A 54770-nucleotide genomic window follows, 5' to 3' on the forward strand; every position below is an offset into this window, starting at 1 on the left:
ATAGTTGCTCTAAAATTACATTATTCATTGTTAGTCCTCCTTTGAAGGGTTTTTATCTTCTTGGTCGTAGATAATTCTACAACCCTTCAAGGGGGATTTCAATGACACAATTTAGTTTACACTACCCGAAAAAGGTCACTGTCAATACTTTTTGAGATAAAAAATATTATTTATTAATAATTTAAATCATAGTAAGCTTGTGTGGATTGATTTGGTAGTCTCATAAAATAGAGAGTTTAATTTATATTTACTTATAAGTAATGGTATTTATAAAATTAAAGTTCTGAAATCTTATCTATATAATTTTCACCGCAATATACTCTTAAAAGCTTTTCAGCTTTGGTGTGTATATCAAAGTTTTTTGATAAAATTTCTGAATTAAGAGTGCCCATTTTATCTCTTAGTTCTTTATTTTTGGATAGATGGACAATCTTTTCTATAAATTCTTCTTTACTATTACAAATATAACCCATTTTATCGTTTATGATAATTTCGGGTACAGCACCTACCTTTGATGCAACAATTGGCAATCCTGCATTCATTGCTTCAAGTATTACATTTGGAAAACTCTCAGAACGTGAAGTTAATACAGAGATATCACTTTTTAAAAGGTATTGATATACATCCTTTGTTTCGCCAACAAGTTCTATATCATTATGAACATTTATTTTTACTTTATTTGCATCTATTCCTACAGCGTAGGCTTTGATTTCTATTGTTTTTCTAAGTTCTGTAAAAATGTCGTTAAAAATATCAAACCCTTTAATGGGATTCTCATTTCCTATATAACACAAATACAGTGCATCTTTTTTTATTTTGTTTGAGATGTTTTTGGTTCTTATATGGTTATAAATTAAATTTATTTTAGAACTTTTTATAAATCTACTCTTTAAAACATTTACGCACCCTAAGGAATTGCATGTAAAGGAGTCAATAATAGGGTTAATATAGTAGAAAAGGTTATTTGGCTTACTTAGTACCCCTCTATTTATAAAGAGTTTGTTCTTTTTTAAATTTAATAATGTTAGCCAAAAACCAAGTTTATGGCCACCGTTATGATAAGTGTGAATGATATCGATATGTTCTTTTTTTAGTACATTCAATAAACCAAGAGCAGCTAGAATTTTATATTTAAAATCAGCGTGGTAAATATTCTTACAAAACCCTGAAACTATATTATTAATTTCAGCATTTTTTTTGCTTATTAAATAGATATCTAAACCACAATTGTACAGTGATTCGATGTTATAGCTTAATTGACGAATTCATCCTGAGGAATATTTATTAGAATCCGTAATAAACAAAATTTTATTTAATTCTTTTTGTTTCTTAAACTTTTTAAAGAAGATTGTAGCTGTTATTTTGTTTGAGTAGATGTTAAGCTTTTGACTCAACCACTTTATATTATCTTTATCATTAACCCCTATACGGTTTATGTAAAAAGGATTGGTTCCATAAGAATTAGGAAATCTTTCAAGGGTAAAACTTCCTTTATATCCCGAATCTTTTAATGCCTGCATAGAAACTTTGTCAAAATGCCCCCAAGGCCAACAAAAAAAGTCAATAGGTTTGTTTAGAATATTTTCCAGATACTCTTTACTTTCTTTGAATTCTTTGAGGCAAAAATGGTATCTTTCATCTGTATTTCTTTTTTTAAATATAACTTTTCCATTTTCTTCAATAGGCCAAAACCCATCATATGCATATGCAGAACCTTTATCAAAGTATTTTGTTCCCTGTTTTACCTCGTTGTATATTCCATAAATTCCCCAATGAAATTTTTCAGGATAATTACCAATTAATTTCATAGATTTAAAACACATTTGATGGTTAACGGAATGGCTATATACTTCATGTCCAAAATCATGTACTGCTGAGTAAATTTCATTTTTATTCATAAATTGTGTTTTATCTGAATTTTTTAGTACATTTATAAATGAAGTTTTAGCATCTAAAATTTCAGGCAAATTTTTATTTGGAAATTGAGCCCTTTTTTCCCCATCCCCTATAAAGTTTGTAATCGCAAAGAAAATACCACTGAAATTATATTTATTAAGCAAAGGGATTGCATACACCCAGTTATCTAGGGAACAGTCATCAAATGTGATTACAACAGGCTTTTTAGGTAATTTAACGTTATTTGACATAAAATTGTATAACAGTTCTGCTGAGATGGTTTCAAAACCATTGTTTTGAAGATACTCAAGGTGCTCTGTAAATCTTTCAGGGGTTATCCCCCCTGCATAAGAAACTTTATGGTAGCATAAAACAGGTACACTTTTAAACACCTATAACCTCTTGTAAAAAATTATTAAAATCATCTTTTATTTCATCAAAACTGAAATCATGTAAACATGGAATATTATCACCATATTTACATTTATTGCTTTTACAAGGTTGACATTCAAGGTTTTTTCTAACCCATCTATATTCATTGGAAGGAAAAATCCAACCTTCACTTGAAGCGCCAAGTATAACAAAAGATGGCTTGTTTAATGCTACTGCCATATGAAAAGGGGATGAGTCATTGCCAGAGTGAAATCTTGATAAACTTAATATTGCCACAAATTCTGATAATGAAAAAGCGTTGGTAAAAAAAACACTGTTGTATAGTTTGTGTTTTTTAATTTTATCTAAATAACTATCTTCATTAGGTCCATATGAAAAAATTATTTTAAAACCAGTTTTCATATGAATATATTCTGCCAGTTTAATATAATTATCCAAAGTCCATCTTCTGGTATCCCCTTTGTGAGTGGGAGAAATAACTACAAAGTCTTCAATATTGTTGTTTTTTAGATATTGCTTTACTTTTTCGATTTCTTTTTCACCTGGATATATTACCGGCCTAATATTATACTCATTAATACCTAAAGATTTGAGTAAAGAGCATTTTATTTCTGTTGCAGTCCCTTTAAGTGGTTCGATAAGCTTGTTATAGGCAAGTTTTCTTTTTGTATATGAATAAGTAACTCTATACTTGGCTTTTGATAAAAGAGATATCCACATAGTGCGGGGATTATTCTGAAAATCCAGAATGTAGTCATATTTTTCTTTTCTTATATCTTTAATTAGCTTTAAAGTTTGTAAAGGATTTTTATCTCTTTTAATACTCAATATTTTATCAATATTTTTATCATATTTAAGTATTGCATTACACATTGGAGTAGTTAAAAAATGAATTTCTGAATCTGGATATTTTCTCTTAATTTCTCTTGGTATTTGTGTTGTCAGTACGACATCTCCAATTTGGTACAACTGAATTATAAGAGTTTTCATGCAAGTTCCTTTATAACATTTAAATAATTATTAAATATATCTTTATCAGAGAATAAAGTACTATTTTTATTAATATGTTCCTTTTTAATGCACATTGCTTTTTTTAGGTAAATAGAAAGTTCTTTACCACTTAATTCTTCCACAGTTATTAAATAACCATTTTTTCCTTCATTAACAAAGTCCTGAGCTCCATTGTTTGTTGTAGTAATAACTGGAGTGCCAGCAGCTAAAGATTCTAATACAACATTTGCACATGTGTCATAAAATGTAGGCAAGCAAAAAACACTTAAAACATTGTAAAACTCATTCATATCTTTAATCTTACCTAAAAAATGAACTCTATTTTCTATTTTAAGTTGCTTGGCTTTTTCTATATATTTTTTAGGATTTCTATTACCTGCAATTAATAATTCTACATTATCAGGCAAATATTTAATAGCTTCTATTAAATAAATCAAACCCTTTAACTCGAAATTTGAGGCAGCAAAACCAACATAAATTTTATCTTTTGATAGACTATATTTTTCATAAAAAGAATTAGAGATATCATGCATTAACTTAAAAATATTTTTATTTACGCTATTCGGAATAATTTTATAATTCAAATTTGTTAAATTATACCTATTTAAAAATTCTTTTTTTGCCATATTTGATTGAAAAACAACTAACTTTAAATTAGGATTATTTCTATACATTTTTTTCTCAATAAATACAGTAATATAATTTACAGGTGAAAAAAGTCTTTTCAGCATCTTTTTAAACTTACTATAACCTCTATACCCTTTTAAAGAGTTCATTAAAAAATCCAAATGAGATCCACTCCCAGCTCTAATTACATGACAGTAGTTAACTTTTGTAAGAGCTATGTTCAAAGAATTTTCACTATATTTTGCAATCTTTGATGCTTTTAAATAATAACTTAAGGTCTTCAAAAACCTACCTGGTCTCCATAAACCTAATTCAATGATATTTTTATTCTTGATATCAGTTTTATTTTCACCACATACCACTTTGACTTCATACCCTTTTTCTACCAAAAACTGATAGAATCTATAACAAAAGCTCTCTACACCACCATACCTTGAAAAAGCCCTTATAAAAAGAATAATTTTTTTCCCCATTTAATATCCTTTAAAACCAACCAATTATTCATTTAAAGCATCAATATAGTTTTTATTTGAGTTTAATGAATATAATATTCCTATCAGAAAGCAAAAAAGCATTAATACTTCCGAGTCGCCAAAATTATTTTCTGTTAACCCATCAAGCATGTAGGCAATTGTTATACCTAATCCTGCCAATTTAGTAAATTGGTCATCAGAATTGTAAAATCTATATAATAACATACCTAATATTGCCATTAGTATTAATAAAGCGGGTACCCCATAATAAACGGCCAATGTTAAGTATGAGTTATGGGAGTGAGCCTTTGAGCTCACCGGCACGTCTATATATTGATCAAAATATTTTTTTATATTGTTGCCTATTCCAAAAATAGGGTTATCCCTAATTATTTCAAGAGAGCTTTTCCATAATACAACTCTGGTGCCAAATGAAGTATTTGAGACGTTGTACGAATTATTAAAGAAATCATTGAATCGATTTTTTAAATTAGTATTAGTAAATATCAGGCTGGTGAAAATTAATATTATAATTAAAGAAAATATTATGCCTTTTGATTTATATTTTAGTACAAGTATTACCAATAAAGTGATTGTTGTAAAAAGTATCGGGCCTCTTGAAAGAGTTAATATTAAAGAAGTAAAATATAGTATAAATAGTAATATGTAAGAATACAATTCTATTTTTGTCGTATATGTTTTAGTTATTAGTATGACAAAAACTAAAATAACTATTAATGAAATGGTATTACCATATGTTAGTGCGTGAGTAAAAAAGCCATCTGCTCTATGGGTTATTTTATTTATTATTTCATATATCGCATAGCATGAGGATAAAAAAGCTCCGAACATTAAGAATTTAAAAGTATTAAAAGGCTTAAGTTTTTTTTCTTCAAAGAAATACCATGTCACAAAAAATATCAGGTAGTGCCACCAGCTAAAAGATTTTTTTATTAGTTTACTTATACTACTAAAATTTTCATAGTTTACAAATTTTGATAATGTTGTCCATGCAACAAATAATATGAATAATATAACAATTTTATCTGAAAAGATATTTTTATTCCCTTTGATAATATCCTTTATAAAAAATAACAAAAGAATCCCAAATGCTATTTGTGTTGCACTTATTGATATAAAATGCGACAAACTAAAAATGTACATAAAATATTCAACCATTTTTATGCTCCCAAGCCTTTATGTATTTTAATGCTTCATAAAAACTACCCAAAATAGCTATAACAATTCCTCTGTAACCCTCAAAAATTCCGCCTTTTAAAAAGTACATTTTTATAAACTTTAAAGGGGGCTTAGTCAATAAATTTAGCAGTATACTTAGATTACTCAGTTTACTTTTTTCTTTTCCTAAAATTGTTGTGTACTTATTCATTTTATTAATGTGGTCTTCAATATTTTTATATGAATAGTGATAAAGGTCACAATTTTTAGGAATGTAAAATATTTTTTCTCCGCAGACTAATGATTCATGCACCGATTTATCATCCCAAAAGCAGACATTTTTGTCATAAATCCTTATTTTATAATCAGGATACCAACCGCTGTTTTTAATGAATTTGCCAAGATAAAATGTTCGCCTTGGGATAGCAACAGCGGAATAACCCTGGGAGAAAATATCATCTACATGCTCTAACAGATATTTTTTTAGCTCTACCGAAACTTCTTCATCAGCATCAATTGAAAATATGATATCATTTTTTGCTAAATTAGAGGCAAAATTTTTTTGCTGTCCATACCCTTCAAACTTATTAATATACACCTTATCAGTATATTTTTTGGCTATTTCTATTGTCTTATCAGTGCTTTCGGAGTCAACTACGATAATTTCATCAACAAAATCCAAAGATTTAAGGCATCTGTCTAAATTGTCTTCTTCATTAAAAGTTATAATTGTTGCCGAAAGTTTCACTTATTAATTCCTAAAAATTCTATATATTGTCCACAAACATTTAATTGCTCAAATTTTTTAATGTGTTCATCTTTTATTTCAGGATAATTTCTTAATGCTTGCTTCATTTTCTCAGCCAATGCATCTACATCTCTTGTAGGAACTAAAAAATTGGCAAGTTCACCAGTCAAAATTTCACTTGGTCCACTATCACAATTTGTACTAACTACAGGCGTTTTCAATATCAAAGCTTCAATCAAAACTCTTGGCAATCCTTCGAAGTCTGAACTTAAAACCAAAAGTTTTGCATTTTTAATTAAAGGGTAGGGATTAGTGACCATAGGATGCAAAATTACTTTACCATTTAATTGTAATTCATCAATCAACTTTTCCAAATATTGTTGACCACTGCCTTCACCTAAAAGTATTAATTTCTCTTTTAAATTTGCTTTTTCATATGCCTTTAATAAAATATCTTGTCTTTTGTGTTTAATATCAAACCTACCAACATGTATAATGTGGTCATCAACAGGAAGATTAAAATGCTCTTCAGACTTATTTAAAATATAGTCAGTATCAAAAGGATTATATATTGTTATGATACTCTCTGATTTTATACCAATATTTTTTACCAAATCATTATAAACTCCCTTTGATACACATATTATATTCTTACCCTTATAAGTATTAGCTAAATACTTCCTTTTAATATTTTTCAAAAATAAGCTATCGTTTCTATCTATTCTTTTTTTTGTAAATGAATTTCTAATTATATAGGAGATATTGTATTTCTTATCTAATTGATTAAGAATTTTTTCCCAACTTTTTGATGTTTGCGCTGTTAATATTGCATCATATTTACTTATTTCAAAAAAATTATTCAACTTATTCTTTAAAATAATATGTCTTAAAGGATGTTTTTTGTATTTATCAAGTTGCAATTTAATAATATTAAAATCACATTGCTTATCCCATTCAACTTTACTGCCATAAGCAAGGACTAAGTCAACTAAATAACCTAATTTAACGAACCCGTTTAAAAGAGTTAGCGTTGAAACCTCTGCTCCACCAATTCCAAAATTTCCCATTAAATATGCAATTTTTTTCATTTTATCCCATAATTCTTTTGTAAATTTTTTTATAATTAAAGGTCATTTTTTCAAAACTAAATTCTTTTACTGAATAAATTAAATTATTTTTATTAAATTTACTATCTAAAGAGTACAAAAAAAGTTCTGCTATTTTTGAACTATTTTTAACCTCAGCAAGGTATCCATTTACTCCATCTTTTACAATCTCAGGTATCCCACCGACTTTTGTAGCAACCACTGGTATTCCAAAGCTTAAAGCGTCTATAATAGATGTACAAAGCCCTTCCTCTTTTGATGTCATAGCAAAAACATCCATACATTTCAAGCAGGAATATACATCGTCTCTAAAACCGGTAAAAATAATATTGCTAAAACATGGTAAAGTTTTTGCGAAATCAACTACTTCATTAAAGAGTGGCCCGTCACCAACTAACAAAAGTTTAATTTTTTTATTTTCTTCGTAAGCTTTATCAAAAGCTTTTATCAGTGTTTTATGATCCTTATGATCGGCAAAATTTGCAATACAGCCAATAACAAAATATCCTTCCAATATTTTTTTTAAATCTTCCGGACAGTTATAATCATCTGGGTTTTTAAACTCAACACCACTATAAATAACTTCAATTTTACTGTTATCAACACCGTCATTTATTAATATATTTTTTACTGCTTCTGATATGGCAATAACTTTATCAACATATTTATTTGTATACTTGATTGCACTAAAAATATTTTTCTTTATCGAGAAATCAACTCGCCTTGTATGCAGCAGCTTAAAATCTTTTCCGAGCATTTTTATAATAACAAGAGGCGTTAACGAATGAGCATCATGTGAATGTACGATATCAGGTTTTATTTTATTAATAATTTTCGTTAGATTTAAAATACTGAGAGGATTAACTTCCCCTTTAAAATCAAAAGGTAAGATATTTTTATCAAACTTGTTAATCAACTCCCCTTTACTGTTGGCGACCAAGTAACTTTCAAAACCATTTTCCAAAAGCCCTTTGTGAAGCAGTAAAGCCTGCCTTTGCCCGCCTCTCCACTCTTTGCCTGTGTCAACATGCAAAATTTTCATCGACTATCCATTTTTAAATTGCATATCGTATAATGTTTTGTATGTAGAGGAAATAGATATCAAGTCTTTATGTTTACCTGTAGCTTCTATTTTTCCATTTTTTAAAACAACAATCATGTCAGCATTTAAAATAGTAGATAACCTATGAGCAATAACAAAACTTGTTCTTCCTTTCATTAGATTCTCTAATGCCTTTTGAACAATTTTTTCTGACTCAGTATCAAGAGCACTGGTAGCCTCATCAAGTATTAATATGGGTGGATTTTTGAGCAAGGCTCTAGCAATAGTTATCCTTTGCCTTTGTCCCCCGGAAAGTCTTACTCCTCTTTCTCCAATAAAAGTATTGTAACCGTAAGGCAAGTCTAATATAAAATCATGGGCATATGCTGCTTTTGCAGCCATTATAATATCTTCCTCTAAAACATTGTCTAATCCATACGCTATGTTATTTTTTATGCTATCGTTGAAAAGAAATGGTTCTTGGGAAACAATACCTATATTTCTCCGAAGGGAATGAATTTTAAAGTTTCTTATGTCCGTGCCTCCAATACATATGGAGCCATCTGTAATATCGTAAAATCTCGGTAATAGATTTACCAATGTGCTTTTACCTGCTCCGCTAGAGCCGACAAGTGCAACAGTAGTTCCAGGCTTTAAATTTAAATTAATTTCTTTTAGTATAAAATCTTCATCGTCTTCATATTTAAAATAAACATTTTTAAAAGTGATTTCCTTGCCTTGAGCTTTACACTCCAAATAACCGTCTTTTTCTAAGATCTCGTTATTTATATCCATAAGTCCAAAGACCCTTTCAGCTGCACCAATTGCAGCTTGTACTTTACTGTTGGCCCTATTTAACCTTTTAAATGGTTCATACATGAGTGCTAGAGCCGCAAGAAAAGAAAAAAATGTGCCTGGTGTAGTGCTACCGTTTAGGACTTGTTGTCCTCCATAATATACAATAAATGCGATCCCTAATGCTCCAAAAAACTCTAGTAGTGGTGAGCTTATTTCATCATAAATGATCATTTTAATTTGATCATTTACAAATTTATCATTAACTTTTTTAAACTTTTCTTTTTCTTTTTCTTCGTTTGTAAATGCTTTAACGACTTTTATGCCACTGAATATCTCTTGTAACAGGCTTGAAATATCCCCCATTTTTTCTTGACCGCGTTTGCTGTATTTTTTAACTTTCTTGCCCAGGTAAACTATTGGGTATATTAGTAGTGGGACAACAAATAGTGCAATTGAGCCCAGTATGAGTTCTTGATTGAGCACAACGCCAGCTAATACAATAATAGTTATGCTTTCTCTAAACAGTGAAATTGCAGAGGGGATAGCATCCTGAATAACATAAATGTCATTTGTAATTCTTGACATCAGCATCCCTGTTGAGTTTTTCGAGAAGAATTTCATTGGTAAAATAATTATTTTTTCTAAGAGCTCATTTCTAATTGTTTGTATGACTTTTTGGCCAGTTTTTCTTAATAAAAAGTTTTGGAAAAATCTTGAGATACCTTTTAAAGTATATAATAAAATTATAATCAATGGAATAATAGAAAGTTTTTCTTTGTCTTGATTAATAAAGATTCCATCAAGAGCAGGTTTTATTATATAGGCAGTTGCACCAGTTGTGCCGGCGACAACTAAAGAAAAAATAATTGAGAGGATTAAATTAATTTTATGTGGTCTAAAATATCCCCATATACGTTTCAGTTTATCCAATTTCCCACCTTTAAAAATTCTATTTTAAAATATCAAAACATAATGTATTTGTAAACTATGAAAGGGCTTTATATACATATACCTTTTTGTAAAAGCAAGTGTAAATATTGCGGTTTTTTTTCAAAAAGTGAATATGATGATGATTTGATAGAAAAATATCTTAATCAGGTTATAAATCTAATTGATAAATTTGATGATTTTGAATTTCATACAATGTATGTCGGCGGAGGTACACCGTCAGTTATTCCTTATAAAATTCTTGATAATTTTTTCTCTAAACTTTTCAAAAAAATTTCTCCCGAAAGAATAGCTGAATTTACTGTTGAGGCGAACCCTGAAAGTTTGAGTGAAGATTTTTTATACGTCTTAAAAAATTATAATGTATCAAGGGTAAGTCTTGGTTTGCAGAGTATGGATGACAGGGTCTTAAAATATCTGGGAAGGATTCATTCTCGGGAGCAATCAGTTATAGCGGTTAAAAATGTCAGAAAGATTTTGACAGATGCTGCTCTTAACCTTGATTTTATGTACGATATTCCAAAAGTTGATGAAAGTACAATTTTAAAATCTTTGAAGGATATTGTTAAGCTTAATCCTGAGCATATTTCAGCATATTCATACAGTTTTGACACAGATTTTTTGTCAGAAAAATATGAGGTGCAAAAGACCTCATATTTGAAGGTCAAACATTTTCTTGAAAGGAATAATTTTAAAAAGTATGAAATTTCTAATTTTGCAAAAAATGGATTTGAAAGTGTTCACAATAAAATCTACTGGACAATGCAGGAATATTTGGGGGTTGGTGCAGCGGCCAGCTCTATGATTCTTTATAATGGCAAAAGAGTGAGGTTTTCATTTGCGAAAAATATTTTTTCTTTCATTAATACCCCTTATATAACCGATTTTGAAATTGTTTTGGACTGGGGTGAGCTTTTGAAGGAGGATTTAATATTTGGTCTTAGGATGCTTGATGGGGTTAACATTAAAAAAGTTACTGATAGATATGCTGACAAGGTTGAAAATTTTTTAGAAAAATGCGATAAACTTTTTCAGGAAAATTTTTTACAAATTAAAGGTGAAAATTTATGTTTGACAGAAAAAGGGGAGCTATTTTTGGATTATGTGCAACAGTTTTTATGGGAGCTTTGATATATTCTGGAATTTCCCTGAATACTGCATACGCTGGATGCGCAGGAGACTGCATGACCTGCCATCAGAAACTTGTTGGGTCAAAGGAGCATAATTCGCTAACTGCATGTATAAAATGCCATGACCCGGCAAAAAATATTTCCATTGTCACCCAAAGTGGGGAAGGGTGTGGTAACAATTGCTTTGATTGCCATAATCAGTGGCCAAAGGATGGCTATCATGCTGACCTTGATACCTGCAAAAATTGTCACAAGGGATAGCTTTAAACATTTGAATGAAACTTAATAGAATTTACAGAAAACAGCTTATAAAGTCAGACATAAATAATGTATGGAAATATTTTTCCTCACCGGTTAATCTTCCTGAAATAACACCAGGTTGGCTAAATTTTAAAATTATTTCCGGTGTGCCTGAAAAAATGTATGAAGGGCTTGTTATTGAATACAGGGTTTCCCCTTTTCTTAATATGAAAGTAAAATGGATTACAGAAATAACTTATGTAAAGGAACCATATTTTTTTGTTGATGAGCAGCGATTTGGCCCATACAGATTTTGGCACCACAAACATTTTTTTGAGGAAACTAATGACGGCAATGTTTTGATGACTGACGAAGTCCATTATATTGCACCTTTAAATTTTTTGACAGGCGCGGTAATATCAAAAAAATTAAATGATATATTTAATTACAGACATAATAAGATTGAAGAAATTTTTAACAGGGAGAGGTTATGAATCTTAAGGTGATTATTCTTGCTGCAGGCAAAGGGACAAGGATGAAATCTGAAAAGCCCAAGGTCCTTTTTGATGTGGCTGGCAAGCCAATGATTGATTATGTTATTGATGCATCAAATAAGCTAAATCCTGATGAAATAATAGTAGTAGTAGGTAACAAAAGTGAGCTCGTGACAGAACATTTGGGCGGCAAAAATGTTAGCTTTGTCCACCAGACTGAGCAGAAAGGCACGGGGCATGCAGTAATGTGCGCAAGCCAAAGTTTAAAAGGGTTTAACGGCAAGGTGTTAATTTTGTGTGGTGATATGCCTTTGATAAGGCATGAAACCTTGGCTAAATTTATTGAATTTGCTAAGAAAAGTAAGCTTAGTTTTATTTCTGTAAAGGTAAGAAAACCTGAAGGTTATGGTAGGGTAGTAAGAGGTGCTGATAAGGCCGTCTTGAAAATTGTGGAAGAAAAAGATGCAAATGAAGCTGAAAAGAAGATAAATGAAATAAATACGGGGATATATCTGGCAGACTCAGACATTTTACTTGAAAGGCTTGATAAGATTGACAATAAAAATGCCCAGGGCGAATATTATCTTACTGATATTGTCAATGAAGGGGCGGATGTTTTTCTGGCAGAGGATGAAAAAGAGTTTATTGGAATAAACGATAAATTCCAACTGTCTGTTGCATCCAAGGAAGTCTGGGAAAGGCGGGCAATATGGCATATGAAAAATGGAGTGGAAATTCTTGATTTTGAAAATTGCTATATAGATGAGGACGTTGAAATTGGGCCTGATACGGTTATTTATCCAAATGTTTATATTTCAGGAAGTACCAAAATAGGAAAAATGTGCAAAATATATGCTGGATGCCGCATAGTTGACAGTATTGTTGAAGATGAAGTGGAGCTAAAGGACAACAGTTATATAACAGAATCTTTTGTGGGGAAAAATTCATCGGTTGGGCCGATGGCACAGCTCAGGCCCGGCACAAAGCTACTTGGAGATAACAAAATCGGTAATTTTGTGGAAACGAAAAAGGCAATTATAGGTAAAAAATCCAAGGCAAGCCATTTGACATATCTTGGGGACTGTGAGATTGGTGAAAATGTCAATATCGGTTGCGGTACGATTACTTGCAATTATGATGGGATTTCCAAACATAAGACGATTATTGGGGATAATGTGTTTGTGGGAAGTGACGTGCAGTTTGTTGCTCCTGTAAAAATTGGCTCAAATTCGCTCATTGGGGCAGGCTCTACAATAACTAAGGATGTTCCTGAAGGAGCACTTGCCATCACAAGGGGTGAGCAAAGAAATATAGAAGGCTGGGTAAAAAGGTGGAAAGAGAAAAAAATGAAGTTCAGAGGTGAGTGATGTGTGGAATCGTAGCTTATATAGGTAGTAAAAATGCAACAGATATTTTGATCGAAGGATTGACAAGGCTTGAATACAGGGGATATGACTCGGCGGGCATTGCTGTTATAATAAATAACAAAATTGAAGTTTTCAGAAGTGTTGGCAAACTGCTTAATCTGAAAAATATTATTTCAGAAAAAAAACCTGTCTCAAATATAGGGATAGGGCATACAAGATGGGCAACTCACGGTAAACCTTCCTATGAAAATGCTCATCCCCATTCTTCATTTGGTATATCACTCGTCCACAACGGAATTATAGAAAATTACCTTGATATAAAGAGGAATTTGGCTGATAAAGGGTATAAATTTGAATCTGAAACGGATACAGAAGTAATAGCTCACCTTATTCATTCAAATTACAAAGATGACATATTTGAAGCTGTAAAGGTGTCTGTCAAACAAATTAAAGGCTCATTTGCTTTGGCAGTAATTTCGGTCAATGAGCCGGATAAAATTATTTTAGCAAGACATGATAGCCCATTGGTTATAGGCATTTCTGACGGGGAAAATTTTGCAGCAAGTGATATTCCTGCACTTATCAGTTACACAAACAAATTTATCTTTCTTGAAGAGAATGACATAGCAGTACTTACAAAAGATTCAGTTACATGCTTCGATTTTGAGGGGAAAAAGACTGATAGAGAAATCAAAATTGTTGATATTAACCCGGTGATGGCTGAAAAGGCTGGTTACCGACACTTTATGCAAAAAGAGATTTATGAGCAGCCGAGGGCGATAATTGATACAATTAGAGGAAAATATTCTTTGGAAGAAGGGATGGTATTGTTGCCAGAGCTTCAAAATATAAGTATTGAAAACTTTAAAAGATTTAATATTGTTGCTTGCGGCACAAGCTGGCATGCAGGTCTTATTGGTAAATTTTATATTGAAAAATATGCCAAAATACCTGTGGAGGTTGATATAGCTTCAGAATATAGGTACAGAGATAATATAATTGACAAAAATACTCTTTTTATAGCAATAAGCCAGTCTGGCGAGACTGCAGATACAATTGCAGCTTTAAGAATTGCAAAAAAGAAGGGTGCATCCATATTGTCCATATGCAACGTAATAGGTTCTACTATCACAAGAGAATCAGATGCAACTTTTTATACGCATGCAGGTCCTGAAATCGGTGTAGCATCTACAAAAGCATTTACTACACAGGTTGTTGCACTTTTTATGCTTGCCATTTATTTTGGACAGAGAAAAGGGGATTTAAGCTGTGAAAAAGTAAAAGAAATGTTGTCAGAGCTTCTTAAATTGCCTGAATTAATTGAACATGTTTTAAAATTAGATGAAAAAATTGAAAATATTGCAAGGAACTTTAAAGACTTTTCAAGCTTTTTGTATCTGGGCAGGAATGTCAACTACCCTGTAGCCCTTGAAGGTGCTCTCAAATTAAAGGAAATTAGCTATATTCACGCAGAGGGTTATCCTGCAGGGGAGATGAAACATGGCCCGATTGCACTCATTGACAAAAATATGCCTGTTTTTGTGATTGCCACTGACTCGAAGGTATATGACAAGGTGCTTGCCAATATACAGGAAGTAAAGGCAAGAGACGGTATTGTAATTGCAACTGTTACAGAAGGTAATAATGAAGTAGAAAAGTTTACAGAATTTTGTATAAAATTGCCCGAAATATCAGAAGAATTATCTGTATTTTTAAACTCTATCGTTGTTCAGCTTCTTGCCTATCATATTGCAGCAGAGCTTGGGCTTGATGTTGACCAGCCAAGAAATCTTGCCAAAAGTGTTACTGTGGAATAAAAAAAGGCCTTTTAAAGGCCTTTTTTATAATTTAGGAAGATTTTCCATAGATTTTTTTATAGCATCTTCAGGATATTCAAAGTCTTCAAGTTTACCGTCAAGATAAGCGTCATAGCTTGCCATATCAAAAAAACCATGCCCGCTGAGGCATAAAAGTAGAGTTTTTTCTTTGCCTTCTTCTTTGCATTTCAATGCTTCTTTTACTGTGGCAGCAATTGCATGAGAAGACTCAGGAGCCGGAACAATACCTTCGGTTTGTGCAAAAAGCATTCCATATTTGAAAACCTCTGACTGTACTACACTTTCAGCGCTAATAAGTCCGTCTTTGTATAGTTTGCTTACAATTGGCGAATCTCCGTGATAGCGAAGTCCGCCAGCGTGAATAGCCGGTGGTTCAAAATCATGCCCTAAGGTAAACATTTTCATAATAGGAGTGAGTTTTGCAACGTCACCGTAGTCGTAGGCAAATTCACCTTTTGTAAGGGTAGGGCAGCTTGCAGGCTCCACAGCCACACAGTCTACATTTTTATCCCCTTTTATTTTATCTCTTACAAATGGGAAAGCAATACCACCAAAGTTTGAGCCTCCACCACAGGATGCAAAAACTTTATCTGGATATTCGTTAACTTTTTCCAATTGTTTTTTTGCTTCAAGTCCTATAACTGTCTGGTGTAAAAGGACATGATTTAAAACGCTCCCCAGAGCGTAGTTTGTGTCATTTCTGCCGGCTGCTTCCTCAACAGCCTCGCTGATTGCAATGCCGAGACTTCCGTTTGAATTTGGGTTCTTTTCAAGAATAGCGCGCCCTGAGTTGGTCATATTGGAAGGGCTCGGTATTACTTCGGCACCAAACATATGCATAAATGACTTTCTGTATGGTTTTTGGTGAAAACTTACTTTTACCATGTAAACACGGCAACTCATATCAAACATTTTACAGGCAACAGACAGTGCGCTCCCCCATTGGCCGGCACCTGTTTCAGTAGTAAGTCTGTTAATTCCTGAAATTTTATTGTAATAAGCCTGAGCAACCGCTGTGTTTGGTTTGTGGCTTCCTGCCGGGGACACACCTTCATACTTGAAATATATTTTTGCTGGTGTACCCAATGCCTCTTCGAGCCTCTTTGCTCTAATTAATGGGGTTGGTCTCCAGATTGAGAGTATATCAAGTACTTTTTCAGGAATATCTATCCACCTTTCTGAAGACATCTCCTGCTCGATTAATGCAGGCGGGAAAATTGCTTTCAGTTCGTCAAGAGTTACGGGCTTACCCGTAAAAGGGCTGATAGGTGGCTCCATCGGTGTGGGCAAGTCAGCCAGAATATTATACCACTGCGTAGGCATTTCTTTTGTGTCAAGATATATTTTGTGCATCTCATCCTCCTAAAATGATTAAAAAATATTTAACATATTCTGTGTATAAATCAATAAAATAATAGCCTTACCTTTGTTTATGCGTAAATCTGCAGATTGCCAATTTTTGAAATGGCAGTTTTGAATATGTCAAATCGTTTGAAATCTTCTTCTTCAAGCTTTTGCCATTTGAGAGATATTCCTGGGAGGTTAATTTGATTAATAAAATCTGATATATCTTTGGCTGTTTTTATTGTGCCATCTATTTTACCTTCGTTTTGTGTGAGAAATATTATTACATCTTTGAGCTCAGAAAAATGTGCTTTTATAAAAAAATGATTTGATTTTGCGCCCTTTTTATAAATAATTTCACCATCTTTTATGCCATACCTTTCAGAAGTAAATATGTAAAAAAAAGCCTGGTTTAATATGGTTGAGACCTGAAGTCTTGTAATTGCATCAATACCCTGAGAATCACTGGACTTAAAAAATAATCCTTTGAGATCGTCTTTTATGTCTTCATTTTTCAGCAATTTTGATTCAAATTCAATTCCAAAATTTTTGATTAATTTCTTTATCTCCTTATCCGTCAAATCTTTTAAATCAGTTAAATCTGACCTTGAGAGAATATTTTTTATGAGATTTTTATCAAAATTTACCAGAAATTTTTTGAGCAGATTAATACTATCAGTTTCATTTTTTTCAAGTTTTATTTCGAGAAAGGGCTCTGTGGAAAAAACTATTCCTGTATATTTTGATAGTGTGGGTTGAGTCTTGAAAACGGCGTTTAGCAATTTTCCTTTAATATTTATCAGATATAATTCATTTGATATTGCTTTTAGGATATTTATACTGACTCTGTCGCCTACCCTTAAATTTAAATCTTTATTGCTTATGTTTATTGATAGATTGTTAATATTACTGACAGTATTCATTTTCTAATTTTTATAACCAGGTTGACTTCGGTGACCGATATACCAAGCTCCTTTGCAATTTCAACCTGTGAAATACCTTTATTGTACATTTCAATTATTTTATCTTTTAAAGATTTTTCGTTTTCATTAGAATGAGCAAATGAAGTATATTTATTAAGTTTTTCGTCCACAAGTACACTTAAATCTTCTAAAAGTGCCTCTTTTCTTGAAATTTCAGCGTCAAGTTTTTCGGATACCCTTTCACTTTCAATGATAAGCTCCTTGAGATTTTCAATTATAAGGGGCAATTCCTGAAGATTGTTTTTGTAAATAAAACTTTTTAAAGTATTTATTTTTGAAATCAGATAAAAAGATATCAGGAAATTGATTCCTATAAGCAAGAATGTAAGTATTAGAAATAGTGAAAGGTTCATCTAACTTTTGGAACCCTTGATTATCTCTCTTTCTTTTTCAAATATAAATCTTATTATTTCTTCTCTCAAATCTTTGTCTATATTTTCATAATTTGCGCCGTATATAAAGCCTTTTGACGTTTTGATTATACTGACAATTTTGCAAAGTACCGAAATTCTGATTCTGTGGTATGATTCGGCTATATCACTCTCGACATAAATGAGGTCTTCCTCTTCAAATATCTCTTTTGAAAAAAAACTTAAACCCCCACCGCTTATGTCAATCGCATTTACAGTAGTAAGTTCAGCTATGATTTCATTGTTTTTCAGTAGTTCCAGAATATTGTCAATTTTGTTGTTCATTTCAAGCAAAAACTTTAAAATAAGTTGATTGTTTAATGGCTCACTTGGGATAATACTTTTAACTTTTTTGGCCAGAGAACTTTTTGACTCAGATACATTATTTTCAATGAGGGTGATATATTTTCTTTTTTCACCTTTTTCTACTTTTTTGATTTTGAAAATCCCTTTGTAATCTATGCGGTTAAATTCACGTTCAGAGTCAGCATCTAACTTTCTCAAATCTCTCAAGATGATCATGTCATTTCCTACTTCTACGCTGCCAGCTTCAAATACGTTTGTTTGATTATTATTAGAAAATGTTATCCAGATTTTTGAGTATTCTCCATCAATATCTTTCGTTTTGATATTGACAACAATTTCCTGCTCCCCTTTTTTCAATATGTTTCCGTAATATGTCCTGATATCATTATCATAGAGTGCTCTTAATTTTGCAACAATCATTTTCCTATCCTTTGAAATCTATTATTTTACCCTGTTCTTCTTCAATAAATTTCTTTCTTTTAAAAGTTTTTTCTTTATTTCTATTCTTCTTTTTTTGTTTGAATTCTCTTTCTTTTTCCTTTTCACCAATAAGTTTGGACTGTGTGTTTTCTGCTTTAAGCACAATTTCTTTTTCTTTTTGTAATTTTGTTCCTACTTCGCCGGACAATACCTGCTGCTTATTAAATACGTTTTTATCCATGACATCCTGTACCTTTTCAACAAGGCTTATTTTACCAATAATATGCTGAATGTCGTTTGGACCTACCCCATTACTACTCCTTTATGTAAACAATTCCACCGCCAAAATTATGCATTTTAAAACTGTCAGTAATTTTGTTTAAAGTTTCAGAGTGACCTAAAAACAGAAAACCATCTTTAGCAAGGGTTTTATAAAACATATCAATAACTTTTTGTTTTGCGGGTATATCAAAATAAATAAGCACATTTCTGCAAAATATGGCATCTGCCATTCCAACCCTTGAGGACGCCATCCTGTCAATAAGATTTGCCTTATAAAATGTTACCATATTTTTTATCTCAGGAGACAGTTTGTAGATAAAACCATCTTTTTCAAAATATTTGTTTATTATAGTCGGTGGGACACCTCTGAAAGAAACTGTGCGATATTCCCCCTTTTGTGCTGTTTCAAGCACTTCCGTGTTTATATCTGAGGCAAAAATATCTACCCTTGCTTTTGAAAGTATACCTGATTCTTTTAGCAAGATTGCTATGGAATATGGCTCTTCACCTGTTGAACAGGCCGCAGACCAGATTTTTATGTTTCTTTTCCCTTTTGAAATCATTTCAGGGATAACTTTATTTACAAGATAGTCCATTTGAGGTCTTTCTCTGAGAAAATAAGTCTCGTTGATTGTCACAAGGTTAAGCAGGGTAATCATTTCCTGCATCTTTTTTACATCGTATTTTAGGTAATATATATAATCTTTGAAGGAATTAAAGTTTAATTCCTGTATCCTTCTTGAAAGACGATTTTCCAGTAGATATTTTTTGGTAGCACTGAAAGTAATGCCTGAATGTTTGTAGATGATGTCTGCAAGTTCTGCAAATTCATCATCTTTCAGTTTTATTGTCCCGGCATTTATCATATATCACCAACCAGACTTATTAGCTTTTCCTTTACATATCTGTTTGATTCTTTATCAAGTGCTGACTTAAAAATATCCCTGACAGATTCAATTGGCTCGCCTTCGAGAATCTCAGTTGCTTTGAATCTCACAACCCAGCTTTTATCCTTTAATATCAACTCTTTTGAAGATGTGACAGCCATTTTTTTATTAATCATAAAAAGTGAATTTAATGCCTCTTTTCTCAAATCTTCATTCTCTTCATCAAGGGCCTGATATAGAAAATCACTTACATCGATACCTATATTTCCAAGTGCTTCTATAATGGCGGCCTTGATTCTGGTAGATGAGCCAGGATAAATATGCATCAATTTGTCTGCACAATTTATGTCTTTGCAAATACTACCGAGGGCTTTTATTGCAAAAAAAGACACCATTTCATCTTTGTCCTGGCAAAATTCCATTATTTTATCAATTTTGCCTACTGCATTTATTCGTGATAGTGAGGCGGCTGCAGCTTCACGCACTACTTCAGAATTATCTTTAAGAAGAGCAATAAGCAAGTCTGCGACATCGGGTTTGTTGAAAAGGGAAAGCGATTTGACCATTACAGCCCTGACACTTTCGTTAGATTCTTTTGAAATGGAATTTTTGAGAAATTGGTATGATTTGTCATCATTTATAAGGGAAAGTGCCTTTGCAGCTATTTTCCTTATACGCTCATCTTTGCTTTCAAGTAAATCTTTTAGTTTATCAGAATCGCTTTCATCACTCAAAAGTGAGATTGATGCGGCAGCTGCTTCGGCAACATCGATAAACTCACTTTTCAGAAAATCGTATATTTTTTCTTTCAAAGAATAAATCCCAAGCCATCCTGCCACAAGTATTGCAGCCTTTTGTACATTGGCAACTTCAAAGTTCATAAATTGAGGAATTAGCTCCTCAATATCATATTCGTGTACTTTTCCAAGAGTGATAATGGCGTATTCCAGAAGTACAGGGTCTTCTGACTTGAGGGCGTCGAATAACTTTTCTTTATATTCTTCACAATAGTTTTGAGAGATAAAATCAGAAACCTCATCTGCAATTTCCGGATCAAAAAAGGCTTCAATCAGCTCATCAGCGGTGTATGATGAGTAATCTTTTTGAATTGTAAATTGCGGCAAAAGGTTTGTTATTTCCAAAACCTGAATAACGCTTTCTTTTAGATTTAAAAGTATCAGGGGTACATTGTCCTTGCTTAAAGTTTTTTTGAAAGCAATAAGCTGCGCAATATTTTTACTCTGTATGTAAAAACAATTTTTAAGGTCAAGAAAAACCTTTTTAACAGGCTTTGTCTCATTATAAATTTTTATCAATGATTCGAAGTCATTAGTATCAGGTTCCTGGACCATAAATATTTTTAGATGGTCAGATACCTTTTTATATGAGATATTCATAACTTACCCCAGTGCAGCTGACTCACTGTCATGAATTTTAAATACTTTATCAAGTCCGGTAAATGCAAACATATCTCTGATATCCTTAGACATTTCACATAAAGCAAGCTCTTTTTTATCCCTTCTGCTTTGCTTAAGAAGGTCAATAATTTCTCTAAGACCGGAGCTGTTCATATATACAACACCCTTAAATGACAATGCAGCAAAATTTTTGGTTTTGAATATTTCAAGGACTTTGTTTTTAAGCTCAAGCCCTGTTTGAGCGTTGATTTCCCCCTTGAGATAAACTACGGTTTTGCCGTTCTTTTCTTGAATATCAATCATCTAATCCTCCTTTTTTATAACAAAAATAGTAATATCGTCATCAAAAGGCCTACCTTCGGTGAACTCTTTCAAATCCTTCATTATATTATCAATTATATCACAACATTTGAAATTTTGAAACATTATTATTTTTGAAATGAGCCTATCATACCCGTAAAGCTCGCCGGATTTATTCATAGCTTCCACAAGGCCGTCGGTGTACATGAAAAGTATATCCCCTTTGTCAATTTCAATGTTTCCTTCTTCATATTCCACATCTTCAAAAGTACCCAAAAATAGTCCTGATGCGGTAAGCTTTTTGACTGTCATTTCGCTTTTGTCAAAAAATAAAAGAGGATTATGCCCTGCACTTGCGAAGTTGCACTTTGAGTCATTCGAGTTCATCACAAGATAAAACATTGTGACGAAATCTGTAGTATAAATATTGTCACATAGTATTTCATTTACCATAGCCAGAGCCTCGGAGGAAGAAATTACATCGTATGTGTATGACCTCATTATAGCCCTCGTGATTGCCATTATTACCGCTGCCGGTATTCCGTGTCCCGATACATCTGCCACAGTAAAACCATAATACCCGTTACTCATTTTTATACAGTCGTAATAATCACCACCAGCCTGTTCAGCAGGAGTATAAAAAGCGCCAAAATCAAATCCTTCAATTTCAGGCAATTTGTCAGGTAACAGGCTGCTTTGAATTTCACCTACCTGTCTTAGCTCATCATCTATTACTTTTTGAGCTTCTTGCAATTTGGCATTCATTTTAAGTAAATCCTCATTTAAAAGCTTCATTTGATGCTGCTTTTCTTTCAAGTCATTTTGTTGCTTTTTTATCTCATCAAGCAGATAAACCTCTTTGGTGGTGTCCCTTACACTTTCAACTACATAATCTTCAAATAGGTTAAAGCTGAGGGTAAGGTTTTTGTCACTGATTTTTCTGGATGATTTGAGCAGTTTTTTATCTTTAAACGGGCACTCACTGCACTGATTTTCATAACCGTAAATTTTATAACATTTGTCAATATTTTTTTCTTTGTAGTTTGTAAGCGTTTTTACTTTGTAATTACTTGTGATGATATTCAGGTTGCTGTCTATGACCATTATCCCTTCTTCCGTACTGTTAAGTATTTTTTCCAAAAAAGTTCTTTTATTTTCCGTTTCTCGTTTTTGAAGATTCAACATTACATTTTTTGCTTTCAACTCTTTTAAATGATGATTTAATTTGTCTATCATTTTTTTGCTGTCTGTGATGTCTGTCAAGACTTCTACAAAATTGCCTGATGAAGTTTTGTTAAAACTTGCCGAATAAATTTTCCTGAATCCTCTGTGGGTTAATACGTCATGGGTAATAAGGGTAGGGATTTTATTTTCAATCATCATTTGTAACTGACAACCTTTGCAGGGTTCACTGTGTCCAAAAAGAGCGGAGTAACATTTTTTGTTGATTAACTTTTCAGGCGATTTGCCGGTCAGGCCTTTAGCTGAGTAGTTTACATATTGAATCTTGTAATCCTTATCAACTTCTATGACTATATTTTCTATAAAATTTAAAATTTCTCTGCAGCTATCCATAAACCTACCTTAAGTTGAAATATATTATTATCGAAACTGCTATTATAATAACAGAAACAATGGCTAATTTTACTGAAATCCCGTAAGTATTTTTTATCTGGGCATTCTTGTAATCTTCAATCAATTTATGGGTATTTTTTATTTCTTCTATATTTTCAAACAAATCCTCTTTATATTTCAAAACATCCTCTTCGGCTTCATATTCTGCCAATGCGCCCAGGTAAAGGATGCAATTTTTGAGAGTATCAAAAAGCGTTTCTTTTATTTGAGAAATTTCAGGAGGAAGCTGCAGTGAAGATATTTTTATAAGCTCAGGTAGCAATGAGTATTGTAATTTTTTGATTTTATCTCTGTCTTCCACTAAAATGTTGTTGATGTCAGTTATATTTTCAAGACTTTTTAGTATATGTTCAATCTTTTTCAAGGTTTTCGCCGAATAGACCGGGATATGCTCCAATTTTGCATAAACGTTTTTTATTTCACTTTTGTGAGATTCAAGGTAATTTTTCATTAGAATAAAACCGCTTGGGATCTTCACCTTTTTTCTCTTGATTTTTGTATCTTTTTTTTCAGATTTTGCCTTGATGATTTCAACTGTTTCTATGATTTCAGAAGGGGTGAAAATAAAATGATTTTTTCCATCCAAAATATCAAGTTCATCTTCATTGACACCACCGTTTGTAAAAAAGAAAAGCTTCGTGAGGTTTTCTTCATTCATTATTCTTAAAACTTCAATCGGTACTTCTTTCGAGATGTCGGAACCGGAGTTGGTAATCTCTATCCAGACAAGTGCCTTGTCAGATTCACTTCTTTTTGAAATCCAGAGCTCTATCCTCCTTTTTTCCGGCAGTTCTTTTATGTTTTTATGAAAAATAAAATTGAAGTCATCCATTATTGATGCTGCATATTCATAAAAATCCGAAATAGGGATATTGTAAAATTTTTCAAAATTTAAAGTTTCACTTGAGCTCATAAATTTCTACCCGTCTGTTTTCAGGATTACCTTCAAAACCGTTGTCTTTTTTGGGATAAAATTCCCCGAAACCGACAATTTTCAAATTCTCCTCATTCAAGGATTTGGCTTTTATAAGGTAATTTTTTACCTCTTTTGCCCTCAAGATGGAAAGTTCATAATTTGTTCTGTACATATTGTTTGGCCTGACAGGGAGGCTGTCAGCGTTACCGTAAAGAAAGTAAGTTTTATTGTCATTGAAATTAATATTGTCCAAATTTGAATAGTTTCCTGTGTATTTTCCTGTTTCAAATTTTACTTCTGCCACATATTCAAGTTTCTTACCATCAATCAGGTTTTTGAAATTATTATAGTCATAGTAGGGGGCAGCCTTGTTGTCATATTTTAGTAAGTCTGAGTTGTTTTTGTTGTTTTCATCCTTAAGACTCACGGATGTATCTTTTAATTTCATATTGAGATTGTCTTGATAGTTTGAATCATTTTCCAATTTATTTAAATTTATCTTGTTTATTTCAAGAATTTTCCATCCATTGAGTGCAAGATTCTCTTTTGCATCCTCTTCAGAAAGAGCCCATATGTGAAAAGTTGTTTTTACCCCTTTGGGTGCTTTTTCCGCCAAAATTTCAAATATCTCTTTCTTATCCGCAAAACTACCTCCACCAAATGTAATAATAAGAATTAAAATTTGCAGTATAATTTTTAGGCAAAAGCTCTTTAACGTTGTATTTATCAAGGTTAAATTCCTCTGCAGCCTTTTTTATATTATTATCGGCGTAAACCTTAACTACTTTAAGGTTTAGTATTACATCTTTTCCGCCGTTAAAAGACAGATAGGTGACCGGGTCTTTTATGGAGGCGGTTAAAAACCTTCTGTCTTTTGTGGCAACTTCATACACATAAGTATATGAATAAACACTACTTGTTAAAATTGCCAAAATCAAAAAGCTAAGCGTTAGCTTTTTGAACAAGGCTGTTAATTTTAGCAACCATTTCATCCAAATTTATCGGCTTTGTCAAAAAGGCATCGATTCCGGAAATCTTTGCCTTTTGAATATTGCTTGTTTCACCTCTTGAGGAAACAGCGATTATCGGTTTTTCAAAGCCTTTTTCCCTTATAATCTTGGCAAACTCAAAACCGTCCATTTCAGGCATTACAATGTCTGTAATTATAAGATCAAGATCAACTTTAGTTGCAGCATGAATTGCGTCATTTGGGTTTGATACTTCAATTGTTTCAATCCAGCCTGTTGATGATAGCAGCCTCTTCATAATCTTTCTATCTGTTGCAGAATCATCTACAATTAGCGCTTTTACATTATTGCTGTTTTTTGTAGCAATATTTTTGATTTTTTTCTTTTTTGTCCTTCTTGGCATTTTTGTAGCAATTTCCATTATACCTGAAACATCAACAATAAGCCTTACTTTCCCATCACCCATTATGGTAGCGCCTGCAATACCCACATTTCCACCAAGGTATTCCCCAAGTGATTTGATTACTATCTCTTCCTGACCTACCAATCTGTCCACAATAAGCCCGATTCGCTTTTCTGCCAGGGCAACCACCACCACATACATATCTTGGGAAAATGAGCCTTCAAGCTGGAATACTTCGTCCAGCCTTATTAATGATAGTACGGAATCACGAAGTTTTAAAACTTCTCTTCCTTCAAAATTGTGTATTTCATCTTCGTTTATTTTGACTGTTTCTATTACCGAGACAAGTGGAATTGCAAAGACCTCTCCTGATACCTCTACGAGAAGTGCCTGAATAATGGCAAGAGTAAGGGGCAATTTCAATTTAAATGTAGAGCCTTGATTTATTTCAGATTCAATTGTGATGATACCGTTTAGCTTTTCAATATTTGTTTTTACTACGTCCATCCCTACACCACGGCCTGAAACACCCGTGACCTTTTCTGCCGTAGAAAATCCCGGTCTGAAAATTAACCCCAAAACTTCTTCTTTATTGAGGTTTTTTGCTTCGTCAGGCGTAATAATTTCCTTTTCGAGGGCCTTTTTCTTGATTTTTTCCGGGTCTATCCCTTTACCGTCATCTTTTATTTCTATTACTATGTGGTTGCCTTCATGATAGGCGTTAAGCCACACAGTACCTTTTTTTGGTTTCCCTTTTTTTACCCTTTCTTCAGGAGATTCAACACCGTGATCGACCGCATTTCTAATCATATGAATCAGCGGATCTCCAATCTCCTCAACTACAGACTTATCAAGCTCTGTATCTTCCCCTGAAATAATAAGATCTATTTCCTTGTTTAAATCTCTGCAAAGATCTCTTACCATTCTTGGAAATTTATTAAATACCTTACCTATAGGTACCATTCTTGTTTTCATTACAGCAAGCTGCAGCTCTGTGGTAATCAGTCCTATTTGTGATGTTGTCTCAGAAAGCTGCTCCGTTAAAAATTCCCCTTCAAACTTTTTCTCAAGTTCAACGGCAAGCTGCGTTATCCTGTTTCTGCTGAGTACAAGCTCCCCTACAAGGTTCATTAATGAGTCAAGTCTTGATACATCAACCCTTATTGTCTGCTCAATTGCTTTTGTAACTTTTTTAATCTGCGAAGGTTTGTTTTTGTCTGTTGTTTTTTTGGAAACAGGCTCACTTTTTGGCTGGGATGCAGTTACCAATTTCCCCTCATTTGCCAATTTCAGCTTTTTTACAGTCTCATCTATTGCTACATTGTCAGTGCCGTTTTTTATATCTTCCATTAATTGTTTTACAACATCGACAAACTCAAGGAGAATATCCATTATCTCCCTTGTTACGACCATCTCACCTTTTCTCAATTTGTTCAGTATCTCTTCAGCATGGTGAGTTACTGTGGACATTTTGTCAAATCCAAGAAAAGATGAAGAGCCTTTTATAGTATGAGCGCATCTGAAGATTCCATTTAAAAGCTCAAGATCGTTTTTTCTATGCTCAAGTTCGACAAGATCCTGGTCAAGTTTCTCTATCAATTCTTCCGATTCCACGATAAAATCGTTTACTAAATCCTGCATATCATCAAAGCTCATGCTGCCCCCCTTTAACTGCCAAACTCTTTGAGCAGTGCATCAACGATATCCTGATTGCTTAAAATGTCATCTACATTTCCTGCTCTGTTTAAAGTATCTATATCAATTTTGTTGTCTTTTAAGCCAAGTTTTATAACCAATTCACCTACTTTTCTTTCGAGAACTTTAATAATTCTTATCAATTTATCAATTTTTTGTTTGGATATATCCTGAAATTCAAGCGTGGCGATCATATCAAATGAAACATCCTGACCTTCTATTGTTTTGTCAAGTATTCTGTCAATTACCCCCAATGCATGTTCGTGATTCCCTTCTTGAGCATAACTCTTAAGAAGTTTTATATTTTCTTTTATTTCATCAATGATAAAGTTGATACTATCTGTTAAATTCAAAATATTTTCAGATGCTTTTTTTGTATCATTTATTACTTCATTTAAAACCTTTTCAAACATAGGCAGATCATCGAATGAATCTTCTACTGAATTACTTACTGTGGATAACTTTTTCATTGCATCTGCAAAGTATTGTGCAATTTCAAAAAGCTCACTTTCAGGATTAACAGCTATGTTTGCAACATCATATTCGCCGCTGTTTATCTTTTTTGCAATTTCTATAAGTTCACTGATATCTTTTAATTCATCAGCCATATTTAAAGTCCCAATAGTTTAAAAACTTTCTCCTGCAGGATATCAGGTGTAAAAGGTTTTACTACGTAATTATTTACTCCGCTTCTCAGTGCAGTAAGAATGTCTTCTTTGGCTGCTTCTGTTGTAACCATAAGGATTGGTGTCTCTTTATATTTATCTTTTGCTCTAAGTGTTTTTACAAATGTAAGACCGTCCATCTCCGGCATATTCCAGTCAGTTATTATTAAATCTACATTATTTTGCGCGATTACTTCCAGAGCCTCAATTCCGTTTCCTGCCTCAAGAATATTGGAAAAACCAATCTTTATAAGTGTGTTCTTTATGATTCGCCTCATTGTTGAAGAATCATCTACCGTTATGATTACATGATCGTACGCCATTACTTCCTCCTTGGGTGGTCTAACCTAATATAATTATACTTAAAAAAAACTAATTTTTAAATACAAATTTTGTCTGTTTCATTGATTTATGAGTCTCTGAGTTTTTTTAGTCTCTCTTCCCTGCTTATGATTTCTTTAATCCTTATTCCAAAAAAACCATCCACAATCACAACTTCCCCTCTTGCTATCGGTTTGTTATTTATTAAAAGCTCTACCGGTTCGTCTGCATAGTTGTCAAGCTCGACAATGTTGCCAGGTCCAATATTAACAATATCTTTTAAAAACATCTTTGTTGAGCCAATCCTGACACTGACAGGGATTTCAACATCAAGGAGCATTTCAATATTTCCATCGTAATTTTGTCCGGAATTTTTTGAAGATTTAAAATCTACCGCTTCAAAATCGGGTTCGTCATCTTCAAAATCAAAATCATTGTTTTCCACATTTTCCTCGTCTTTGCCCAGAAGCTTTTCTATCGTTTTTGATATGACAAGGGTAAAGCTTTCATTGTTGTTATTGTAGGTAATATTGTAATCCTGAGTGATAAGTTCAGCTATCTGGAGATTGATTGTATCTTCAATCTTTTCAACCTTTACAACTTCGAGAGAAAGTTTTACTCCAAATTTTTCCTGAAAAGGTACGTTTACCGATGAAACTGCCTGTGAAGAAAGCTCTTTTACGGCGTCAGTAATTTCAGGGTCAAGTTCTTCCACACCGTTTCCTTCCCCCATAAGCATAATATCAGCAAAGGCAGTAATAAGTTTTATATCAAAAATAAGAAGCCCTGTTATGCTGTTTTGGGCATCATTGAAATAGATGCCAGCTTTCCCTTTATTCTCTTTGGCAATGTCATCTATATCAGATTCGAATGTGTTATTTAGCTCGTAGATAAGAGGCTTGCCAATAATAGTGCCCACGCTGTTTGAAAAAGCCTCTCCAAACATGTCAAAAAAAGTGTGAAGTTTATTATTTCTGTTTAGTTGTAATTGTTTTTTCACTATTTGACTCCGCTATAACCTTTTTTATTTTTATCCCTTTTTTTACGCCTACGACTCCCGGCTCACCAAGAAAACTTTCAAGGTTGTTTACGTTGAGTTTTATATCAGCGGTTGCTTTTCTATCCAGAACAACCACATCACCTGCCGTCAAATCAAGTATTTCCTGCACAAGAAGTAATGTTTTGCCAAGCTCTGCAAAAATGGGGACTTTGATTTCTTCAAGAAGCTCAATAATTTTACTTTCGTACTGCCCTCCCTTCATTTTTTTGGCGCCAATCAACCAATCCTGGGAATTAATTTTGCCCAATATAGGCTCAAGCGTTATTGCAGGAAGGCAAAGGTTTATCATTCCTGAAACTTCGCCAAATTTCACCTCAAAAACCACAAGCACAACTACTTCATTTTGGGCAACTATCTGCACTACCTGTGGACTGTTTTCACTTATCTCCCTTTTGAATTTAATGTTTGGAATTATCTGTTTCCAGATATCCTCCAACTCGTTTAAAATGAGGGTTATGACGCTTTGAATAATATTTTGCTCCAAAGACGTCATTTCTCTTATTTTATAAAGAGGTTGACCTGGCCCGCCCAGTAGTTTGTCTACAATTGGAAAGACTATGGAAGGGTTTATTTCAAGTACGGCGTTTCCTTCAAGTGGAATCATACTTATTACGTTAAAACTTGTAGGGTCAGGCAACGACATTAGAAATTCACCGTATGTCATCTGATCAACACTGACAAGATTTATATCTGTAATTGTTCTTAAATAGTTTGAGAAGACAGAAGAAAAATTTCTTGCAAATTTGTCATGTAAGTTTCTGATAGAACGAAGTTGTTCCTTTGATACCCTGTCTGGCCGTCTAAAATCATAGACAGATACCTTTTTGGGAACATAAGTTAATGTGTCATCCTGTTTTTCTTCGATACCGTCTTCTGCTACGGTAGAGAGCAGGGCATCAATTTCTTCCTGGCTTAGAATATCTGCCACATAAGCTCCTTATAATTATTTACAATAGCTGACAATAGTGTCTGCTATCGATTCAAGAGGCACAACTACATCAGCTATATTTGCTTCTACTACAGAACGGGGCATACCGTAAACTACACATGTTTCCTGGTTTTGGGCTATAACAGCACCACCCATACTTTTAAGTTTTGTTAGCCCCTTTAATCCATCGCTCCCCATACCTGTCATAATGACTCCAAGAGCATCTCTGCCAAAGTTATCTGCTACAGAATCTACCATCACATCCACACTCGGGATGTGAAGCATGTTCTGCGGTTCACTGGTCACCTCTGTATAATAATTCGACCCGATTTTCTTAATCTTTAGATGAAATCCACCTTTGGCAATATAAACAACGTTTGGCTCAAGCTTCTCTTTACCCTGAGCTTCTACAACAGTAAGCTGGCTTAATGTATTTAATCTGCTGGCAAGGGAATTTGTAAAATTAGGCGGCATATGCTGCACAACAAGTATCGGTCTGTTTAAGGTGGCTGGCAAAAGTGGAATAACCTTTTGCAGTGACTGGGGACCTCCGGTAGAGGTTCCTATTGCGACAATTTTTTTGTTGCCTGACGTAATTTTTGGTAAAGTTGCGCTCTGGGCTGTAGTTGTTACTTTTGGTTGAATACCTGAAATTGCTCTTCTTACAGGCTTTTTTGCTGCAAAATACCGGATTTTTTCTATAAGCTGCTCTTCAATCTTCATTACTCCGAAACTTGCAAATGATTTATCTTTTGTCAGAAAGTCTACCGCTCCAAGCTCCAGGGCTTTTAAAGTTGCTTCTGCACCTTCACTTGTCAAGGAACTTACCATAATTACCGGGGTAGGATTTTTTGCCATTATATGTTTTAATGCTTCGAGGCCGTCCATTAATGGCATTTCGATATCAAGCGTTATAACATCAGGTCTTAACTTTTCGGCAAGCTCGACAGCTTCTTTGCCGTTTCTTCCAAAACCGACAATTTGTATATCAGAAGCCTTTTGCAGCATATTTTCTATGGCTTTTCGCATAAATGCAGAATCATCAACTACCAAAAGCTTTATTGCCATCTATTGCCCCCTTGAGTCTTTTTTTCAGCTTTACAACCGCTGCTGAATGTATTTGGGAAGTTCTCGATTCAGAAATACCGAGAACCTCACCTATTTCTTTCATTGTAAGCTCTTCATAATAGTAAAGTGTAATAACAGCCTTTTCTTTTTCTTTCAAGTTATCAATCTCTCTGGTCAGTAAATTAATGATTTCTTCTTTTTCAAGCGCCTCTTCAGGACTTAAAAATTCCCCTCTGATAAAATCTATCAAATCCGTATCATTTTCATCGCCAACTGAGTTATTCAGGCTGCTTACCTGAGCATTTTCAAGGACATTTAAAAGGTCAAATACTTCATTTAACTCAGTACCTGTAAACTCGGCGATTTCTTCCGGATTTGGTTTTCTGCCAAGTTTGGATGAAAGCTCCGCTATTTTATTTTCAAGGGATTTGACTTTCGCTCTCAGGCTTCGAGGCAAAACATCAAGTTGTCTTAATGTATCAAGTATTGCTCCTTTAATCCTTCTTTCAGCAAAAACTTTAAAGTCCACGTTTCTCGACTTGTCAAATCGCTTAAAGCTTTCCACAAGTCCGAGACACGCAGCAGAATATAGTTCATCGGTATCCACAGAAGAAGGGAGTGTCTGTGAAATTCGTATTACCCAGCTTTTTATCTTAGGGATAAACTCTTCTGCAAGAGAGTTTTGTTCATCAAGTGTAATTTGCATGTATTTGTCATAGCCTGTCACAGAAGCTTCCTGTATGTATTGAAAATATCCTCAATATAACCAAAAACAATTTTTGACACAATGTAAACCAATACAAAAAGAACAAAGTCTTTCAAAATAAATTCAATATTTACTTCAAAATACACAATGTATTTGTACAAAAATGAAATTATGAACGTTACAGAGGCCACCAGAAATGCAAAATGTTTGTATAAACCTGTCATGATACAAGCCTCCTTAAAATATCTTTTATGCTAACGCCGCTTTTTTGTATATCGATATCAATTCCATCTATCTTCTTGATAATTGCGGCCAAATCTTTCATATAACCTGATAATGGGTTTAAGGCAGCAAGCGGTGTCTGCTTTTTTACAGATTTTATGATGTTTGTGTCCTCTCGAATGTATCCCAAAAAGTTTGTTTTGATTTTTAAAAATTTATCGATAATTTTCTGTAAATTTAAAAAAAGGTTAAATGCAGCCTTTTCATCATTTATCCGGTTGATTACAATATTGGCTTCATCAAGTCCATACTGATTGTTGGCTACCTTGATGAGAGCATAGGCATCAGTTATCGCTGTAGGCTCTGCCTGTGTCAGTATAATGTTAATATCCGATATGGAAACAAATTTCATTACATTTTCAGAAATACCTGCCCCAGCATCAAATATTATATACTCGTAAATATCATCGATATATACAAAAATATCTATCAGTTTGTTGAAATCCTCCTCATTCATTGAGGCAAGTTTTGAGAAACCACTTGAAGCAGGGATAATATCAAATCCGTAAGCAGTATTTACTATCAACTGGTCAGGATTGAGATTTTTTTCAAAATAGTCGATTATGCTTATTTTAGGAGTAATGTTTAAAAGTATATCCACGTTTGCAAGCCCCAAGTCAGCATCAAACAACAGGACTTTTTTTCCGTTTTTGGCAAGCAGGCAGGCAAAATTTACGGAAAAGTTTGTCTTTCCAACACCACCCTTGCCACTTGAAACGGTTATGTATTTAGCCTTCTTTTTCTTTTCCCAGGCTATTTTTCTTAAATTTTGTGCCTGATCTGCCATTAATTTCTCCACAATGTTGGTATTTCGCTGAATATGGTTTTAGCAATCTTTTTGCCATCCGGTATTTCCATATCCTCAGGTACATTCTGGCCATTTGTCATAAGGAGTATCGGCACTTTTTTCAGGATAGGAAGACTTGCTATGCTGCCAAAGTATTTTGTTTCGTCAAGTTTGGTAAAAATAAGGTAGTCAGGGTTCAATTTTGAGTATCTGTTGAAGGTATCGCCCAATTCGCTGTGGTTTGAGCTCATAGAAAGCACAAGTGCAACGCTAATTAATGGGTTAATGCTTATAAAATTTTTCAACTCATCAATCTGGGCAGTGTCATATTGGCTTCTGCCCATAGTATCAAGTATAATGTATTCATAATCTTCAAAACCAAGTATGATTTCATTCAGCTCTGTGGGGCTGCTTGCTATTCTTAAAGGTACATCTATTATTTCAGCGTAATTTTTCAACTGTTCAACAGCGCCGATTCTGAATGTGTCAATAGAAATGAGTGCTACGGTCTTCTGCAATTTTAGGGCCAGGTTTGCTGCAATTTTCGCGATTGTGGTTGTCTTTCCTACCCCTGTGGGGCCGACAAGGGCGAGTACTTTTTTCTTAAGCATTGTAAAATAATCTTTTTCAACCGGGATAATGTCTGCAAAAAGTTGCATCGCAATATTTTTTATTTGGAGAGAGGTAGAATTTTCATCAATCCTTCCTTCAATTTTTTTTAGAAATTTATAAGCAAGCACATCATCTACTTCATTTTTTATCATAATATTATATATTTCTTTCAGAGACTTGGGTAAGTCTATCGCCATGTTTTCGGAAATCGCCGTTTTCATTTCGCTGATCTGTTTTTTTATTTCATTCATATCGTTAAGGAGCATTTCAAATTTGTTAAGCCCCAAAGAGTTTATAACCTCAGTAAGTTTGCTTATGTCAGCATTGTCTTCAATGGTTTTTTCAACAGGTTTTATGGTTTCAGATGCAGTTTTCTTTGTTTCCCTTTTGGCAGAATAATCAACAGCGGCGGTAACTTCTATCATAGGTCTTGAAAAAAGTCCGAAACTACCGTTTTTTACTATTTTTCTTGTTGAGAGTATCACTGCATCAGGACCAAGTTCTTTTTTGATGACAGCCATTGCCTCTTTCATGTCGTATACTTCATATTTTTTTATTTTCATAATTGTATCTCCACATTACCGAGGGTTTCTATTTTTACGTTATCCGATATTTCATTATGGGAAATAATATTCAAATTTGGAATAAATTTTTCAACAAATCTTCTGAAAGGCAATCTGATAGGGGGTGAAATAACAAGCACTGGCGGTAGCCCTTTCAAGTTGATTTCGTCAACCTTTTTCATTAATGCCGATAATATCTTCTGGCCAAATGAAGGGTCGATTACGATATCTTTACCGTCATCTGTTTGTTGTATGTTTTTGGCAAGAAACTGCTCAATTTGTGAGGCAAGGGTAAACACATAAAGCTTACCGTCAGCTGCGAGTAAACTTTCAGAAATTTGCCTTTTAAGCGCCACACGGACTTTTTCTGTCAGATAATCTACACTTTTTGATTGGGTGCCGTAAGATGCGAGCACCTCGAGGATTGTTTGCAAATTTCTGATAGATATTCTTTCTTTTAATAGATTTTGCAAAACGCGGTGTACCAGACCAAGGTCCAAAATATTTGGTACCAAATCTTCTACAAGCTTTGGATATTTTTCTTTAAGTTTGTCCAGCAAGTCCTGTGTTTCCTGTCTTCCCACCAGTTCATAGGCGTTTGATTTTATTACTTCTGTAAGATGGGTGGCAATTACCGTTGCAGGGTCTACGATGGTATAACCTTCAATTTCTGCCCTTTCCCTTTCAGCGGCATCAACCCATTTGGCTTCAAGACCAAATGCAGGGTCTTTTGTATCAACCCCTTCTATTGTTTTTAAATCCCCGTCAGGGTTCATAACGAGCCATCTGTCAGGCAGTACAAATCCGGTGGCGACCTTTACCCCTTTTATAAGGATAGTGTAGTTGTTGGGATCGATTTGAAGGTTATCCCTGATTCTTACCGGTGGGACTATAAACCCCATTTCAAGGGCGATTTGCCTTCTTATTGATTTTATTCTTCCAAGCAGATTTCCACCTTTGCTTTCGTCTACTAACTGAATCAGGTTAAAGCCGATTTCAAGCTCCATTGTATCCATTTCAAGCAGATCTCTTACAGCTTTTTCTTCAGGCACCTCATCAGGCTCTTCTTCAGGCTCTTCAGCCTCTTTTTCAGCAATATCTTTCAGCGAGGATTTGGAGTAGTAAGCAATTGCAAACATTATCCCGGCAAGAATAAAAAATGATAGCTTTGGAAGCCCCGGTATTAGACCGAAAAATACAAGTATAGCACCTGTGACATAAAGTATTTTTGTGGTCTTAAACATTTCTGCCAGAAGTCTTGTGCCTAAGTCTGCTTGTTCTCCAGCTCTTGTCACAACAATACCAGCTGCAGTAGAAATGATAAGTGCAGGCATCTGGCTTACAAGTCCGTCACCGACTGTTAATATTGTAAAACGTTTTGCTGCCTCACCTACTGTCATATCAAACTGCGCAACACCTATTATAAGTCCACCAATGATATTTATCGCTGTAATTAAAAGGCCTGCAACTGCATCACCCCTTACAAACTTAGAAGCACCATCCATTGCTCCGTAAAAATCAGCCCTTTTTTGTATATCTTCCCTGAGTTTTTTTGCCTGCATTTCATCAATTATACCTGCATTAAGATCAGCATCGATACTCATTTGTTTACCAGGCATTGCATCAAGAGTAAATCTTGCCGCAACTTCAGCTACTCTGCCCGAACCTTTTGTGATAACCACAAAGTTTATAATTACAAGTATCAAAAATATGATCATACCTATGACAAAATTACCACCTACGACAAATTGGCCAAAAGACATAATAACAGCACCTGCTGCATCTTCCCCTTCGGCACCATGAAGGAGAATTCTCCTTGTGGATGCAACGTTAAGTGAAAGTCTGAAAAGGGTGGAGATAAGCAATACCGAAGGAAAAGTTGAAAAATCAAGAGGCTCTTTTATATACAGTGATACAAGAAGGATTATAAGGGCGAGTGTTATGCTCATAGTAAGAAATATGTCAAGCAATGTGGCTGGCACAGGGATAATCATTACTATAAGGATGCCTACTACCAAAAACGGCATAAATATATCGCCACTTTTAAGTTTACTTAACACACCGGTTTCCTGAGCCATTTTACCTCAAATTAAAATTATTAATATACTTTTGTCTATTATACACTAAAAATATTAAAAAAGTTAAGCCTTTTTATTAGTTTAGTTTGATTTTAAATTTTATTACTCAATATTTGACATTTATCAATTCAAAAAAAATATTTTTATGTATATTTCCCACTAAAGAGTAAGGAGGCAGATATGACAGCAGTAATTGATACAAATATTTCAATAAAAGAATTGGTTGAAAAATACCCTGAGACACTTGATATACTTGTTGCTAACGGTTTTGAAATGTTTAAGGATGAAAATAAGTTAAATAGTGTAGGTAAAATTTTAAAGCTTGGTTCAGCCCTGAAATCAAAAGGGTTTGACGAGGAAACCTTTGTAAAACTTTTGGAAGAGAAGGTTGAACAGGAAAGAAACGTAAGCGATGTTACGATGAAAAAGAGAGTGGCAGTGGGGGATATCAAAGTAAAAGGTTTACTCCCTTGTCCCGTAAGAATACCTCTTTTAGAAGGGTTTGACAGCTTTACAGAAAAATTTAATGAAGAAAATGGTATAAATATTACCTATAAACTTGAAGCAGCTTCAGTAGGTGCAAAGTTTCTTGAAGAAGAGATTGCAAAAGTGGAATCTGAAGATGAGCTTCCGGATATCTTTGTTTCTGCGGGCTTTGAGACATTTTTCGACAAGAGAGCCATTGGCAGATTTAAGGATAACGGGGTGTTTGTAAACCCTTATTTTGGTGAAAAATTAAATGATGATTTTAATGGAGTAGATATAGAAGACCCGAAGGGTGATTATACGATAATTAGTACTGTGCCTGCAGTATTTATGGTAAATTTGCAGGAAATCGGTGATTTAAAAGTCCCTGAAAGTTGGGCAGACCTTTTAAGTGAAGAGTATTATCAAAAAGTTGCATTGCCGGTGGGTGATTTTGACCTTTTTAATGCTATCTTGATAAGTATTTACAAAGACTTTGGATTGGAAGGTGTTGAAAAATTGGGTAAGATACTGCTCAAATCTATGCATCCAGCCCAGATGGTTAAAAATGCGGGGAAAAAAGTAGCCGAAAAACCTGTTGTAACCATCATGCCTTACTTTTTTACAAAAATGGTAAGGGATGTGTCCACTATGAAAGTAGTTTGGCCAAAAGATGGAGCAATTATTTCTCCAATATTCATGCTTGTAAAAAAAGAAAGACTTGAGATACTCAAGCCTGTAGCAGATTTTATCTTCTCTAAAGAAGTGGGTGAAATCCTTTCCCATAAAGGGCTTTTCCCTTCACTTAACAGTGAAGTGAAAAATATTTTGCCTGAAAATGCAAAATTTAGATGGGTTGGTTGGGAGTATATTTATGAAAACGATATTGCCGAGCTGATAAAAATGACAAATGAAGTATTTGAAAAAAGCGCAGATGAGGTGAGATGATGAAATTTTTAACCGTTTCAGGGCCCCCATCTTCCGGGAAAACATCGGTAATTTTAAAGACAATAGATGCATTGAAAGAAAAGGGCTATAGGGCAGGGGTAGTAAAATTTGACTGTTTGTTGACTGACGATGATAAGCTTTATATGTCGAAAAACATACCTGTTAAAAAAGGTCTGTCCGGTGCATTGTGCCCTGACCATTTTTTTGTAAGTAACATTGAAGCTTGCGTTGAGTGGGGGCTGGAAAATAATCTTGAATTTTTGATAAGTGAAAGTGCAGGGCTTTGCAACAGATGTTCACCACATATTAAGGATATATTGGCTGTATGTGTAATTGATAATTTAAGTGGCGTAAATACTCCTAAAAAAATTGGTCCTATGTTAAAATCTGCAGATATAGTTATTATTACAAAGGGTGATATCGTTAGTCAGGCGGAAAGGGAAGTTTTTGCAAGCAGAGTAAAAAATGTGAATCCGAGTGCTACAATTATGCACGTAAATGGCATCACAGGGCAGGGTGCTTATGAGTTTGCAAGTCTTATAGAAGATACAAATGAAATAGAGACTTTGAAAGGTAAGAAATTAAGATTTTCGATGCCTTCTGCACTTTGTTCATATTGTCTTGGTGAGACAAGGATAGGGGAGTCCTATCAGATGGGCAATGTAAGAAAGATGGAGATGTAGTTATGAGTACGATATTAAAAGAGCCTATTTCAAAGATTATAATTGAAAAACCTTACCTGTCAGACTTTTTTGAGTCTTACGGAATAACTGTTGATAAAAACGATGAGAGAGACTTGGATACCTTTTTTAATGAGTTGAGTGAAGATTTACTTGAGGATGTAGGTACAACTCTTTCAGATTTGAAAAAGGCTTTTAATGAATATTTGTCTGCGATGGAAGAGGTGCTTGAAAATGATTTTCAGGTAGAAGAGATAACTATTATCGGAGGCTTTAATAAGTCAAATGAGCCTGAAAATTTTGAACTTACTATCAAAAAAGGTGATGTTGTTTGCATAGTAGGCCCCACAGGGTCAGGAAAAAGCAGACTTTTGGCAGATATTGAGTGGATGGCTCAGGGGGATACCCCTACTAAAAGAAAAGTATTAATAAATGGTGAAAAGCCTAAAAAAGAGTGGCGATTTTCTACTGAACACAAGCTTGTGGCTCAACTTTCTCAAAATATGAATTTTGTAATGGATTTGACTGTTGAAGAGTTTGTTACTCTTCACGCGGAAAGTAGGTTTATACAAGATGTTGATGAAAAGGTTAACAGAATTATAGAAGAGGCAAACAAACTTGCAGGTGAGCAATTTACGAAAGATACTCCGGTGACGGCACTTAGCGGTGGACAGTCAAGGTCGTTAATGATTGCGGATACTGCATTTTTGAGCAAATCGCCCATAATTTTAATTGATGAAATAGAAAATGCGGGTATTGACAGGAAGAAAGCTTTAGAGCTTTTGGTAAAAGAGGAAAAAATTGTCCTTATGGCTACTCACGACCCTATATTGGCACTGATGGGTGACAAAAGGCTGATTATTAAAAATGGCGGGGTTGCCAAGATAATTGAATCGAGTGAAGAGGAGAAGGCAATATTGCCTGAGCTTGAAGCACTTGATAACAAACTTTTGGAATTAAGAAACAGGTTGAGAAATGGTGAAGTTTTAAAATAAGATTAATAATATAGGAGGCTTAATTATGCATGAAGGATGTATGGGAAGTTTTGAAAATGGCAAGCAAGTAGTGGATAAACTTAGGATGATGGGGTTTAGTAATCAATATATGCCTATGCCGATGAAATTAAAATGCAGCTGCGGTGAAGAATTTGAAATGGAAACATTTGAGTCAAAATGTCCAAAGTGTAACATGGTATACGGTGTGACACCTTGTCATGCTTTTGACCCGTCAAATATTCAAGCAGCAGGAGTGGACTACTAAATGGCACTTTCCAAAGAAAAAAGGATTAAGAAAGATGCTAAAATTTTAAGAAAATTTGTGTATGTATATTGCAAAAAAAATCATCCAGATAGAGAAAAAAACTCTGACGGTTATTGTGGTGAATGCTTTGAAGTTTTAAACTATGCACTCAAGAGGGATGAAAAATGCCCTCTTGACCCAAAACCCAAATGTAAAGATTGTAAAATCCACTGTTACAAACCTGAAATGCGTCAAAAAATCAAGGAAATAATGAAATTTAGCGGGATTTATTTTATCAAAAGGGGCAGACTTGATTGGGTATTTCATTATTTCTTTTGATTGGTCGATTTTTTGCGAAGGGTTTTAAGGCTTAAGGGTATAAAAAGCTAATTTCCTAAAAGCTCAATCTCTTTTCCATTTACTTTTATAATATTTTCTTCGGTCAGTTTTTTTAAGAGTCTTGAAAATGTCTCAGGGGCTATCCCCAAAAGGATTGCAATATCCCCTTTGCTTGCAGGCAGTATCACCTTATTATCTTTATTTTTATCAGCCAGTACAGTTAAATATCTAAGCAGTCTGTTTCTTGCATCACTTAATGTAAGATTTTCAACCATATTCAAAAAATATTTAATCCGTTGAGCCATCATACCTATTAATTTCATGGAAATATCCGGGTGTTCTTTTATCAATTGGTAAAGTTTTTTAGAGTTAATAGCAAGTGCGACAGAATCTACTACCGCCTCTGCAGTAACGGGGTAACGGTTTCTAAGATAAAGGAGTATCTCAGCAAATAGCTCACCTGGCTTGACAAAATGAATTATTGCTTCTTTCCCTTCGTCATTAGTCTTGTAAAGTTTGATATGCCCTGTGGCTAAAAAATAGATATTTTCCCCTTCTTGGTCTTCAAAGAAAAATATCTCTTTTTTATCTTTTTTAACAAGTGTTGAAATGTTTTCAAGTAGTTTAAATGTCTCTTCGTCAGAGTTTCCCAAAAAGCAGTTTACAAACATTTTCAACGCACTTTTTTTATCCATGTCAGGAATATAGCATTTATTTACGAAAAATCAAATCACTTATTTAGCCCGGCAAAAATTATAAATACACTTTTTATCCCTTTAAACACATATCAATTCGTGCTAATATCTATATGTTAGAAAATATCTGTCTTTATTTTGGGTTATATAAGTAGCTATTTTGAATGCTTTGTATGATATGATGAGGTGATTATGCTTAAACCAAGTCTTTGCACGCAGGCGTCTGCAGGCTCAGGCAAGACATATAGGCTTGCATCTCGATATATTCACCTGCTTAAACTGATTTTTAAGGGGAATATTAAGGACAATTTCCCTGAAATTCTTAACCCCGATTCTATCGGCTCAATAGTTGCCCTTACATTCACAAATAAGGCTGCTGCTGAGATGAAAGACAGAATCATTCTTTTTTTAAAGAAACTTGCAGATATTTATCCTGACAAAGATTTTGATAAAAATAGTTTTGGTATAAAAGAAAATGAAGCAGCAAATCTACTCGTGGATATAATAAAAAATTACGGTGATTTTAATGTCACTACCCTTGATTCTTTTATGAATAAAATATTAAAAGCTTTTGCAATAGAAAAAAAGATTATGCCCGATTATGAGGTATTTTTTGAATCGGATGAAATTTTTGAGCTTGCCTTTGGAGATGTGGTTTCTAATCCCGATAACTTTATACAGCTTCTCGATTTTTTAATCAAACTTCTTGATTTGGGGCAATCCGGCGTAAATCCGGAGAAGATTATATTTGATGGGCTTAGTAAATACAAAGATATCGATATTCCTGAAAATCTGCTACTTTTTGAAAATCTATGTGAAAAGCTTGAGTTTGATAATAAAAACTTTGCTGAAATACAGTCTGAAATTGAAACTAATCTGCTTGAAAATTTTAGGTATTTTCAGGAGTTGTTTTCTGAGCATGCAGATATTTTTAATAAGACAAATATAAAAAAGTTTAAAAAATCTGACATTAATGAAATGATACAACAGCTTGGTAGATATGAAGAAATATTAACTGAAGGTTCCCTTGTCAGCCTTTATAAAGGAGGCGGTTTTCTAGATGAGGCTAAAGAGAAAGAATTTATTTCAAGACTAACTGAAAGTGTGGATTTGCTTAAGAAATATATGCTTTTGAAGAGCAGTTTTGAGACAGATGTAGTGGCACAGCAGCTGAAAAGGTTAAGGGATAAAGAGGAAGAGATTAAACATATCTCAAATATCGTAGATGGACAGAAGGTTGCAAAGGATGTGAGTGAGATTTTAAGTGAAAACGATATCTCTTATGCCTTTTTGAAATTGGGGGAGAAGATTTCTCACTACCTTATTGATGAATTTCAAGACACATCTAAAGAGCAGTTTGATGCGATTTTCCCTCTTATCGAAAATGCAGTATCTGAAGGGGGGACACTATTTATCGTAGGGGATAAAAAGCAGGCCATTTACGGCTGGAGAGGCGGAGATTATACAATATTTGACGAAGCTCTCAAGAGCGATAGTCTTAGATTAGAGGAAGAATTTACTGACACAAATTATCGCTCCGCAAAAAATATTGTAAATTTTAACAATTTTACATTTAACACTTCAAATCTTTTAAATGCAAACTTGCTGGGGATTTTTGAAGATGATTTGGGAAAGGATTTTAAAATTTTGATGATGGATGCAATAGAAGGTATTTACGGGGCTTCAGAGCAAAAGTATAAAAATGAAAATGATGGTTATCTGGAAATTATTTTGCAAAATGTGGCTGATAATGACGAGTCAGAAGATTTTCATCGAGATGAATTTGTTGATACCCTTAAAAAAGTAATTAATGATTACAAGGTGCCCCCATCAGATATAATGATTCTTTTAAGAAAAAAGGGTGATATAGACTTGGTTGTTTCCTGGATGAGGGAATATTTTGAAGAGCTTCCCTTTGTGACGGAAGATTCAATGAGAGTATCATCTAATTTTGAAATTAAAAAATTGCTCTTTATCGCAAATGTCATGACTATGCCCGAAAATCAGGATTTTGATAAAATATTCAGTGAATTAAAAGTAGATAAAGAGACGTTTGATAATATAAAAAGTGAGATTGCATTTTTATCCCCTTATGAAATTTTTTGCAAAATTATTTCTGCCGATATTCTTAATTATAATGACAATAAAGTTTATTTTGAAAGATTCTTGGAAGAGGTTTTAAAAATCTCTGATAAACATAAAACTTTGGAAGATGTATTAGAATATTTTAATAAAAAGAAGGATATTACAATAAGCCTCAACGAAAATATAGAAGCTGTTAAAATAATGACAATTCACAAGTCAAAGGGGCTTGAAAGTCACACTGTCATAATCCCTTTTTACGATTGGAAACTTTACGATAAAGGGAAGCTAAAAGATGTATATCATGCCGTAAATATTGAAGAGTTTACAGGTGAGCCTGATTACTTGCTGATAAAGCTTACTAAGACGAGGGATTTTTTAAAAGATGGTAGAGATAAGTATTTTGAAAAGTTTAAAAATGAAATCGTTGAAAATTTAAATCTTATGTATGTTGCAAACACAAGAGCGAGGGAAAATCTTTTTATTATTGGGCAGTATAAAAAGGATATTCAGGAAAATAGATACGGCAGACAAATATCGGCTTCCGATTTACTGCATATGATACTTGAAAATTCAGAATATGGTAGCAAGTCTGAGAAAACTTGTAATGAAAGATATATTGTAGGCGAAATGAAAAAATGCTCTAAAATTAAATATGAAGAAAAACCTGTAGAAGATGATAAAGTTGAGATAAATGCAAATTTTAGAGGGCACCTTAAAATATATGAAAAGGAAACATATCTTAATTTTGAAAAAAGGGAGAGACTAAAAGGTGAGCTGTTTCACTTAGGGATGTCTTTTCTTGGTAAAGCAGATTTTGAAAAAGATTTAAAATCAATAATAAATAATGCTTATTTTAGAGCAGTAAATTTAATGAGATATTCAGATGAAGATGTCAAACCATTAATGATGAAGGCGGTGTTAGACTTGAGGAAATATTTTGAAGATATAGATGCCTTTTGGAATGAAAAAGAGTTTGTGGACAGATATGGAAATATTATGCGTCTTGACCGTGTGATAAAAAAAGGGGGAGAGATTGTTGTTATTGATTACAAGACAGGGGATAAAGATTCAAACCACGAGCTTCAAATGAAAAAGTATATGAGACTATTTGATAAGTGCAGAGGTATTATTTACTATGCTGAGACAGGGGAGTTAGTAGATGTCATTTAGACTTTACAAGGTTGATTTGAGTATAAATTTTGTAAATTTTATATCTAAAAGGCTAAAGGGATTGGCGAAAAATTATGGCAAAGTTGTATTTATCTCTGCCAATAAAAGACCTATCAGATTTGTAGAAAAAAGTATTGATATTGATACTTCTTTAAAAACGGAATTTTATACAATAGAAGAGTTTGCAAGGACAGTGGTGACAAACTATTCTGATAATTTGCCTATTTTCCACACAAAAATTGAAAGGGAAATATATTTTCTCGATTTGATAAAAGGGGATGAAAATCTCAATAAAAGAATTGGGCTTGATGATGCAGGCCTTTTATCCTGGGCAAAGAGACTTTCAAGGCTATTTGATGAAATAGACAGGCAGCTTTTGGAAGATAGAATAAAAAACTTTCAATATATAGAAGCACTACCTGAGGCCGTAACTATCCTTGAAAACCTAAAAGACTTGTATGCTAAATATAGACGTGAAAATGAAAATATTACTTACGGCGGCGATATCTTCAGGCGGGCAGTAAAACTTACTTTTGATGAAAAATTTAGACAAGATTATAAAAATGCGATTTTTATATTTACCGGGTTAGTTTATCTATCTAACTCTGAGGTTGAAATAATAAAAAACATTGATGCCTTTGCTGATATAGATTTTTATGTGCAGACAGATTTAATGGATAGAGAAAAAGGGGTTGAGAGGTTTGAGACGTTTAAAGTGGTAGATAATCTTAGTAAAAGGCTTGGTAAATCAGTCAAAAACCTTGATATAGAAGAGATAAAGCCTGACTCTTATACCCCTTCAAAAATTCATTTCTTTCAGTTTACTGATACTCATAATGAAGCAAAAAAGGCTGTAACACTAATTGAAGATAAATATAAATCTTTTAAAAATAAATATGACAGCAGTAATTTGGCAGTAATCCTTCCGGATTCAAAAACCCTTTTCCCGTTGCTATCTTATTTGGAAAATATAGACAATTTGAGCCTTAATATATCTTTGAGTATGCCATTAAAAAGCACGGAAGTGGGGGTATTTGTAGAAACACTTTTTATGCTTTTGGTTGATATTAAAAGAAAGGAAAGCATAGGTGTAGCAAATTCTGCTGATTCCAAAACTCTATTGAGATTTTTAAATTCAAGCCTTCTATCCCTTTTTAAAGAGCAAATTATTAACGATATTAATTGGATTAAAAATGAAATTGTCAAAAGTGAGGCTTCTGTTTTTCAACTTGATTCAAATAGAGCTGTTTTTAAAAAACTTTTAGCCCCTTTTTTACAAACTAAAAATTTAATACAGTTAGAAGAAGCATTTAAAAATCTATTTGATAATCTTGATGAAAGCAAATTGAGGCAGGAGACGGCAAAATTAAGTTTTCAAATTTTGCAGTACTTTTATTTTGAGGTAATAAATAATTTCAGATTGATTGACAAAGACAGATTTGGAGATTTGCCATTTTTTTATAAGCTGTTGAGTGAGATAATTAATGACATAATTATCCCATATGAGGGGCATCCGCTTCAGGGCATTCAGATAATGGGGATGCTTGAGGCGAGACTATTGACTTTTGAAAATATCGTAATTACTGACGTTAATGAAGGTGTACTGCCTTCAGGTGATAAAATTGACCCCCTTTTGCCTGAATCGGTGAAGATAGAGCTTGGTCTTACCTCTTTTAAAGAAAAAGAGATGTTGATGAGATACAATTTTTTCAGGCTCATCTATTCTGCAAAAAATACCTATATCCTTTTTAAATCAGGGGCAACAGGGAGTGATAAATTTATCCGTAGCAGGTTTGTAGAGCAGCTTTTGCTGATTAAAGAGAAAAATGAAAAAAGGGAGATTAAAATTGATTCTGTGCCCTTTTCTATACCGAGATTGAATAAGATTGAAAATTACATACCAAAAGGGGAAGTAGAGTCAAAATTTATTGACAGTATAAAACATTTTTCACCTTCTGCATTAAATAGTTATATGAAATGCCCTTATTCTTATTATTTAAAATATATCAAGGCTGTGCCTGATAGGGTAAGGTTTGACAGAGATTTTGAGGCAGATACCCTCGGCAGTATCGTTCATAAATATTTTGAGATACACTTTGGAAAAGTTTTAGGCAAAATCTTGGATGAAAAATTGCTTGATAATGTAGAGTATAAAATTTTAGAAGATATAAAGAGGCTACCTGAATTTTTATATGAAGATAGGGACAATAGAATAAAAAACTTTTTAGGAAGGCTGACAGAGTTTCAAATTGAAGGGTTGAAGATTATATTGGAAAGAAGAGTAAAAGATTACTTTAAAAATATTAAAAGTGCTGGAGAAATATTTAAGATATTGGAGACAGAAAAGGATATTGTCAATTTTGGTTTAAAATTAAAGGGGAGAATTGACAGGGTGGATGAGCTTAGGGATGGAAGGATAAGAGTGATTGATTACAAGACAGGCTCAGGGAAAAATACCCCTTATACAAGAAAAGTGGCAAAATTAATTGAAATGTTTGATGATATTAAAGATATATATGATGATAAAAACCTTACCCTTGTGAGAGACAGTCTTAACTCAGCACAGTTGCCATGCTATATTTTACTTGCAAGGGAATGTTACGAAAAAGATATTATTTCTGAAATTCATTATATCGGGAAGAAAGATAGGGATTTTAGAGAAGTGCTGACAGATGAAAATATTGATGATTATAAAAAATTAATAGATTATATAATGAGCCATATGAAAATGACAGATAAGATTTATGCCCTGCCAAAAGAAGATATTTGTAAATTTTGTGAGTATGAGAGTTTTTGTAAATTTAGTGTATAGGTGACAGTTATGATTAATAATACTTTGATAAAAAAGATATTTGAGGCAGCATACATTCAGCGGTGGAATGACCATTTAAGGCCGTCTATGGGGTTTACAGAGCTTGATAAACAGGCTCATAAGGTAATTATTGCGTATGTTATTGGCAAAATAGAAGAAGCTCTTGGTAACAATTTTAGTTGGTTAAAGCTGATTGAGGGCTCAGTTTTTGAAACATTGCAAAGGATAATTACTACTGACATTAAGCCGCCTATCTTTTATAAGCTAAAAAGTGTCCACGGAGAAAAATTTAATAGATGGATATATTCCGAAATAAAAGAAAAAAGCGGCATAGAAGATAATCTTTTTTTTGAAAATCTTGATAAATATCTGTTTGATGAAAGATATTGCTTTTTTGAGAAGAAGATTTTAAAGGCTGCCCACTATTTGGCAACTTATTGGGAATTTAAAATAATTTATGATATGAACAAAAATTTATACGGTATAGAAAAGACAAGGGAAAATATCCTGTCAGAAATAGAAAATCACTATGACCTTGTTTCAGTGAAAGAGATAATGACAATCAGAGAGAATACAAGAAATTTTATCGACCTTGTAGGGCAATTAAGATTTCAACAAAGATGGGCACATACTCCGCGAATGCCTGAAACAAGTGTGCTTGGACATATGTATATTGTTGCAGCACTTGGATATTTTGATAATTTTAATTTACAAATTTGTGATAGGCTAAAATACAATTATTTTTTTGGTGGTATTTTTCATGACTTACCTGAAGTGATGACAAGAGACATTATCTCTCCCGTGAAAAGGGGGGTAGAGGGGCTTGATGAGCTTCTCAAGGAGATTGAAATTCAGCAGATAAAGGAAAATGTGTTGCCGCTATTGCCTAAGACACTCCACTTAGAGATAGAATATTTTGTAAAAGATGAATTTGAATGCAAATTTCAAGAAGGTGGAAAAACTAAATTTGTTGGCAAAGATGAGCTTTTTGAAAAATATAATGATGATAGTTTTAATCCGGTAGACGGCAAAAAGATAAAGGAATACGATATAATCGCCGCATATTTTGAAGCCCTTATCTCCATTGAAAATGGCATTAAACCTATCACCCTTCTGCAAGCAAAGGAAAATATGGAGAAAAAATACAAATTTTTAAATATTTTTATCAATGAGTAACATTTTATTATTAATTTACAGCCAGTAAAAATACGCTAACAGTATCCGCAGATGTAAGCAGAATATAATTATTCAAAAGTGGTAAAGCTAAATATCGCCTCACTGGTTTCGATATTCTTACTTACGTTTTTAAAGCTCAGCCCCCTTGTTTTGCCCACATTAACGATAGGTTCATTTTCAAGAACACAATACCCATCCTTGTTTGTATGGCAAGAAGGAATGTTTAATTCGCATTTTCCGTCATTACCCAATGTTGTCGCAAAAAGCTGCAATACTTCTCTGCCGTAGGGTGGGGCAATTTCTATATTTTCCGCAACTACGTAATTCGTATTGACAAGTTCGCCGGCTATCTTACCTTTAAATTCATCTCCATAAACACCTATAGGCAACAGGTAGCTGAATTTTTCATTTTTGTTGAATACGTGTCCTACAATATAATAGCAAATGGGTTGATTTGTATTTATAACAAGGTCGACTTTGTCTCCTGCATTCAGGTCAATACCTTCGCCTGTACCATACCCCTTAAACCCAATTTTTACCTTAAGGTTTGACCTTGTAACATTTCCGGTAAGTAGAGCGTAATCAAAATTTTGATATTGTGGCTGAAATTGTGCATTAATTATTTTTGAATCAAATATTAGGGAATAATTTTTTATGCTATTATAATTTTTATTATAAAGATTCATGTTTAGCAATATCTTATTATTTATAACCTCGTAATTGCCCCTTAAAATAAATTCAGCATTTTCAGGGGTGCCGACCGAATCTGTTTTCTGTGCGAGCATTGTTTTTAATAATTTTGAAAATTCTGTAATCTCCTCTGACATTTTTGGTTTTACAGGAAAAATGTAAATTTTATTGAATGTCAGCTCTTTTGATATGATGTTGACTACAGTGTCAAGGGAGTCAGGGGTTTGCTGAATTTTAACAAGTTGGTCTTTGATTTCACTTTCGGTAATATCAAGTACAGGAAAATTAGAATGCCCGAGAATTATTGCAACGGTTTTGTATTTTTCAAGAAGCTTCAGGTTGCTTAATATTTTCAGCAAATAATCGTATTTTAAAGATGAGTTATTTGTTTGCTCCGCCATAGTTTTTAATTTATTGGTTTCTACTGTAAGTTTTTCTATTTCATTAATGTAAGCACTCAAACTGTTTTCAGATGAAAGGATTGCAATCACCTTGTCCTCATCTTGATATTCAAACTTGATCCCCAACAGAGGGATTTCAGATGAAGTTTTGATAATACTTGTTGCTGCACTTGACTTAATTTCATTATTTAGGACTTTTTGGACTCTTTCAAAGTCACTTTTGATGTTTACAGAAATTTGCGTGGCAAGATCAGCAAGGGCTTCTTTTTTGGCAATTTCCCTATCTTGCCCATAGCCTATTCCGAAAATCTCTTTATTCTCAGCCATTACATTTGTAAAGCTTATCAATAAAACAATTATGGCAAAGATTTTTTTCATACTTAATCCTCTTATAATGTTAGATTACTCTATTCCACTTATTTTAAGCTCTTTAGGATATTCTATGTCAAATTTCAAGTTAAGTTTTCGGTTTGATTTGGCAGGTATATTGACTTGCCAAATTATTATTCCGTCTTTTGAAATGGCTGCATCTTTATCAGTAGGTGTTTCCAAATGTGTTTTTATCTGTTCATTCAATGAGATAGGGTAGCTGTCTTTTACCTCGATTCCTACTTCTTTTGATTTGCCGTTTTGGATATCTATCTCATACTCAAAGAATATCTTTTCAGATTTTGAAACGATTCCTGAATATTCGGTAAATTTTTTAAGTCTTTTTCTTTCAACTTTTAAAGATTCGTCCACTCCCAAAGGGAGCTGAATCTGTTCGGCAGGAGCTTTTGTGCTCGACAAATTTTCAGTATTTAAAAATTTCCCGTCTACAGAAATGTTAACTTTGCCGGCAAAAAGCGGGAATTCAAATGGGTTGTTGAAGAGCCCTGTAAGAAATACATATGGTGACTTCTTAGGTATCGCGACATATTTTATTAGCTTTTCCTTTAAGTTGTTTTTTGTAATTTTTTTAGAAGCTATAAATACTTTATGAGGCTGATTATCTGAAGGCACAGTAACAGTATCTCTTAATATAAAGCTAAAAGATATGCCCTCTTCCTTAACAGCAGGTTCATTTGAGTCAACACCAGCCAACTTATCCTCAATTTCTTCAGGTATCAAGGCTTTGGATGCCCTCATCTCCTTGTAAAAAACCGGTTGGGAAGGTTTGTAAATATCCACATACCATGGAGATATATCAGAAAATTTGGCTGATACGGATTTGGCAGTGGAAATTTCCATAGTCACATTTTCCCAATTCTCTCCAGTGCTTTGCGTGATATTTGTATAGATATCAAAAGTTATTGAATCATTTGAAGTATCTACATCAGCATTGTAAAGAGGGCTCCAACCTGCACCGTTTACAAGATAGCTTAATTCTATTTTTGATTCCGCAGTTTTAAAACCTTTTACCGTGAGAATAATGTTTTTTGATTCCTTATTTTGACCTCCGATGTTTGAAAGCTCATTTTTTAGTTTGTCTTTTTCTTCATTGAGATTAGAGATTTCAGTTTCAATTTTAGCCAAATCTTTGTAGGATTTTTTCAGGCTGTTTTCCAAGAAGTTAGAGTAATTTTGTAGTTCGGCAGCAGTTAATTTTAAGCTTGCTGAAAAAGGGTTGGACTTGCCGATAATATCAATAAAATTTTCTGTAGCCTTTTTTTCATGTTCGAGCATTTTTATTTTGTTTTCTACCTCTTTTATTTGTTGCAAAAGCAGATTTATTTTTTCTTCATTTGCAGCTGAAGTATAGCTTTTTTCAACCTTTACATCTACTATTTTGCCAATATTTTTGTCGATAGAAGCCTGAATTGTATTATCTATGACGTTTGTAGTTAATCCTTTTATAATGAATAAGTTTTCCCCCTTTTCTACGTTTATCTCTCCGACTCTGTCAATCAGTGCCGAATCTTTAAATACCGTGACCTTTTCAATTTTTGTATTTGTTTCTGGGTAAGAATAGCCAAACCCACAAATAATAAAGATGATGAGCAACGCAAGCAGAATTCTTTTCATTACAGCCCCCTTTATTTTAACTTTTTATTTTTGCCTATCAGAAAATATGAAATTCCAAAAATAATAGAAATCAGTCCAACTAAGAGCTCAAATTTAGAGTTTATTGGAAATATTTCTTTAACAGTAATACCAATAATGCCAATTATCACTGAAATTAATAAAATAATCACCCATACCACTTTTTCACTTCCATTAAATTTTCCGCTTATTACATCTATAAATGCCAAAACAGACACTAAAATTCCTATACCCGCCGGTCCCGCATCAACACTTCCAAGTAGTACCCATAAAATTATAACAACTAAAGAAATACCTATTATTTTAAAATAAGTTCTGTTCTTATCGTTTGATATACTCATTTTTATCCCTCGCCGTGTAATATAAAGACAGCCCAATAAAATGGATTTTTATATTTAGATTTTATATAGTTTTTTGCAAGTTTTACTGACTCGGTTTTACTCTTGCCAGATTTAAGGTTAGTATAAAGTTCTTCCATATATTCCACTGCTGGCTCAGAGGCTACTTCCCAAAGGCTAACCAAAACCGAATTTGCTCCAGCTTGCTGAAATGCTCTTGCAAAATTGGCGACACCTTCCCCCTCTATCTCTTTTCCTACTCCTGTGACGCAAGCTGATAATACCACAAGGTCTGCATTGATTTTCATCTTTGAAACTTCGCTCAGTGTTAAAAAACCATCATCATTTTTATTTTCCACTTGACCAAGCAGTATAAATGGCTCTTTTATCCCTTGAATCATTCCAGGCAGTGATGCATGGGTTGCAAAATGAAGGTATTTATAATCCTCTGGTCTTATTAATTTAAAATTGGTTTCATTTGCTTCCACCCCAAAAAGAATGTCCGGTGGCTCTGGCTTAGTCCCCATTATTTTCGCGATCTTTTTTATTTCAGTTTCGGTTTCAGGTAAAAGGGGAAATTCTATCTTATTATTTTCACTTTTTGTCGTTGCTCCCCATTTTACATTTATTGCAAGTGCTCTAAATGCATATTTACTTTTATCGTTTAATGTGTAGTTTGTTAAAGTCTTTCCCTCTTTCCATGCTATATATCTTTGATCGTCAGCAGTAAAAACAGGGTTGCCGATAGCAAAAAGTAATTTTTTGGGATTTTTCTTTTGAAACATTCTATTTAATGCAAGTATTGTGGCAGATTGGTAATAAGATATATTGTACCTGTCATTTACAAATATAGACGTTTCTATATTATTTCCTTTTTGAATAATTAATGATTCAAATGGCAAAACACCAAGTATCCCATCAGGTACTATAATTACTTTTGTATTTTCATCTACATTTTCCAAAGCTTCGGAAAGTAGTAATTTGTAGAGATTTTGTGCAGCTTCAATAGAAAACATTTCCGGCTTTTTAAGTGTCATTGGCGAAAGAAATGCTTTTATGTCTTCTTCAAGTTGTTTTTTACTTACAGGTAGTTTTATGATTTTTTTTATCCCACCTTTGGCAACAAGAAACAGATATGTAGCATCATTTGTTACAGAGTATTCCAATAATAACTCATTCTCTTTTAAAGGGAGTTTTTCTGCAGTTACAGGTAAAGGGTAATTGATTGCAGCATATCGGGGATATCTTTCTCTTAAAATTGCTATTAAACTATCAAGTTCTTTTTTCAATCCTTCTTTTTTTGCTATGAGTTCTTTTGTCTTTTGTTCACCAGATTTATAAGAATTTATAAGCTCTGTTTCAATTGAAGAAAGGTTATTCAAAATTTTATTTTCTGTAGTTCTTAGATTAGATGGGATTTCCGACATATCATTATTTTTATTTGATGTAGACATTGCTTCAAGCAATGTCCTTGCTTTTGTCATTTCAGAAAAGTAAAATGCTGCTGCTTCGGGTGAATTGCCAAACTGTAAAAAATCATATGCACTTCTTCTTGTCCTGAGTAGCTCTGAGTATGCTTGGGACTGCGATGTTACATTTTTTACACCGGGGACAAGATATTCGCTGTTTTTGTGCATTTCATAAAATACTGCTATAATCTCTCGATAAGGTCTTAATCTGTTGTAATAATTTCCCCCGGCAAAAAATTGCTCTTTGCTGTTTATCAAGTGTCTGTTGTCTTCAATCGAATTAATAGCAGTCATAAAATTTATGGCGGCTTCTTGCAAAAGCCCTTTTTCTTTCAATATTAATCCCTTTTGTGTATAATATTCCATATGTCTGGTGGGGGTGTCTTTCCATGTAGGCGGAATTTCATTTAATATTGCTAAAGCTCTATCTAATTCTCCGGTTAGAATATATGTTTCGACAAGGCCTGAGTTTATTAATCTGTTTGGTTTTATTTTACTTTCAAGATTTTTTCTTTCACTAAATACTTTTTCGGCTTCTCTATATTTTTTTTGTTTTAGCAATACTGCACCTATATTATTTAACCTTGTTCCAATTAAGTGAGGATTATTGAGCTTTTTATCAATATCAAGAGCTTGTTTAAGGTATTCAAGCGCCTTTTCATAATTTCCAATTTTGAAATATGCCATCCCTATATTGTTTAAGAGGTAAGTTAATGAGTAAGGCCTGTCGAGCTTATTTTCAATTTCAAATGCTTTGTTGTAATACTGAAATGCATTATCGATATTGCCGAGACTGCTTTCTATGTGGCCTAAGTTATTTAGAATAGTTGCTTTAGTGGGGTTATCGTTTTGTTTATTAGCAAGTTCGAGAGATTCAAGATACAGGGTTTTTGCGTTTTCGTATCTGTTAAGATCCATGTATAATGTGCCAAAGCTGTTAAGGCTTATCCCCAATTCTTTTGAGATGTGATTTTTCCTTTGAATATTTATTGCTTCTTCGTAGTATTTCATGGCATTTTCATAATTGTAGATGTCTGCGTAGGCATCCGCTAATTGTCTTGTAACAATTGAAATAGCTTCAGGGTCGTTTACTTTTTCAGCAACTTTTAAAGATTCCTTGAAATAAGATATTGCTTTTTCAAGCTGGCCCATTTTTGAATATGTTATTCCCAATTGATTTAGGTTGGCCCCGATGGAAAATTCATCGCCGAGTTCCTTGTATAATATGTTGGATTTATTAAAAGAATCTATTGCCGATTCAAATTTACCTAACATTCTTTCTGTTTTTCCGAGTTCGTGTAGTGTGATTGACAGACTGCTCTTATCATTGTCTTTTTCGTATATTTTTTTACAATAGTTAAGGTATTCGTAAGCTTTTGGTATATTTATGCCAAGGCGATTGTAAATAGAAGCAGTGAGAAAATATCCTGTTGCAATCCAGCCCTCATCTCCGAGTTTTTTTGCTGCTTCAACTGTTTTTTCGTAATAGTAAAGGGCTTTTTCATTATTTCCCATATCTTCGTATGATGCTCCAAGACCATTGTAATCGGCAGCATAACATTCATAGTCCTGACCACAAAGAGCCAAAGATTTTTCATAGTAATATATCGCATCTTTATACCTTTTTTCATTGTAAGCTTTATCAGCTATTTCCCAAATTTTCTCAGCTTCACTTTTAGGCGTAGTATTTTTATTATTTGTAGTAGATTCTTCTGACAATTTTGAGTGGTAAGTATCTGCCATCACCCCATTTTTTGCATCTTTAAGCCACAATTAAACTTTTCTTTCTTCTCATTTTGCCTAACTCATTAATCTGCTGTCTTTTTTCCTCAATTTTAAAATAATAATCCAATTTAAAGTAACACACCTTATCCGATTCATAAATCTTTTGTCTAAACCTAAAAAGTAGTTCTT

50 protein-coding genes are annotated in these 54770 nt (G+C 33.5%); 13 read left to right on the forward strand and 37 right to left on the reverse strand.

Features of this window, described 5'->3' with window-relative positions:
* Positions 1–275: 275 nt before the first annotated feature.
* The 9 genes from ACTCAF_RS04710 to ACTCAF_RS04750 form a co-directional block, all read right to left on the reverse strand.
* The gene (locus ACTCAF_RS04710; protein WP_463062141.1) at positions 276–1103 is read right to left on the reverse strand and encodes a glycosyltransferase family 4 protein; all 828 of its coding nucleotides are present in this window, start codon (positions 1101–1103) and stop codon (positions 276–278) included.
* A 162-nt stretch (positions 1104–1265) separates the two neighbouring features.
* On the reverse strand, positions 1266–2288 hold the full coding sequence (locus ACTCAF_RS04715; RefSeq protein WP_242820151.1) for a polysaccharide deacetylase family protein: 1023 nt from the start codon (positions 2286–2288) through the stop codon (positions 1266–1268).
* Positions 2281–3279, reverse strand: coding sequence for a glycosyltransferase family 9 protein (locus ACTCAF_RS04720; protein ID WP_242820152.1), 999 nt, complete (start codon positions 3277–3279; stop codon positions 2281–2283). Before ACTCAF_RS04720 ends, ACTCAF_RS04715 begins: the two co-directional genes overlap by 8 nt.
* Positions 3276–4400, reverse strand: a complete 1125-nt coding sequence (locus ACTCAF_RS04725; protein ID WP_463062142.1) for a glycosyltransferase family 4 protein — start codon at positions 4398–4400, stop codon at positions 3276–3278. The genes ACTCAF_RS04720 and ACTCAF_RS04725 overlap by 4 nt, the downstream gene beginning before the upstream one ends.
* Before the next feature lie 24 nt (positions 4401–4424).
* Positions 4425–5579 carry an O-antigen ligase family protein gene (locus tag ACTCAF_RS04730; protein WP_242820154.1) on the reverse strand — a complete coding sequence of 385 codons (1155 nt, stop codon included), beginning with the start codon at positions 5577–5579 and terminating at the stop codon, positions 4425–4427.
* A complete protein-coding gene (locus ACTCAF_RS04735; RefSeq protein WP_463062143.1) occupies positions 5572–6327 on the reverse strand; it encodes a glycosyltransferase family 2 protein in 756 nt (251 codons plus the stop codon). Before ACTCAF_RS04735 ends, ACTCAF_RS04730 begins: the two co-directional genes overlap by 8 nt.
* Positions 6324–7415: a glycosyltransferase gene (locus ACTCAF_RS04740; protein ID WP_242820156.1), complete on the reverse strand. Its 1092-nt coding sequence runs from the start codon at positions 7413–7415 to the stop codon at positions 6324–6326. Before ACTCAF_RS04740 ends, ACTCAF_RS04735 begins: the two co-directional genes overlap by 4 nt.
* Before the next feature lies 1 nt (position 7416).
* Positions 7417–8475 carry a glycosyltransferase gene (locus ACTCAF_RS04745; RefSeq protein ID WP_463062144.1) on the reverse strand — a complete coding sequence of 353 codons (1059 nt, stop codon included), beginning with the start codon at positions 8473–8475 and terminating at the stop codon, positions 7417–7419.
* A 3-nt stretch (positions 8476–8478) separates the two neighbouring features.
* On the reverse strand, positions 8479–10203 hold the full coding sequence (locus ACTCAF_RS04750) for an ABC transporter ATP-binding protein (RefSeq protein ID WP_463062145.1): 1725 nt from the start codon (positions 10201–10203) through the stop codon (positions 8479–8481).
* A gap of 57 nt (positions 10204–10260) precedes the next feature.
* Between ACTCAF_RS04750 and hemW the strand changes: the two genes are divergently transcribed.
* The 5 genes from hemW to glmS are packed head-to-tail and all read left to right on the forward strand — an operon-like array spanning position 10261 to position 15269.
* Entirely contained in the window at positions 10261–11352 is a 1092-nt protein-coding gene (gene hemW, locus ACTCAF_RS04755; protein ID WP_463062146.1) for a radical SAM family heme chaperone HemW, read from the forward strand.
* Positions 11340–11612, forward strand: coding sequence for a hypothetical protein (locus ACTCAF_RS04760; RefSeq protein WP_463062147.1), 273 nt, complete (start codon positions 11340–11342; stop codon positions 11610–11612). Before hemW ends, ACTCAF_RS04760 begins: the two co-directional genes overlap by 13 nt.
* Positions 11613–11626: 14 nt before the next feature.
* A complete protein-coding gene (locus tag ACTCAF_RS04765) occupies positions 11627–12085 on the forward strand; it encodes an SRPBCC family protein (protein WP_463062148.1) in 459 nt (152 codons plus the stop codon).
* On the forward strand, positions 12082–13452 hold the full coding sequence (gene glmU, locus ACTCAF_RS04770; protein WP_463062149.1) for a bifunctional UDP-N-acetylglucosamine diphosphorylase/glucosamine-1-phosphate N-acetyltransferase GlmU: 1371 nt from the start codon (positions 12082–12084) through the stop codon (positions 13450–13452). Before ACTCAF_RS04765 ends, glmU begins: the two co-directional genes overlap by 4 nt.
* Positions 13452–15269 (forward strand): glutamine--fructose-6-phosphate transaminase (isomerizing), encoded by a 1818-nt coding sequence (gene glmS / locus ACTCAF_RS04775; RefSeq protein WP_463062185.1) that lies wholly within the window; start codon positions 13452–13454, stop codon positions 15267–15269. Before glmU ends, glmS begins: the two co-directional genes overlap by 1 nt.
* Before the next feature lie 24 nt (positions 15270–15293).
* Here glmS and ACTCAF_RS04780 read toward each other — a convergent pair whose 3' ends face one another.
* The 23 genes from ACTCAF_RS04780 to flhA form a co-directional block, all read right to left on the reverse strand.
* Positions 15294–16643 carry a TrpB-like pyridoxal phosphate-dependent enzyme gene (locus ACTCAF_RS04780; RefSeq protein WP_463062150.1) on the reverse strand — a complete coding sequence of 450 codons (1350 nt, stop codon included), beginning with the start codon at positions 16641–16643 and terminating at the stop codon, positions 15294–15296.
* A gap of 77 nt (positions 16644–16720) precedes the next feature.
* On the reverse strand, positions 16721–17557 hold the full coding sequence (locus ACTCAF_RS04785) for a hypothetical protein (RefSeq protein WP_463062151.1): 837 nt from the start codon (positions 17555–17557) through the stop codon (positions 16721–16723).
* The gene (locus tag ACTCAF_RS04790) at positions 17554–17970 is read right to left on the reverse strand and encodes a DUF6115 domain-containing protein (protein WP_463062152.1); all 417 of its coding nucleotides are present in this window, start codon (positions 17968–17970) and stop codon (positions 17554–17556) included. The genes ACTCAF_RS04785 and ACTCAF_RS04790 overlap by 4 nt, the downstream gene beginning before the upstream one ends.
* Positions 17971–18753 carry a PilZ domain-containing protein gene (locus tag ACTCAF_RS04795; RefSeq protein ID WP_463062153.1) on the reverse strand — a complete coding sequence of 261 codons (783 nt, stop codon included), beginning with the start codon at positions 18751–18753 and terminating at the stop codon, positions 17971–17973.
* A 4-nt stretch (positions 18754–18757) separates the two neighbouring features.
* Complete coding sequence (locus tag ACTCAF_RS04800; RefSeq protein WP_463062154.1) at positions 18758–18994, reverse strand: hypothetical protein; 237 nt, start codon at positions 18992–18994, stop codon at positions 18758–18760.
* 73 nt (positions 18995–19067) lie between these two features.
* Positions 19068–19901: a CheR family methyltransferase gene (locus ACTCAF_RS04805; RefSeq protein ID WP_463062155.1), complete on the reverse strand. Its 834-nt coding sequence runs from the start codon at positions 19899–19901 to the stop codon at positions 19068–19070.
* On the reverse strand, positions 19898–21319 hold the full coding sequence (locus ACTCAF_RS04810; RefSeq protein ID WP_463062156.1) for a HEAT repeat domain-containing protein: 1422 nt from the start codon (positions 21317–21319) through the stop codon (positions 19898–19900). The genes ACTCAF_RS04805 and ACTCAF_RS04810 overlap by 4 nt, the downstream gene beginning before the upstream one ends.
* 3 nt (positions 21320–21322) lie before the next feature.
* Positions 21323–21643, reverse strand: coding sequence for an STAS domain-containing protein (locus ACTCAF_RS04815; protein WP_463062157.1), 321 nt, complete (start codon positions 21641–21643; stop codon positions 21323–21325).
* On the reverse strand, positions 21644–23215 hold the full coding sequence (locus tag ACTCAF_RS04820; RefSeq protein ID WP_463062158.1) for a SpoIIE family protein phosphatase: 1572 nt from the start codon (positions 23213–23215) through the stop codon (positions 21644–21646).
* Between the two features lie 4 nt (positions 23216–23219).
* Positions 23220–24188 (reverse strand): hypothetical protein, encoded by a 969-nt coding sequence (locus ACTCAF_RS04825; RefSeq protein ID WP_463062159.1) that lies wholly within the window; start codon positions 24186–24188, stop codon positions 23220–23222.
* Positions 24175–24807, reverse strand: coding sequence for an OmpA family protein (locus ACTCAF_RS04830; RefSeq protein WP_463062160.1), 633 nt, complete (start codon positions 24805–24807; stop codon positions 24175–24177). Before ACTCAF_RS04830 ends, ACTCAF_RS04825 begins: the two co-directional genes overlap by 14 nt.
* Before the next feature lie 31 nt (positions 24808–24838).
* Positions 24839–25183, reverse strand: coding sequence for a hypothetical protein (locus tag ACTCAF_RS04835; RefSeq protein WP_463062161.1), 345 nt, complete (start codon positions 25181–25183; stop codon positions 24839–24841).
* Positions 25134–27218 carry a hybrid sensor histidine kinase/response regulator gene (locus ACTCAF_RS04840; protein WP_463062162.1) on the reverse strand — a complete coding sequence of 695 codons (2085 nt, stop codon included), beginning with the start codon at positions 27216–27218 and terminating at the stop codon, positions 25134–25136. Before ACTCAF_RS04840 ends, ACTCAF_RS04835 begins: the two co-directional genes overlap by 50 nt.
* 11 nt (positions 27219–27229) lie before the next feature.
* The gene (locus ACTCAF_RS04845) at positions 27230–27865 is read right to left on the reverse strand and encodes a protein phosphatase CheZ (protein ID WP_463062163.1); all 636 of its coding nucleotides are present in this window, start codon (positions 27863–27865) and stop codon (positions 27230–27232) included.
* Positions 27866–27867: 2 nt separating this feature from the next.
* Complete coding sequence (locus tag ACTCAF_RS04850; RefSeq protein WP_463062164.1) at positions 27868–28245, reverse strand: response regulator; 378 nt, start codon at positions 28243–28245, stop codon at positions 27868–27870.
* Positions 28246–28331: 86 nt separating this feature from the next.
* Complete coding sequence (gene fliN / locus ACTCAF_RS04855; protein WP_463062165.1) at positions 28332–29243, reverse strand: flagellar motor switch protein FliN; 912 nt, start codon at positions 29241–29243, stop codon at positions 28332–28334.
* Positions 29212–30231 carry a flagellar motor switch protein FliM gene (fliM, locus tag ACTCAF_RS04860; RefSeq protein WP_463062166.1) on the reverse strand — a complete coding sequence of 340 codons (1020 nt, stop codon included), beginning with the start codon at positions 30229–30231 and terminating at the stop codon, positions 29212–29214. The genes fliN and fliM overlap by 32 nt, the downstream gene beginning before the upstream one ends.
* 15 nt (positions 30232–30246) lie before the next feature.
* Positions 30247–31299 carry a protein-glutamate methylesterase/protein-glutamine glutaminase gene (locus ACTCAF_RS04865; RefSeq protein ID WP_463062167.1) on the reverse strand — a complete coding sequence of 351 codons (1053 nt, stop codon included), beginning with the start codon at positions 31297–31299 and terminating at the stop codon, positions 30247–30249.
* Positions 31274–32026, reverse strand: a complete 753-nt coding sequence (locus ACTCAF_RS04870) for a sigma-70 family RNA polymerase sigma factor (protein ID WP_463062168.1) — start codon at positions 32024–32026, stop codon at positions 31274–31276. The genes ACTCAF_RS04865 and ACTCAF_RS04870 overlap by 26 nt, the downstream gene beginning before the upstream one ends.
* Positions 32023–32229 carry a hypothetical protein gene (locus ACTCAF_RS04875; protein WP_463062169.1) on the reverse strand — a complete coding sequence of 69 codons (207 nt, stop codon included), beginning with the start codon at positions 32227–32229 and terminating at the stop codon, positions 32023–32025. The genes ACTCAF_RS04870 and ACTCAF_RS04875 overlap by 4 nt, the downstream gene beginning before the upstream one ends.
* A complete protein-coding gene (locus ACTCAF_RS04880; RefSeq protein WP_463062170.1) occupies positions 32226–33074 on the reverse strand; it encodes a MinD/ParA family protein in 849 nt (282 codons plus the stop codon). The genes ACTCAF_RS04875 and ACTCAF_RS04880 overlap by 4 nt, the downstream gene beginning before the upstream one ends.
* Positions 33074–34249 carry a flagellar biosynthesis protein FlhF gene (flhF, locus tag ACTCAF_RS04885; protein WP_463062171.1) on the reverse strand — a complete coding sequence of 392 codons (1176 nt, stop codon included), beginning with the start codon at positions 34247–34249 and terminating at the stop codon, positions 33074–33076. The genes ACTCAF_RS04880 and flhF overlap by 1 nt, the downstream gene beginning before the upstream one ends.
* Complete coding sequence (flhA, locus tag ACTCAF_RS04890; RefSeq protein ID WP_463062172.1) at positions 34246–36327, reverse strand: flagellar biosynthesis protein FlhA; 2082 nt, start codon at positions 36325–36327, stop codon at positions 34246–34248. The genes flhF and flhA overlap by 4 nt, the downstream gene beginning before the upstream one ends.
* A gap of 180 nt (positions 36328–36507) precedes the next feature.
* Between flhA and ACTCAF_RS04895 the strand changes: the two genes are divergently transcribed.
* From ACTCAF_RS04895 to ACTCAF_RS04915, 5 genes are read left to right on the forward strand one after another with little or no spacing between them, the layout of a single operon-like run.
* Complete coding sequence (locus ACTCAF_RS04895) at positions 36508–37740, forward strand: ABC transporter substrate-binding protein (RefSeq protein WP_463062173.1); 1233 nt, start codon at positions 36508–36510, stop codon at positions 37738–37740.
* The gene (locus tag ACTCAF_RS04900; RefSeq protein WP_463062186.1) at positions 37740–38423 is read left to right on the forward strand and encodes a GTP-binding protein; all 684 of its coding nucleotides are present in this window, start codon (positions 37740–37742) and stop codon (positions 38421–38423) included. The genes ACTCAF_RS04895 and ACTCAF_RS04900 overlap by 1 nt, the downstream gene beginning before the upstream one ends.
* 2 nt (positions 38424–38425) lie before the next feature.
* On the forward strand, positions 38426–39415 hold the full coding sequence (locus ACTCAF_RS04905) for an ATP-binding cassette domain-containing protein (protein ID WP_463062174.1): 990 nt from the start codon (positions 38426–38428) through the stop codon (positions 39413–39415).
* A 25-nt stretch (positions 39416–39440) separates the two neighbouring features.
* Complete coding sequence (locus tag ACTCAF_RS04910) at positions 39441–39680, forward strand: hypothetical protein (protein WP_463062175.1); 240 nt, start codon at positions 39441–39443, stop codon at positions 39678–39680.
* Entirely contained in the window at positions 39681–39998 is a 318-nt protein-coding gene (locus ACTCAF_RS04915; RefSeq protein WP_463062176.1) for a nitrous oxide-stimulated promoter family protein, read from the forward strand.
* 47 nt (positions 39999–40045) lie between these two features.
* Here ACTCAF_RS04915 and ACTCAF_RS04920 read toward each other — a convergent pair whose 3' ends face one another.
* Positions 40046–40693: a Crp/Fnr family transcriptional regulator gene (locus ACTCAF_RS04920; RefSeq protein WP_463062177.1), complete on the reverse strand. Its 648-nt coding sequence runs from the start codon at positions 40691–40693 to the stop codon at positions 40046–40048.
* Between the two features lie 192 nt (positions 40694–40885).
* Here ACTCAF_RS04920 and ACTCAF_RS04925 point away from each other — a divergent pair, with 192 nt between their 5' ends.
* Genes ACTCAF_RS04925 through ACTCAF_RS04935 form a run of 3 tightly spaced genes read left to right on the forward strand, consistent with a single transcriptional unit; the run spans position 40886 to position 47936 of the window.
* Positions 40886–43948 (forward strand): UvrD-helicase domain-containing protein, encoded by a 3063-nt coding sequence (locus ACTCAF_RS04925; RefSeq protein WP_463062178.1) that lies wholly within the window; start codon positions 40886–40888, stop codon positions 43946–43948.
* Positions 43938–46760: a PD-(D/E)XK nuclease family protein gene (locus ACTCAF_RS04930; protein WP_463062179.1), complete on the forward strand. Its 2823-nt coding sequence runs from the start codon at positions 43938–43940 to the stop codon at positions 46758–46760. Before ACTCAF_RS04925 ends, ACTCAF_RS04930 begins: the two co-directional genes overlap by 11 nt.
* A gap of 9 nt (positions 46761–46769) precedes the next feature.
* Positions 46770–47936, forward strand: a complete 1167-nt coding sequence (locus tag ACTCAF_RS04935) for an HD domain-containing protein (protein WP_463062180.1) — start codon at positions 46770–46772, stop codon at positions 47934–47936.
* Between the two features lie 68 nt (positions 47937–48004).
* On the opposite strand, the gene ACTCAF_RS04940 is transcribed toward ACTCAF_RS04935, so the two are convergent.
* Genes ACTCAF_RS04940 through ACTCAF_RS04955 form a run of 4 tightly spaced genes read right to left on the reverse strand, consistent with a single transcriptional unit; the run spans position 48005 to position 54599 of the window.
* A complete protein-coding gene (locus ACTCAF_RS04940; protein ID WP_463062181.1) occupies positions 48005–49405 on the reverse strand; it encodes a hypothetical protein in 1401 nt (466 codons plus the stop codon).
* A gap of 24 nt (positions 49406–49429) precedes the next feature.
* Positions 49430–51031 carry a mucoidy inhibitor MuiA family protein gene (locus ACTCAF_RS04945; RefSeq protein ID WP_463062182.1) on the reverse strand — a complete coding sequence of 534 codons (1602 nt, stop codon included), beginning with the start codon at positions 51029–51031 and terminating at the stop codon, positions 49430–49432.
* 11 nt (positions 51032–51042) lie between these two features.
* Positions 51043–51390: a hypothetical protein gene (locus ACTCAF_RS04950; protein WP_463062183.1), complete on the reverse strand. Its 348-nt coding sequence runs from the start codon at positions 51388–51390 to the stop codon at positions 51043–51045.
* Between the two features lie 2 nt (positions 51391–51392).
* On the reverse strand, positions 51393–54599 hold the full coding sequence (locus tag ACTCAF_RS04955; protein ID WP_463062184.1) for a CHAT domain-containing protein: 3207 nt from the start codon (positions 54597–54599) through the stop codon (positions 51393–51395).
* Positions 54600–54770: the final 171 nt, after the last annotated feature.

Source organism: Deferrivibrio sp. (assembly GCF_055117995.1).

Coding starts and splice junctions, on each gene's coding strand:
- ACTCAF_RS04825 (WP_463062159.1), bottom strand. CDS start 24,188: ATGAGCTCAAGTGAAACTTTAAATTTTGAAAAATTTTACAATATCCCT.
- ACTCAF_RS04925 (WP_463062178.1), top strand. CDS start 40,886: ATGCTTAAACCAAGTCTTTGCACGCAGGCGTCTGCAGGCTCAGGCAAG.
- ACTCAF_RS04910 (WP_463062175.1), top strand. CDS start 39,441: ATGCATGAAGGATGTATGGGAAGTTTTGAAAATGGCAAGCAAGTAGTG.
- ACTCAF_RS04930 (WP_463062179.1), top strand. CDS start 43,938: ATGTCATTTAGACTTTACAAGGTTGATTTGAGTATAAATTTTGTAAAT.
- ACTCAF_RS04915 (WP_463062176.1), top strand. CDS start 39,681: ATGGCACTTTCCAAAGAAAAAAGGATTAAGAAAGATGCTAAAATTTTA.
- ACTCAF_RS04840 (WP_463062162.1), bottom strand. CDS start 27,218: ATGAGCTTTGATGATATGCAGGATTTAGTAAACGATTTTATCGTGGAA.
- ACTCAF_RS04905 (WP_463062174.1), top strand. CDS start 38,426: ATGAGTACGATATTAAAAGAGCCTATTTCAAAGATTATAATTGAAAAA.
- flhA (WP_463062172.1), bottom strand. CDS start 36,327: ATGGCTCAGGAAACCGGTGTGTTAAGTAAACTTAAAAGTGGCGATATA.
- ACTCAF_RS04800 (WP_463062154.1), bottom strand. CDS start 18,994: ATGGATAAAAACGTATTTAATAAGCAGCAGGTATTGTCCGGCGAAGTA.
- ACTCAF_RS04835 (WP_463062161.1), bottom strand. CDS start 25,183: ATGAAATGGTTGCTAAAATTAACAGCCTTGTTCAAAAAGCTAACGCTT.
- ACTCAF_RS04920 (WP_463062177.1), bottom strand. CDS start 40,693: ATGGATAAAAAAAGTGCGTTGAAAATGTTTGTAAACTGCTTTTTGGGA.
- ACTCAF_RS04895 (WP_463062173.1), top strand. CDS start 36,508: ATGACAGCAGTAATTGATACAAATATTTCAATAAAAGAATTGGTTGAA.
- ACTCAF_RS04950 (WP_463062183.1), bottom strand. CDS start 51,390: ATGAGTATATCAAACGATAAGAACAGAACTTATTTTAAAATAATAGGT.
- ACTCAF_RS04765 (WP_463062148.1), top strand. CDS start 11,627: ATGAAACTTAATAGAATTTACAGAAAACAGCTTATAAAGTCAGACATA.
- flhF (WP_463062171.1), bottom strand. CDS start 34,249: ATGAAAATAAAAAAATATGAAGTATACGACATGAAAGAGGCAATGGCT.
- ACTCAF_RS04815 (WP_463062157.1), bottom strand. CDS start 21,643: ATGATTGATATTCAAGAAAAGAACGGCAAAACCGTAGTTTATCTCAAG.
- ACTCAF_RS04900 (WP_463062186.1), top strand. CDS start 37,740: ATGAAATTTTTAACCGTTTCAGGGCCCCCATCTTCCGGGAAAACATCG.
- ACTCAF_RS04790 (WP_463062152.1), bottom strand. CDS start 17,970: ATGAACCTTTCACTATTTCTAATACTTACATTCTTGCTTATAGGAATC.
- ACTCAF_RS04805 (WP_463062155.1), bottom strand. CDS start 19,901: ATGATAAATGCCGGGACAATAAAACTGAAAGATGATGAATTTGCAGAA.
- ACTCAF_RS04795 (WP_463062153.1), bottom strand. CDS start 18,753: ATGATTGTTGCAAAATTAAGAGCACTCTATGATAATGATATCAGGACA.
- ACTCAF_RS04955 (WP_463062184.1), bottom strand. CDS start 54,599: ATGGCAGATACTTACCACTCAAAATTGTCAGAAGAATCTACTACAAAT.
- ACTCAF_RS04935 (WP_463062180.1), top strand. CDS start 46,770: ATGATTAATAATACTTTGATAAAAAAGATATTTGAGGCAGCATACATT.
- ACTCAF_RS04725 (WP_463062142.1), bottom strand. CDS start 4,400: ATGGGGAAAAAAATTATTCTTTTTATAAGGGCTTTTTCAAGGTATGGT.
- ACTCAF_RS04760 (WP_463062147.1), top strand. CDS start 11,340: ATGGGAGCTTTGATATATTCTGGAATTTCCCTGAATACTGCATACGCT.
- ACTCAF_RS04810 (WP_463062156.1), bottom strand. CDS start 21,319: ATGAATATCTCATATAAAAAGGTATCTGACCATCTAAAAATATTTATG.
- ACTCAF_RS04940 (WP_463062181.1), bottom strand. CDS start 49,405: ATGAAAAAAATCTTTGCCATAATTGTTTTATTGATAAGCTTTACAAAT.
- hemW (WP_463062146.1), top strand. CDS start 10,261: ATGAAAGGGCTTTATATACATATACCTTTTTGTAAAAGCAAGTGTAAA.
- ACTCAF_RS04820 (WP_463062158.1), bottom strand. CDS start 23,215: ATGGATAGCTGCAGAGAAATTTTAAATTTTATAGAAAATATAGTCATA.
- ACTCAF_RS04880 (WP_463062170.1), bottom strand. CDS start 33,074: ATGGCAGATCAGGCACAAAATTTAAGAAAAATAGCCTGGGAAAAGAAA.
- ACTCAF_RS04850 (WP_463062164.1), bottom strand. CDS start 28,245: ATGGCGTACGATCATGTAATCATAACGGTAGATGATTCTTCAACAATG.
- glmS (WP_463062185.1), top strand. CDS start 13,452: ATGTGTGGAATCGTAGCTTATATAGGTAGTAAAAATGCAACAGATATT.
- ACTCAF_RS04945 (WP_463062182.1), bottom strand. CDS start 51,031: ATGAAAAGAATTCTGCTTGCGTTGCTCATCATCTTTATTATTTGTGGG.
- ACTCAF_RS04865 (WP_463062167.1), bottom strand. CDS start 31,299: ATGGCAATAAAGCTTTTGGTAGTTGATGATTCTGCATTTATGCGAAAA.
- ACTCAF_RS04875 (WP_463062169.1), bottom strand. CDS start 32,229: ATGACAGGTTTATACAAACATTTTGCATTTCTGGTGGCCTCTGTAACG.
- ACTCAF_RS04745 (WP_463062144.1), bottom strand. CDS start 8,475: ATGAAAATTTTGCATGTTGACACAGGCAAAGAGTGGAGAGGCGGGCAA.
- ACTCAF_RS04785 (WP_463062151.1), bottom strand. CDS start 17,557: ATGAATACTGTCAGTAATATTAACAATCTATCAATAAACATAAGCAAT.
- ACTCAF_RS04780 (WP_463062150.1), bottom strand. CDS start 16,643: ATGCACAAAATATATCTTGACACAAAAGAAATGCCTACGCAGTGGTAT.
- ACTCAF_RS04740 (WP_242820156.1), bottom strand. CDS start 7,415: ATGAAAAAAATTGCATATTTAATGGGAAATTTTGGAATTGGTGGAGCA.
- glmU (WP_463062149.1), top strand. CDS start 12,082: ATGAATCTTAAGGTGATTATTCTTGCTGCAGGCAAAGGGACAAGGATG.
- ACTCAF_RS04845 (WP_463062163.1), bottom strand. CDS start 27,865: ATGGCTGATGAATTAAAAGATATCAGTGAACTTATAGAAATTGCAAAA.
- ACTCAF_RS04730 (WP_242820154.1), bottom strand. CDS start 5,579: ATGGTTGAATATTTTATGTACATTTTTAGTTTGTCGCATTTTATATCA.
- ACTCAF_RS04720 (WP_242820152.1), bottom strand. CDS start 3,279: ATGAAAACTCTTATAATTCAGTTGTACCAAATTGGAGATGTCGTACTG.